Annotated in this window: 36 protein-coding genes; 12 read left to right on the forward strand and 24 right to left on the reverse strand. The window is 36.4% G+C overall.

The features are described 5' to 3' along the window. Positions 1 to 1,103 precede the first annotated feature (1,103 nt). The 3 genes from GGQ92_RS16450 (at position 1,104) to GGQ92_RS13860 (ending at position 2,351) form a co-directional block, all read left to right on the forward strand. On the forward strand, positions 1,104 to 1,331 hold the full coding sequence (locus GGQ92_RS16450) for a hypothetical protein (RefSeq protein WP_246384466.1): 228 nt from the start codon (positions 1,104 to 1,106) through the stop codon (positions 1,329 to 1,331). An 11-nt stretch (positions 1,332 to 1,342) separates the two neighbouring features. Continuing rightward, positions 1,343 to 1,831, forward strand: coding sequence for an MBL fold metallo-hydrolase (locus GGQ92_RS16455; RefSeq protein ID WP_246384467.1), 489 nt, complete (start codon positions 1,343 to 1,345; stop codon positions 1,829 to 1,831). Positions 1,832 to 2,117: 286 nt separating this feature from the next. Further along, entirely contained in the window at positions 2,118 to 2,351 is a 234-nt protein-coding gene (locus GGQ92_RS13860; protein ID WP_184250191.1) for a hypothetical protein, read from the forward strand. A 118-nt stretch (positions 2,352 to 2,469) separates the two neighbouring features. Here the strand turns inward: GGQ92_RS13860 and lspA are convergent, their stop codons facing one another. From lspA to GGQ92_RS13930, 15 genes are all read right to left on the reverse strand, one after another. Further along, positions 2,470 to 2,925, reverse strand: coding sequence for a signal peptidase II (gene lspA / locus GGQ92_RS13865; RefSeq protein ID WP_184250194.1), 456 nt, complete (start codon positions 2,923 to 2,925; stop codon positions 2,470 to 2,472). Positions 2,926 to 2,940: 15 nt separating this feature from the next. Beyond that, a complete protein-coding gene (locus GGQ92_RS13870; protein ID WP_221437329.1) occupies positions 2,941 to 4,209 on the reverse strand; it encodes an endo-1,4-beta-xylanase in 1,269 nt (422 codons plus the stop codon). Between the two features lie 48 nt (positions 4,210 to 4,257). Continuing rightward, complete coding sequence (locus GGQ92_RS13875; RefSeq protein ID WP_184250197.1) at positions 4,258 to 5,874, reverse strand: response regulator transcription factor; 1,617 nt, start codon at positions 5,872 to 5,874, stop codon at positions 4,258 to 4,260. 3 nt (positions 5,875 to 5,877) lie between these two features. After that, positions 5,878 to 7,620, reverse strand: a complete 1,743-nt coding sequence (locus tag GGQ92_RS13880) for a sensor histidine kinase (RefSeq protein WP_184250200.1) — start codon at positions 7,618 to 7,620, stop codon at positions 5,878 to 5,880. A gap of 32 nt (positions 7,621 to 7,652) precedes the next feature. Next, the gene (locus GGQ92_RS13885) at positions 7,653 to 9,266 is read right to left on the reverse strand and encodes an extracellular solute-binding protein (protein ID WP_246384469.1); all 1,614 of its coding nucleotides are present in this window, start codon (positions 9,264 to 9,266) and stop codon (positions 7,653 to 7,655) included. A gap of 188 nt (positions 9,267 to 9,454) precedes the next feature. Next, a complete protein-coding gene (locus GGQ92_RS13890; RefSeq protein WP_184250203.1) occupies positions 9,455 to 10,399 on the reverse strand; it encodes a carbohydrate ABC transporter permease in 945 nt (314 codons plus the stop codon). 74 nt (positions 10,400 to 10,473) lie between these two features. Beyond that, on the reverse strand, positions 10,474 to 11,385 hold the full coding sequence (locus GGQ92_RS13895; protein WP_184250206.1) for a carbohydrate ABC transporter permease: 912 nt from the start codon (positions 11,383 to 11,385) through the stop codon (positions 10,474 to 10,476). Further along, positions 11,382 to 13,931 carry a DUF5696 domain-containing protein gene (locus tag GGQ92_RS13900; protein ID WP_184250209.1) on the reverse strand — a complete coding sequence of 850 codons (2,550 nt, stop codon included), beginning with the start codon at positions 13,929 to 13,931 and terminating at the stop codon, positions 11,382 to 11,384. Before GGQ92_RS13900 ends, GGQ92_RS13895 begins: the two co-directional genes overlap by 4 nt. Positions 13,932 to 13,949: 18 nt before the next feature. Then, entirely contained in the window at positions 13,950 to 14,576 is a 627-nt protein-coding gene (locus tag GGQ92_RS16300; RefSeq protein ID WP_221437330.1) for a Yip1 family protein, read from the reverse strand. Next, the gene (locus GGQ92_RS13905) at positions 14,577 to 16,031 is read right to left on the reverse strand and encodes a hypothetical protein (RefSeq protein ID WP_221437331.1); all 1,455 of its coding nucleotides are present in this window, start codon (positions 16,029 to 16,031) and stop codon (positions 14,577 to 14,579) included. Between the two features lie 14 nt (positions 16,032 to 16,045). Further along, positions 16,046 to 16,900: a carbohydrate ABC transporter permease gene (locus GGQ92_RS13910; RefSeq protein ID WP_184250212.1), complete on the reverse strand. Its 855-nt coding sequence runs from the start codon at positions 16,898 to 16,900 to the stop codon at positions 16,046 to 16,048. A gap of 1 nt (position 16,901) precedes the next feature. After that, complete coding sequence (locus GGQ92_RS13915; RefSeq protein ID WP_184250215.1) at positions 16,902 to 17,885, reverse strand: carbohydrate ABC transporter permease; 984 nt, start codon at positions 17,883 to 17,885, stop codon at positions 16,902 to 16,904. A 17-nt stretch (positions 17,886 to 17,902) separates the two neighbouring features. Next, positions 17,903 to 20,821 (reverse strand): extracellular solute-binding protein, encoded by a 2,919-nt coding sequence (locus tag GGQ92_RS13920; RefSeq protein WP_425486415.1) that lies wholly within the window; start codon positions 20,819 to 20,821, stop codon positions 17,903 to 17,905. 91 nt (positions 20,822 to 20,912) lie between these two features. Further along, entirely contained in the window at positions 20,913 to 22,286 is a 1,374-nt protein-coding gene (locus tag GGQ92_RS13925) for an ABC transporter substrate-binding protein (protein WP_246384471.1), read from the reverse strand. 235 nt (positions 22,287 to 22,521) lie between these two features. Further along, the gene (locus GGQ92_RS13930) at positions 22,522 to 24,105 is read right to left on the reverse strand and encodes a glycoside hydrolase family 43 protein (RefSeq protein ID WP_221437332.1); all 1,584 of its coding nucleotides are present in this window, start codon (positions 24,103 to 24,105) and stop codon (positions 22,522 to 22,524) included. A gap of 260 nt (positions 24,106 to 24,365) precedes the next feature. Between GGQ92_RS13930 and GGQ92_RS13935 the strand changes: the two genes are divergently transcribed. Next, a complete protein-coding gene (locus GGQ92_RS13935) occupies positions 24,366 to 25,148 on the forward strand; it encodes a helix-turn-helix domain-containing protein (RefSeq protein ID WP_184250218.1) in 783 nt (260 codons plus the stop codon). Positions 25,149 to 25,239: 91 nt separating this feature from the next. Here the strand turns inward: GGQ92_RS13935 and GGQ92_RS13940 are convergent, their stop codons facing one another. Next, entirely contained in the window at positions 25,240 to 26,676 is a 1,437-nt protein-coding gene (locus GGQ92_RS13940; protein ID WP_184250221.1) for a glycoside hydrolase family 43 protein, read from the reverse strand. A 178-nt stretch (positions 26,677 to 26,854) separates the two neighbouring features. Beyond that, positions 26,855 to 27,652, reverse strand: a complete 798-nt coding sequence (locus GGQ92_RS13945) for an alpha/beta hydrolase (RefSeq protein ID WP_184250224.1) — start codon at positions 27,650 to 27,652, stop codon at positions 26,855 to 26,857. Between the two features lie 271 nt (positions 27,653 to 27,923). On the opposite strand from GGQ92_RS13945, the gene GGQ92_RS13950 reads away from it, so the two are divergent. From GGQ92_RS13950 to GGQ92_RS13970, 5 genes are all read left to right on the forward strand, one after another. Beyond that, positions 27,924 to 29,471 (forward strand): glycoside hydrolase family 43 protein, encoded by a 1,548-nt coding sequence (locus GGQ92_RS13950; protein WP_184250227.1) that lies wholly within the window; start codon positions 27,924 to 27,926, stop codon positions 29,469 to 29,471. A gap of 816 nt (positions 29,472 to 30,287) precedes the next feature. Beyond that, entirely contained in the window at positions 30,288 to 31,322 is a 1,035-nt protein-coding gene (locus GGQ92_RS13955) for a FecCD family ABC transporter permease (protein ID WP_184250230.1), read from the forward strand. 11 nt (positions 31,323 to 31,333) lie between these two features. After that, positions 31,334 to 32,095 (forward strand): ABC transporter ATP-binding protein, encoded by a 762-nt coding sequence (locus GGQ92_RS13960; protein ID WP_246384473.1) that lies wholly within the window; start codon positions 31,334 to 31,336, stop codon positions 32,093 to 32,095. A gap of 45 nt (positions 32,096 to 32,140) precedes the next feature. Beyond that, positions 32,141 to 33,145, forward strand: coding sequence for an ABC transporter substrate-binding protein (locus GGQ92_RS13965; RefSeq protein WP_184250236.1), 1,005 nt, complete (start codon positions 32,141 to 32,143; stop codon positions 33,143 to 33,145). 7 nt (positions 33,146 to 33,152) lie between these two features. Next, the gene (locus tag GGQ92_RS13970; RefSeq protein ID WP_184250239.1) at positions 33,153 to 34,076 is read left to right on the forward strand and encodes a ferrochelatase; all 924 of its coding nucleotides are present in this window, start codon (positions 33,153 to 33,155) and stop codon (positions 34,074 to 34,076) included. Positions 34,077 to 34,320: 244 nt separating this feature from the next. Here the strand turns inward: GGQ92_RS13970 and GGQ92_RS13975 are convergent, their stop codons facing one another. Beyond that, positions 34,321 to 34,704: a GIY-YIG nuclease family protein gene (locus tag GGQ92_RS13975; RefSeq protein WP_184250242.1), complete on the reverse strand. Its 384-nt coding sequence runs from the start codon at positions 34,702 to 34,704 to the stop codon at positions 34,321 to 34,323. Positions 34,705 to 35,061: 357 nt separating this feature from the next. Between GGQ92_RS13975 and GGQ92_RS13980 the strand changes: the two genes are divergently transcribed. Beyond that, positions 35,062 to 35,727, forward strand: coding sequence for an L-threonylcarbamoyladenylate synthase (locus tag GGQ92_RS13980; RefSeq protein WP_184250245.1), 666 nt, complete (start codon positions 35,062 to 35,064; stop codon positions 35,725 to 35,727). Positions 35,728 to 35,988: 261 nt separating this feature from the next. On the opposite strand, the gene GGQ92_RS13985 is transcribed toward GGQ92_RS13980, so the two are convergent. The 3 genes from GGQ92_RS13985 to GGQ92_RS13995 all read right to left on the reverse strand — a co-directional run bounded on the left by GGQ92_RS13985 (position 35,989) and on the right by GGQ92_RS13995 (position 37,580). Further along, complete coding sequence (locus tag GGQ92_RS13985) at positions 35,989 to 36,627, reverse strand: MerR family transcriptional regulator (RefSeq protein ID WP_184250248.1); 639 nt, start codon at positions 36,625 to 36,627, stop codon at positions 35,989 to 35,991. Between the two features lie 379 nt (positions 36,628 to 37,006). Then, a complete protein-coding gene (locus GGQ92_RS13990) occupies positions 37,007 to 37,351 on the reverse strand; it encodes a DUF2178 domain-containing protein (RefSeq protein ID WP_184250251.1) in 345 nt (114 codons plus the stop codon). After that, complete coding sequence (locus GGQ92_RS13995) at positions 37,344 to 37,580, reverse strand: helix-turn-helix transcriptional regulator (protein WP_184250254.1); 237 nt, start codon at positions 37,578 to 37,580, stop codon at positions 37,344 to 37,346. The genes GGQ92_RS13990 and GGQ92_RS13995 overlap by 8 nt, the downstream gene beginning before the upstream one ends. Before the next feature lie 458 nt (positions 37,581 to 38,038). On the opposite strand from GGQ92_RS13995, the gene GGQ92_RS14000 reads away from it, so the two are divergent. Then, complete coding sequence (locus GGQ92_RS14000; protein WP_184250257.1) at positions 38,039 to 42,982, forward strand: LamG-like jellyroll fold domain-containing protein; 4,944 nt, start codon at positions 38,039 to 38,041, stop codon at positions 42,980 to 42,982. 101 nt (positions 42,983 to 43,083) lie between these two features. Here GGQ92_RS14000 and GGQ92_RS14005 read toward each other — a convergent pair whose 3' ends face one another. The 3 genes from GGQ92_RS14005 to uppS form a co-directional block, all read right to left on the reverse strand. Next, positions 43,084 to 44,814 carry an ABC transporter ATP-binding protein gene (locus GGQ92_RS14005; RefSeq protein WP_184250260.1) on the reverse strand — a complete coding sequence of 577 codons (1,731 nt, stop codon included), beginning with the start codon at positions 44,812 to 44,814 and terminating at the stop codon, positions 43,084 to 43,086. Beyond that, complete coding sequence (locus GGQ92_RS14010; RefSeq protein ID WP_184250263.1) at positions 44,815 to 46,545, reverse strand: ABC transporter ATP-binding protein; 1,731 nt, start codon at positions 46,543 to 46,545, stop codon at positions 44,815 to 44,817. A gap of 744 nt (positions 46,546 to 47,289) precedes the next feature. Next, positions 47,290 to 48,057: an undecaprenyl pyrophosphate synthase gene (gene uppS / locus GGQ92_RS14015; protein ID WP_184250266.1), complete on the reverse strand. Its 768-nt coding sequence runs from the start codon at positions 48,055 to 48,057 to the stop codon at positions 47,290 to 47,292. A 155-nt stretch (positions 48,058 to 48,212) separates the two neighbouring features. Here uppS and GGQ92_RS14020 point away from each other — a divergent pair. Further along, positions 48,213 to 48,457 (forward strand): transposase (locus tag GGQ92_RS14020; RefSeq protein ID WP_184250267.1); only part of this gene is annotated, 245 nt, incomplete at its 3' end.

Genomic DNA, 48,457 nt, shown 5'->3' on the forward strand with positions numbered 1-48,457 from the left:
CGTGTTTGTCAAGGGCGATGGCGGTTATTTTTCTCCTTCAAAATAGATGAGAGTTTTTATTATGGGGTAGTTTTCATAGAACTTTTTACACTACCCTTTTAAAAATCCACTAAACGTAATTATATATTACAATTAGTGGTTTAAATGGAATATCATGGATGTCTTAAGTTTATTATAATCCATATTGTAAATATTGCAATAGATTACATAATTAATATTTTTCACAAAGATTTTTTACTAAATTAACTATATTAAATAAACACTCTTTAATAATGAGAAAGATTTATTCTATAAATCGATAAATATGAATCAGCTTTAATTCACTCATATTAATCATCGATAAATCTACTTTTGAAGTTGTTTGTAACTCTTATATTGCCTAATAATTTGGAATCTATTTGTTTTCTATTCATTTTTTATAGTCATAACAAACTCCTAAAAATCACCTAGTTCTATTATTATAATTCTTTATTAATTTACAATATCCTTCTTTAATTTCTAAAATTTCCCTTGTAAGTATAAATATTTAATCTAGCGCTCATTCCATTGAATACATTCAAGTAGTCAGGAATTAATCTATCTATATAAAGCAAATCATAGTAATATAGTTATACATAAAGGGTTTAACAAGGTAATATCAGTGTTTTGAAGCTTATAATAGGATTTTTTTTGACTTATGTAGAGTGTAATATTATTAGATTATATTTTATTTGGAGGTTATTTGGTTGAGGAATTACAATTACATCTCACTAGCAATGGTCTTCTTAAGTTTTATAGTCTACGGGTTTACTAGCCTAATGGAAACTAATCTCTTCTTTTCATTCGGAATAATAGTCATTTTATCTATTATTGGATTGGTTTTTGGCATACGATCTAAAGGCGGTCTAGCAATCCTATTAAATTCTTTAATTTTAATCTACTCTCTCTTCATGATGTTTATATTTCTAGTTGCATTCTCTAGGGTATAGTATGTATAGCAGAAAAACATCAACACCTATAGCCTTACTTAAAGATATGCTTCTAATGTAATTTCTCTATTATACTAATTGAGATTCGCTGAACAGGATTTACTAAACGATAGATAATTAATGAAGGAGCCAAAAATGCAAACTTTACAACAGCTTTCCGAACGATTCTTCTACCTTCCTCCCTACCAACCAACAGATCGTCCAATATTAGGTGCAGTGGTTGGCGACAAGCACACACTTCTCATAGATGCTGGAAATTCTTCTAATCATGATCATGCAAGACTTTTTAAAGAGCAATTAGCTGCTAATTCAATCAAGGGAGATTTGTTGTACTTACTCATTGGCATTGGGATCATGTTCTAGGCTTATCTGAGATGAACATCCCCTCATTTGCTAATTCGAGGACGGAAGCTAAAATAAAGCAACTTCAAAAATATTCATGGGAGGATAAAGCATTAGATGAGCGTGTTAAAGCGGGGATTGAGATTCCATTTTGTGCGGATGCGATAAAGCTAGAACTTGGAATCGAGCGAAGAGTTACTATACCAGATCCTACTATTTTGTTCGATAAGAGATTACATCTAAACCTTGAAGGGGTTACTTGTATCATTGAGCAGGTAGATAGTAATCATTCTATTGACTCCAATATTATCTATATACCTGAGGAAAAAGCACTTTTTCTAGGAGACTGTCTCAATGCAAATATGTACGCGAAAAAATGGCATTATACGAATGAAAAGATGAGCAACTTGTTAGAAAAATTGAAGGTTATAATGTTGAACATTATTTTTTATCCCATCATCCTGCTCCTTAGAGAAAGAAGAGTTCAGCGAATTTTCATCCATACTAAAGAGAAGTGCTAGATTAACGAAGATACAAAATGGAGATAGAAAAGCAATATGTACAGACATGGCAATAAATCTCCAACGTCAGTTAACTGAAGACGATTTGGAAATCATCGAATATTTTGTGAATGGGTATGTGTAATGAGAGTAGGACAGGTTTATCCATCAGCTTAAGAAATATATACCAATTTTTAATAATTCAGCATATGACCTATAATTATTGCGAATTTTAGGCGATTACCCAAGAACATTCACCCAAAATGCATATGCTTTATTAAATTGGGAATTGGAGGATGATTGTTTAATGTTTAATAACAGAAATTATTCAGATTTTGAGTTAAACGCTACTGAAAATGGATTTGCAAGACAACCGTGGTTTGGAGGTCCTGGCTTTGGTGGGCCTTGGTTCGGATTCGGCTACCCACATCACCATTATCACCATCCACACCACCATCATCACCCGCATCACCATCACCACCCGCATCACCATCCTTTCCACCATCATCATCACAATCCATACCACCATCACCATTATTAAGATTGGTATGAGTATAAATAAAGGTATAGGTAGGTTGGTATCCTAAATAGATGAGTATGTAAAAGGCTGATTACTAGTGTAGTCAGCCTTAAATAAAATTATCACGATCCTATTAGATTTAAAATCCGATAATAATGGAATCAAGCAAAATAAGAAGCATTCCAAAAATAATCGCATAATCTGCAATATTAAAGATTCCTTTAATGAAGTGAAATTGAATAAAATCTGTCACTTGATTGAATAATGTACGATCAATCGCGTTACCTATTGCACCACCTACAAATAACCCCATCCCTATTTCTATTAATCTACCACTCACTTCTCCAGTCTCAAGTATATAAATGCATACAAACAAAATGAGAATAGCTAATGGCACAAATAAACGACCGTATCCTTTAAATATCCCAAAGGCTGCACCACTATTTTGATAATGATTTAATTTCAATACCCCTGGCCATATTACTTTCTTCCCGCGAACCTTCAAAGTGGCACGTATCCAATATTTCGATATTTGATCCACTATAATGATGATAACTGTAATAAGATAGAATAATATAAAAATCACACTTTCCATTAGAAGCTACTAGTCTTAGTAGCTCCTCCTTTGTCGTTTCCATAGATAAAATAGATAAACAGTTCCCGCTATCAACAAAGCACTTCCTAACAAAATATAATAATATTGATTTGTTGCTGTAGCAGGTAACATTTTCTCCTCGTAATGTTCTGTAATGGCATAATATCCGCTTTTTGCTTGAAATTCATGATCAAAAACAAATGGTGCATTGACCCTTCCTTGTGTAGGAAAATCATGAAGCCACGTATGATCATCCGCAATTCCCCAGAATACCACACTACTTACCGAATCCGATATTTCTCTTAGTGCTTTAAACAAATCTTGATAACGTTTCGCTTGTGTCTCTAATATACCATCAGGAATATTATCGTAGCTTCCATAGCTTGCTTGTGTATCAGATATATAAATACTCATATCGAGTTCTGTAATTTGATTATCCAATCCTAAACTTGCCATTTTCTCAATGGAGTCTACCAATAAAGGTACAGGAGGATGAGTAATAGACATATGTCCTTGATGTCCAATACCATCAATAGGTATACCAGCATCGATCATCTCTTTAGCCATTTCATAAATTAAATCTCGTTTTTGAATGTTCTGAGTCTCATAGTCATTATAGTAAAGTTTACCTGTTGCACCTTGTTTCTCAAGCTCATCTGCCGTAATTCGAAAGGCTTCATGAATATAATCCGTATCTGTCATAATGTAATAATCACTCTGACGATAGCCATAACCTTCAATCGCTTCATTCACAACATCCCACGAGTCAATATCATGCGCATAACGACTAACTACTTCACGGATATGTGTTTCCATTCGATCTAATAATAGTTGTCGATTTGTTTCATAATTATCTGGATCTGCTACTTCTCCGTCGACTACCATTGGTTTACCTTCCGCATCTTGAAAGAACCAGTCCGGTGTCTGACTATGCCAAACAAGCGTGTGAAAGCGTACATCCATATCATGCTCTTTTGCAAATTCTATCATTGCATCCGCTTGATCAAATTTAAATTCACCTTCAACTGGTTGAATACCTTCTGGCTTCATAATATTCTCAGCAACGATCATATTATAATGCTTCTTAAGTAAATCAGAATGTGGGCCCATTAGCTGATATGGAGCGATAGATGCACCGATATGAAAATGATCAGCATATGCATCTTTAAGTGCTGGCAAGTCTTCTACAACTTTCGAATCTTTTGCTGTGAGTACGGTGAACCCGAAACAAGTTAAAAAAACAAAACAAACAACAACCATACGGATTAACTTTTTCTTCGTCATAAACAGCCTCCAAGATTAAGATATGAAACTTTGCATTTCACAGACGAACTAAACTAATTTACTCAGACTATCTCGATATTCTTTCGGTGTCATACCAGTCATCTTTTTAAAAAATCGGGTGAAGGAATGTGCGGTGTGATAGCCTACCTTTTCACTAACTTCACGTACCTTTAAATCACTTTTACTTAAGAGTTCACGTGCCATTCTAATTCTACATCGATCTATATACTCCGATACATTAACCCCTTGCTCTTGTTTAAAAAAATGAGAGAGATACGAAGGATTAAAATAATGAATCTCTGCTAAGCGCACTAAGGACAAATCTTCATCTAAATGATTTTCAATATAGTGACAAATTCGCTCAATGACTTTTGAGGCTCTATCTTGACCATCTGCCTTTTTTAAAGAAAATAATTGATGAGCAACTCTTTCTAAATAGTTAAAACTACTTTTTAGAGAAGCATGTTCGTCGATTTTTAGTATTTTCTCCATCTCTTCTATCCGAGTTTGTAATTGATTTTGGCTTATATCAATATAAAGAACAAGTGCGACAGAATAATAGGTTTTTGTCATTTGCTGATAGCTTTCTTTTTTGACAGATTGAACGAGTTCATAAAACTCTTCAAAAAATTCCTCTTTTCGATTCGCTGATAAATGTGCCGTCAATAAATCCATCTTTGGTATTGGATTAATACTTTCTAATGTTTCTGCTTGATGGGGTTGTTCTTTTATAATACTAGGATATTGAGTATCCAACTTGAGCTGTTGTAATTGGCGTAAATATTCATATTTTCTTGCCACAGATTCCCAGTCAACAGGTCCATGACTGATCGTAAATTGAATCGTTAAATCTAATAACTGCAAACAATCATCCTGTATCATTTCTAAATTTCCCTCTAAAAAGTCCAACAGATGTTGAGGTGTGAATGGCTTATCTTCAATCGTTTGTATAAACCAAACGAGATCTCCAAAACGATCCACAATACAGACAGATTTTACTTGTCCGAAAAATTGCTGGTCCCAGTATGTACGGACATAATTCGATATATCTGTTCGCTCTGTATAGGTTTTATTCTTTGGGTACGTTAAATTTCCAATAACTAAATAAACATGCTCCGTAGTTTTTAAAGGTATATTTAAATTCCGAAATTCATTTGTAAGGTTTTCAAGGTCGTTCTCATTCACACTGCTTTTTTGGATAACATGTCTCATAAAATCACTCTGAGCCATGAGTTGATACGCGTGTTTTTCTTGATCTGTTAATTCAGGTAATTGATTCTTCAAGGATGATTCCTTCAACTCTATAATAATCTCTTTTACTGTTTCTACAACCTTGTCATACCCTTCCGTCTTTAATAAATATTTAACATCGTTCATTTGAATCGCTTGATAAACATAATCAAAGTAGTCATAACCGGTCAAAAAAATTACTCGACAATGTGGCCACAGCGCTTGCACGCGTTCAATTAATTCTAAACCTGACAAACCAGGCATAGAAATATCGGTGAGAATAATATCAATCCTCGTTCGTGCCATCCAATCAAGTGCTTCTTTACCAGAGTATGCTTTGTAAACATCTAACTGTTCCGGCATCAAGCGACTGAAAACGTCATAAAGTCCATCTGTAATAAGCTCCTCATCATCCACAATAAGTAAACGATACATGTTTTATAAGTCCTCCTTTAGCACAAGTCGAACGTTTACTTTCAATCCTCCGAGTTCACTTTTAGCTAAATAGATGCCGCTGCCTTCAGCAAAGGTGAGGACAATACGGCGATGTATATTAATTAATCCCGTTATTTCTTGTGATTTTGTAGGATTTTTAACTCGATCTTCTAGCTTTCTTATTTCTACATCTGTAAGTTTTTCACCATTATCCTCGACTATAATTTCTGCTTCATTTTTTTTGCTCACAAATGACACTCTTAATAGGCCTGCTTCTGTCTTATCTTCCAAACTATACTTGTAAGCATTTTCAATGATTGGTTGCACAAATAATTTCGGCACTTTAATTGGTGTTAATTCTTCTGGCAATTCCTCAAATTCAATTTTGATCCGGCGGGAAAACCTCATGTTTTGGATATCTGTATACATACGTGCATGCCTAATTTCATTTTTTAAGTCGATGACATTGTCTCCATTGCGAGTAATAAATTTATAGTATTCCCCTAGCATTTGGGTAAAACGTTCAAGCCGTGGGATATCCTCTGTTTGCGCTAATGAGTTTAAAATAAAAAAACTGTTGTATAAAAAGTGAGGATTAATCTGTGACTGTAATTGTTTTAGTTCTGCTTTCTGTACCATTAACGTTTGTTTATAATTTCGATCAATTAATGCTCTTAGCCTTCTAATCATCTTATTAAATCGATTATATAGATAACCAAATTCACCTTTATTGTTATGTTCAATCGGTTGATCTAAGTCTCCTTTTTCAACTCGTCTAAATGCATCCACTAAAACCAATAAAGGTCGATGAACAAGTCGATATGTGCTATACGCATAGACAATAATCGCAAAAATGACGAATACACCAAATAACCAGACCCAATTCTTAAAAAAACCTAATGGACGTTCGACCTCTTCTTCAGGTAGATAACTAATAACCGTTAAGTTACGCTCTTCATCGTTTGCTTGACTAAATTGGTATTCTTCATCACCAATCGTTAGCATTCGTTTGTTACTATCGCCTTCATTATCCAATGTATCTAAATATGGTAACAATATTTCTTCAGAAGCGTCTGTCGATTGCCATAATAAGTCCTGTTCTTCTGACATTAGAAAAAAACCATTATTTTCGTATAAATTAATCGAATCTAGTGAGCTTTCTAACTTCGCTTTATCTAGTACTATTTCGACATAAAAGTAAGGTTGCCCATCCAAGTCTCTGCTCATACTTTCAACGATTAACATTAAGGAATCGTCTACCACATTAATAAAATAGTAATCTTCTTTCGTTTTTGGATAAATCGATTGATAATATTCAGAATCATAACTCTGTACATCGCCTATAGCTGAAACAGATAAATCTATCGTTTGAATATGAATAGAAATATCATCAATGTAGGCACTTGTACTTTTAATTGCCATTAAACGATCGATAAGATATTGCATACTCTCTTTTTTCTCCACGTTATTCATAATCTGCCAAGTTAAAGCTACTGTCTGTAATTCATTATCTTGTAATAAATTATACTGTTGCGTTTCCATCCATATAAATTCCCGGTTTAAATTCTCTAAATAGACCTTTAGTTGATTTTCCGTATGTCGGGAAATTTCTTCACTTGCGTAATTATAACTCCATATATAAAGATATATTCCCAAGATAATAATAGGAAGAATAACGATATGATACATCGTTAGCAAGCGAGTAAACAAATGTTTTCTAAATGATCGATACGTTCCTCCTACCATCGTGTCTGCACCTCAATTTTGCCAAATATATTCTATCTTTCTTGATGTTCACGGTAAATATTGTTGATTTCTTCCGTCATCTGATTACCGCCAATCTCTTGCCAGTCTTGAACATAACTATCAAAATCATTAATTGGATTTCCTAGTATGATGTTCTGGTAATAATCCAGCTGGCGATTCATCAAGATATTATCCAATTCCATCATCGTTTCCGTTGGTGGTGATATAAATTTATCAAATAGGATCTGATCATTTTTTAAGAATTGGTCTAGAATAGAATAGGCCCCATCTGAATCGTATGTTTTCAACCAACCCCAACCAATACGTTCTCCTTCTTGAAGATACGCGGTAATTCTTTCATGAATTGCTTTTGCTTCTCCATGTAGCGTACTATCGTCGCCTCTTTGCCTCGCATATTCTAAATCTCGGTACGCTTCTAGATTTTTTAGCACTGGGTAGGGTGTCACAGGTGAAAACTGCCAAGCCGGAAATGGTGTACTATAATACTGCTCGTAATCAGCAGTCTCTCCCCAATTCTTTTCTAAATGTAAATTATTTAACTTTACAAGAGCTTCAGGATATTCGTAATCGGCACGAACTACCCAAAAGTGATCCACTTGGTGACTGATTGGCATCTGAGGTGGTTGATCTGTTGCCGAAACAATGGGGTAAGCCTGCCAATCTGCATTTGAAGCTGAATTTAAACTATCTTCCACCCAGAAGGAAGCCCATTGCTCTCCGAATACCAAGCCGATTTCACCATTCTTCACTTGCTCTTTAATTTTATTACCATCTTTAAACATGAATTCACTATCAATTTGTCCATCCTTATACATTTCTTGCAACACACTTAGTGCTTCTTTCACTTCCGGTTGTATACCACCATACACTAATTGACCGTCATCCCTTTCTAACCAGATGGTGGGATAAGCTTCAAAACCAGCCATAAACCCTGTTAGTCCCCCAACGTTATTCCACAAATAATTGGTTACAGCTAATCCATACGTATCATCCTCGCCATTTTGGTCTGGGTCATTATGTGTAAACGCTTTCGAAATTGCTAATAAATCATCCATTGTTTGAGGCGGATCTAACTGTAAGTTTTCTAACCAATCGTTACGAATCCATATGTACTGCATCGTATCTAAATCAGAGATTACCTCTGGAATACCCATTAACTGATCATCAATCATGGCAGCTTCAAATGGATCAATACTTTCTTGGCTCATCACATATTTGGTAAAAGGCGTTGCATACGATTCAAAAATTTCGGTTAAATCCTGTATTAACCCAGCCTTCGCTAATTGTCTCATTTGAACAGCGTCTACTTTTAAAACATCTGGTAATTTACCAAATGCAATTTCATTGGATAAACGTTGATAATAGAATGGACTTTCTACAATCCAGTCATAATGAATATCAATTCCTAATACATCTTTATAAAGCTCGGTCCAGCGATTTTCTCTTAACGTCTCACCAGGAAACTGCTCTTCCAAACCTCGTAAATTGTCACTCATTTCACCAACCATTGTTAAAGTAATTGGCTCCTCATAGCGATCTAATCCTTTATGTTGATACACTTTTTCTTGAGGAGTATCTACATCTCCTGGCTCTTTATCGTTTATTTCTTCTGCCTGACAAGCCATTAGGGAGAATCCTAAAAAACATACGAGTAGCGATGTTTTCATCTTCATTTCTAAACCGTACGCCTCCCTTGGAAATAATCCTAACTAGAGTGTAAAAAGAATAACACTTCTATCATTATAACAAATGATGAAGAAGTGCAATCCTTTATTTTATCTCTCGCTATTTTTCTTTATGCTATTTAGACAGATTAACCAACAATTCCTGTTCTATTAACACTTTCAACGAAATGACGTTGAACAAGTAAATAAAGTAGAATCAATGGTAACATCGCTAACAAAATACCCGTATCTTGCACCATGCTTAAGTAGAATGGGTCAACACTTGATGTGGATCCCTCTAAATAAATGGCTAAATTATGAGGCAAGGATGATAGTTGAGTAGACATGACATCTGCTGAAGTCAAATACGTTGTTGTATAAAAACTGTCATTCCATTGCCAAACAAAGGAAAATAACATCACTGTAACAATGGCTGGTTTAGCATTTGGTAACATGATTCGGAAAAATGTTTTTCCAATACTCGCACCGTCAATGTACGCAGCTTCTTCAATTGCCTTTGGAATACCTCTAAAAAACTGATTGAAAATAAAGATATATAGACCTGCTTTTAATGAGTTGGCTGTAATCGATGTCAAAATAAATGGCCAATAGGAATCTAGCAGGTTGACCGTGTCACCTGTCAATAAAGGAATAATGCCTCCTAAACTAAAATCTCGTAAATTCATATACATCGGAATTAAGATAGTCGTAGGTGGGACTAAAATGGTCAAGATAACCCCAGCAAATAATATTTTACTTCCTTTAAATTTCAGTCGGGCGAAGGCATAACCTGCCAACGCACAGGATGCCGTTGTAAGAATCGTCGTTACTGTTGCTAACACGGTTGTATTAAAAAGTGTATCCCAGTAATTCATAATCGACATCGCACTTTTAAAATTTTCTAAAGTGAAGTTCTCGGGTATCCAAATGACGATAGGTGAGTATAAATCACTCTGGTGTTTTATAGCTGTTGAAATCTTTTGTAAAATAGGATAAAGAATCACAAATGATAAACCCGCCATGAGAATAAATCGGACAAACGACCAACTCCAACGTTTCACTTTATCAAACGTGATATATTTTGATATCGTCAATGAACTCATCCTTTTCATTGGATTTTAAATCTACTAATCATTAAATACCTCTACTTCTATTTCTTGATATACGGTTATTCTTGGTAGAATACTTTTTTAGAAATAATATAGGAGCTTACACCTAATATCAGCATAATGGATATAATGTATATCCATGCCATCGCTGAACTTAACCCAAAATTAAATGCATCAAAGCCTGTTTCCAAAATTAAATCTGTTACTGGACTTCTAGCGAAAGAATCAATGATTGTATAAACTAAGTTCACAAGAATAAGAGGGCTAACCATTGGTAACGTAATTTTCCAGAAGGCTTCATATCCTGTCGCACCTTCCATTTTTGCTGCTTCATAGACCGAGTAAGAAATCGTTTGGATACCTGCTAAGAAAATTAAGATTTGCACACCTGATAGACTAACAATTTCATAGATTCGTGCAACAGACCCCGTTAAATACTCGACAATGATTGGATAAACTCCCGCACCTAGCATTATTCTCTCTAATTCAAAAGCTCGTAATCCCCCAGATTCTCCACCTGTCGCTTGCTGCTGATTAATAGCTTGCACAAGACTCTCCGCCTCTAGGCTAATAATGACCCCAGATGCTAGAATAACAGGGAGAAAGAAGATAGACCGGGCCAATGATCTTCCAAGAAACTGCTGATTTAAGATGACTGCTACAAACAAACTAAAAATTAAAATGAGTGGCACATCGATGACAATATCCATAATGGATTCTAGTAGCTGTCGGTTAAAGTTTGGGTTTACAAGAAGCGCTTCTACATAATTAGATAGCCCTACGAAAGTTGTTTGAATACCTGATGAACTTGCTTCTACTTTGCTAAAACTATAACGGAAAGACGTTATCAATGGAGCTAAGAAAAACAATAGAAAACCTAACAACCATGGCGAAACAAATAAGAACCCCCAGAGCGCTTTTTGCCCTTCGTATGACCGCAGTGACTTCGTTAATTTCCCCATGACCTTCATCTATCTCCACCACCCGTTAAGTAACCTTGAGGTTCAATCGTTTGACCATTGATAGTGACTGGCTCAAGCCCGTAATTGACAATCACATAAACACCGTTATCATAAATAGTTTGATAGACATTTTCCTCAATACTTTCATGGGAGCGAATGGTTTCACCTTCCACTTGCTTCAACACTTCATTCACTTCATGGTAGATTTCTACTGCTCGTTCCATCCATCGTTCATAATTGACGGCATATAAATGGTCAAAGTTCGTATTTTTCAGTTCATCATTCGATTCATAAATCCATTGAAAGTTAATATTCGAGCCATACTCGAGAGCATTTAAAATATAATCTTGGTCATTTAAATAAGTGGATAAGTTAAAAGGAGCTGTCGCATAATCAACATAACCACGTAAAACCATTTGATAAAAAGGAATAGCTTCATCTTGAATCTTGAATCCTGTATGTCCTAGTGGAACATTGATAACGTCTGTGAGATACGCTAAGGAATACATATTTCCACCATGAGCCATTAATTCTAAGTTTTGCTCGCGAAGTGATTCTAATGCTTGAACCGATACCTCTTCTGATTCGAATCGATCAATTTGTTCATTTCTTCTAAAATCACTATTCAAGACATCCGCTAAGTCTCGTAATGTAATACCAGTTGTATTAAGTGGAACGAAATCTTCTATAAACTGCTGAGTATAGTCCTCTACAAATCGTGGTGATAACGAATATTGTGGATCTTTTGATCGATCTCTTCTATCTAATGCCCGATTGACTGGATACGTCGTCGTAGGTAAATTGGTTAGAGTTCTTGATGCCTCTGTTCTTGCCTTAAATCCTGAATCATTATGCACTTGTAATAAAGCTGTTTCTGGATAAACACGGATTCCTCGCTCATCGGCATATTCAATGAAATTTTCAAAATCATTTTTCCCACCTAGAGCTCGATCTACTTTTATCTCAGATGGAACGCGATGATTCATCCCTTTATTAAACCATCCAATATAATTTACTTTGAGATGATTCACTTCATGCTCCATCAGTTGATTGAGGATTTCCTCGGCTTGTTCAAACGTCGTTAATGGTTGTATTGATTGATATGGGACCCCTGCAAAATGTTGTTGCTTATTAATACTACCTATTAATTGAACATAGAATGGGATATCTTCAGACTGACGTGTAAGGTGATTATCTCGTAGTAAGCCTTTTTCTACTAAGTATTGTTGATAGTAATGTGCCATACCACTGTAATTAGCCGATTCATCCGTTAAAAAGACGTACCTCACCGCAAAATCTGATTTCATTTTTTCTTCTTGGAATCGAGGTAAAGATCGTTCTTGATCTTCTGCCTGCAAAGAAACGTCATCTTTATTAATCAAGGTAAAGCTTGGATAAACGAAATTATAACTGTTTAGTCGGCCACTTACATCGGCACTTATCGTTGCACTAGCCGCACCTTCCTCGATTATCCCTAACATTGCTGAATCTTCTTTTATCAGACCAAACACGGGGAGTCGGATTATTTCATTCGTTCGCACATCATCATTTTGAAGTAGAGCCAAATCTTGACCATATACCGACTGTTGATAGGAAGGAACATTTGTCTTCCCATTATTAAAATGGATTAACGCGCCTGCCCCATCTGGAACAAATATAGATCCTTCTTCTTCTGTCCCAGCCGCTCCAAAGAATCGTAAGAATGAAATATTATGAACGGGAAAATCTGTAGAGTAATAGATTTCTTTTGTAGGGACGGTCACTAGTAAACTATCATCTTCTAACTTATATTCTACCGTTGCGACAAATACACGGTTCTCTTCATTCTCCTGAGTAAAATTTAATTCCTGCATGTCACGTTCAAGATCTTCCTCTGTATAACCAGCATCTTCAAATGCTTGAAACGCACGCTCTAACTGCATTCCTGTTAATGCACCGTCATTTCTTTCGTAAATACCTGTTTCTGCATTCTCTCGATAGGCAATAATTAGTGCTCGTTGCCCTGTTCCGTCCAGACGGCTAGATAATTCTTCAAAGCGCTCGGGACTTAACATAAGTGGAAGATCTGCTGCTGAGGCTTGAGTTGTTCCAAACTGATAATGTACTTTTACTCCATCTTCTATTGCTTCGATATTAAATTGTTCATAAGCTATACTATCCGAATAGGAGTTCATATTACTCATTTGTCCAAAGTTATTATAGAAACTAAGGTGCAATTGTGAAGATAGAATATCACTATTAACACCAGATGCAATTGGATCCTGATCTCGATCTGGCGGGTTACTGTACCAAATTTCATCATTTTCCGTATTAATGACGGCAATATCCGCTGTTTCTTGATCGACAAATAATTGCAAAAAATCATTCTCGGCAATTCCTATCATTCCTTCTAATCGACGATCAACAAAGGCTGCTTGTAGAGGTTTTTCCTGCTTTACTTCTATTTCTGAAACATCTTCTTCTACATTATCCGCCGTACTCGATTGGGAACAGCCTGATACTAGAATCGTCACTAGAAACAAAGCAAGTAGGCTTTTTATCATGACTTTGTTCATTTTTTGACCCTCCCCCCATTAGTACCTTAAGACGAACTCTCGGTAAATTGTTATTAAAAAGGAACTTATTTGTTGAATCAAACTAAAAAACAATAGACTTAGGAAGGCGAGAAAACCCATGGCTATAATAATAAAAAATATGGTTACGGTCGTTTTTGCCGGTGTATACTGATGCACCGTCATTGTCCCAACATAGATGAGGAAAACAAACCATATTACAGCAAAACTTTGTGATAAATAATAGAACATCGCTTCTTGATGAGAAAGGAAATTACTGAGAAATACCCATGGTAGATTAATTACTACGAGTGGGATTAATGCAAAGCATGTTGCGATAAAAATCTCTACAAACTTTCCTTCCCCATCCATCAATGTGGTTAATGACCAATTGGCAATACACCAGAATAGGAGCGGAACAACGACATAAACAATTTCCATGATGCTATTCATTTCATCTGGATTATAAATGTTGACGACAAAACCAGCGTATTGTGTACTTAAGATATTCGTAATGATAAAGGCAATTAAAATAATGAAAGATATGATTAGATTTTCTTTTCGATTTAATTCATACTTTAATTCCCAAAAGCCTTGAAAAGGACGAACCATTAGTTGAAAAGGGTTTTTTATCATCTCTTTTTGCAATTAAAACACCCTCTTTCTTTTTGACTTTTTCCGATAAACAGAAAAACCAACCGATAAGGCAATGACAGTGAATATAATTCCCATCATTAAGGAGAAGTTTTCTCTTAACACTTCATTTCGATATAATAAGTAAGCTTTAGAATAATTCGCTTGATCAAGGCTCTGTTCAAAGTTGTACATTGCTTCCTCAAATTGATCTTGTCGTAAAAGGGCTTTTCCAATACCCGTATAAGCAAATTCTAAGTTTATATTCATGTTGACGATTTCTTCGAACAATGCTTGTGCTCTGTCTTCATCCCCTTGCTCATAGCTTCGAACTGCCTCATCGATCGTATGGCCATAGGCGGAGGAATGAAACACTGTAATTTCACCTAGTTCTTGGTCTAAAACGAGGAAGTAGTCCTCAAAACGTTCAATGGCAATCGGTGTATGAAATTCACCCATCTTATTTCCTAAATTTCCGAAGACATACATGAGAAATCCATCATTGTTATACGTGAAAATTCTACCTCTTCTTGAATCTAATACAGAATAAATCCCGTGATCGGCTACAGCGATATCTATTAGTCTCGACGGACCACGACTTCTATCGTAATCTATATCGCCAACTGGATTAAAATAGCCTTCTCTTCGTAAAATATCATCGCCTCTAGCATTGATTTTTTTAATGACATCATCTGAATCATCAATATTAGTTGCGTAAATAAAACCATCCTCATCTAAATCCAGACTCGTAAACTCTGTCGGAACGAACATCACCATTTGACTTCTCTGTTCACGTGTTGCAAACCGGCGCCACAAGTAATCAATCGAATCAACTTGCACTCTGTTCGCACCAATAAACGTCGTAAAGTAGCCATCTACCGAAAACTCCATAAATCCATCAAATACACCTTCAGACAGTACGAACGTTCTTCCCGCATCATCTACGGCTACTTTTTTCGGACGAAAAGAAAAAGTACTCGTTAACATTTCTGATTCTGGCTCATCTATTATCTTTACTAATTCTTGATTTTCATCTAAATGAACCACTCGATTATTACCTGTATCCGCGATGTAAATGTGATTTTCACTCGTTACATAGACACCCTCTGGGCTAGAAAATGATCCTTGTGCTCCTTCGCCTGAAAAAGAGTCAATGGTGTCCTTGTATTCAAATAACTCATCTAAAATAACAATGCGGTTATTACCTGTATCTGCAATATAAATCTCGTTTTCATCGGAAACATGCATGTCACTAGGTGTGTTCAAGTTATCAATTCCTAGTTGACTTCCATTGATAATCATCGTAGGTAAGAACGCAGGTGGAGCAGGTACAGCTTCCTCCCAGAATGAATAGTTGTAAGACGTATGATTATCACTTGCTTGCACAGGTGCTACTTCTATACAAAATGTCGAAAATATAACCAAAGCAACAAGAAGGGATAGACAGACTTTTCTTAATCTTTTTAACATGAGTGAACCCCCTTCTAATCCTTCATACCTGAACTGGACATTGTTTCAATTACTTTACTTTGTGAAAGTATAAATAAGATAATTGGAACGCTCATGAGAATAAGAGCAACGGCAGCTCCAACTCCAGCACGAGCAATACCAGCTTCCGTAATTTGCTCTAACGCATAATTTAACGTTTTTAACTCTTCACTATAAATAAAGTTTCCACCTGTTGTTCCCCATAAGATCGGGAATTGCAAAATAAGTAAGGTTAACCATGCAGGCTTTACGTTTGGCATCACTATTTTCCAAAAGATACGAAATTCGCTCGCACCATCAATTTTAGCCGCTTCGAGCATCGCATCTGGTAGTTGTTCCATAAACTGTTTCATTAAGAACAATCCTAATGGAAAAGCCATTGCTGGAATAATTAATGATAAATACGTATCAATCCAGCCTAAGCCTGACATTACTAAGTAGTTTGGAATCGCCGTTACATGTGGCGAGAACATTAATGCAAGGATAACGATTTGAAAGATCACTTTGGAACCTGGAAACTTATATTTTGCTAATGGATAAGCAGCCATGGAGGCAAATATAATATGTCCTCCTGTACCAAAAATGGTAATAATAAATGTATTAAAGAAATACCGAGAAATTGGAACCCATGAATCACCCATTACCGCAACCAAATCATAAAAGTTATCTAAGGTTGGATTTCGAACAAAAAAACGTGGTGGGAAAATAAAGAGCTCATCTAATGGTTTAAAGGCATTATTGATGGCATAAACGAGTGGTATTGCCATAAACAGACCGACCATTGCTAAAAATAAGAATAATAGAATCGTAATCGGCATCGAACGGTTAAGCTGTTTATTAAAGAAACGCATGTTATGTTCCCACCTTTCTTAGTAATTTTTGAACAACCATGTTCGTACCAACCATTAGTAAGAATAAAACCGTAGCAATGGCAGATGCATAGCCCATTTCAAATCGAATCGTACCGTAATCCATCAAGTGGGTAACTACTGTATGTGCTGCGTAATTCACACTCGGAAATCCAGCTAGTGCAATAGAGATATCTGCAACGGCAAAGGATTGCGTAATTTGCATGACCGCACCGAATAATAATTGTGGCTTCATCGATGGTAGGGTAATATACCAAAGCTCTTGCCATCTGTTCCGAATACCATCAATCGCTCCTGCTTCAATTAAGGACTTATCAAGAGTTTGAAGTCCCGCAATAAAGGCAAGAAAACTAGTTCCTAAGCTTAACCACAATTGAACTAATATCACTACTCCTAACACATACTGTTCATCTCTTAACCATTGAATCGGTTCTAATATAATCCCTAATTCCATCAAGATACCGTTCAGATAACCGTACGTATCACCAGAGAAAATAATTAGCCAAATAAAGAACACGTTACCTGCAATCGATGGTGCATAAAAGATAACCGTCATAAAAGCTCTAATCTTCGGTGATAACTCATTAATAATCCAAGCGAAAATAAAACACGCGATATAACTCACTGGTCCAGTAATAGCTGCAAACAGTAGCGTATTTCTTAATGCTGTCATAAAAACATCATCACCTAGAAACAATCTAGAATAGTTATCCCATCCAACGAATTGTGGCATTTCTAACATGTTAAAGGAGAAAAAGCTTAAAACAAACGAAGCAACGACTGGTACAATCGTAAACAAAAAGAAAATAATCATAAACGGCAGCATCAACAAGTAATAATGCCTAGCTTTTTTCATATCTCGTTTTAAACGTTGCCATTTATCTTTCCTTTTTGATTGCTTTCTTGTTGCTTCCTTGATCGGATAGACAATGTCATCTATAGGCTGTTCCATTGATTTTGCTTTCATCTACCACACCTCCTATCCTAGTAAGGTAAGTTAAATTCTTTTCGTTTAATTTCAATTTCATCATTGATATAACGTGTATAATCCTGTAAAGATTCTCGTGGATTTTCATTCGCATTAACGACACGTCTAAAAGCATTATCAAGATGTCTTCCTGTAAAGTATCCACCCGGAACTTGAGGCACACCTCTAACCCACTGCCATTGACTTGCTAAGTTCTGATAATCTTCGACAGGCCAAGGTAATTCCGATAACGCTTCCACATTAGCCGTTGGATAACGTGCTGCTTCGCCTAAAATACTTTCCATCTCTCGACCAAACGTTAATTGCGTGTCTTTCTCCGTCCACCATTTCAAAAACTCCCAAGCCGCTTCTTTTTTCTCTGAATTAGCTAACATCATTGAAGCAATACTCGTGCTTGGTACCGTATGGTCAATCGTTCCATCTTCCTGAACCATCCCTGGTATTGTCGTGAACTCCCATAGCCCTCTTATCTCAGGTGCTAAAACAGTCAACATATTGTAGGTTGTATAATCAGCAATCCCAATTGGCATTTCACCAACTCGTAAACGGTTTGGAAAATCAGCCATTAACGGGAACTTGTAGTTCGTATAAAATTGTGTCCATTGATTAAAAGCATCTATCGATATTTCTCCGTCTAACTCACTTGATTTTTGGTCATCCGCATAAAACTGACCTCCCCTTTGGTAGAGTAGCATTCCAAATGCTTGGTTAGGGGCAAGTAGCGTTTGGTTCTGTGCCATTGGATCATCAATAGGCAAATAAAACTCTAAGTTATTCCGTTGCAAGACAGAAATAATATTATAAACATCATCCCATGTCTCTGGCGGTTCTAATTCTAACTCTTCTAATATATCGGACCGATAAAACATGACCGGGAACATTTGTTGTTCAGGTAAGGCATAAACACCTTCATTAAATTCAAACGGTAACACGGCACTTTCATGGAATCGTGTTACTATTTCTTCATAGTCCGAAAAAGCAGATAAATCTTTTGCAGCATTTCGCATCGCATAGTTTACCGGGACATCTTCACCTAAATTTAATGCTACATCAGGCCCTTCCCCAGCTAACGTAGCAGGTAATAGAACATCCGGTTGAACGAGACGAACATTAACGGAAATACCAGTATCTGGAGTGAATAAATCATCTACCATTCCTTTTAAAATTTGCGCCTGATCACGTCCTGTTGTTACCCATACCGTTACTTCTTCCTCAATGTCGCTAAAATTACTTGTGCTACCGATATTGTCATAGTCCTCAGAGTACGACGCAAAAAATGCACCAACTTCGTGCTTTACTTTTTCCATAGTCGTTGCACTTGCTCTTGGCATCTCTTGGTCTGGGGAAGCAATAATTAAATAATCTAACGTCAGTGGTTGCTCACGAACAGTCTGAATCCACGTTCCTAAACCACCCACATTCATCTTGAATGAATCCAGTTGACGTGCAACAGTTTCTGGTTTAGCGACCATTTTTTCTAATTGAGTTACAGTCGAATGAAGTACAGCAACTTTATCACTACGTTCACCAGTTATAGTCTCTAAATGATTGGCTACACTTTCAAGAATATCTGCTTGCTCTTCGAAAACATCCAACATATCTGGAATCCGTCGTTCTAATTGATAATCTCTTAATGGATCAGGTGTATTTGATGTAATCATCAAAATTTTCCGATACATCTCATTAAGTTCAAGCACACTTGATTCAATGGTTCTTAATAACGGTGAAATGTCTCCTAATGTAACCGTTAAACGAATTGTGTTCTTTCCTTTTTTTAAATGGAATAAATAAGGCGCTTCATCTGATTGTCCTAATACATCGGTAATCCAATCTAAATTATAGTTAAAACGAATAACATTCATTTCTTGAAAAGGAACCTCTCCATTTACCGTTAGCGTTCGGGATGCATACACACCGCGCAACAAATCTTGTTTTCTTTTTAATGCCAGTTGATAAAGCCCTTCTTCTTCAACTTCTACTTCCCATTCAATCCATTGACCTGGCATTTGCCAATTTTGACCACCAATCGCATTTACCCGTAATTTCGATACATGGTATGGTTCAACTGTTGGACTGGAACGATCCGTTAAAGGAAATAAGGTAGCTGATGATTTTCTGACAGCATCCTCTGCTTGAATTTTAATAAATTCGCCAGATGTTGGCTGGAGCCCACTTGCTTCATACTCCATCTTTTTAGCTTCATATGTAGGTGCTGACTGGTGTTGATAGAGCTCAATATAATCAATTACCATTGGCTCTCGTTTCGCTGTCAACGTAATCGTTTGTGTCCCTTCTTCAAAATAGAATTGATACGGTTCATTAAAATAGCCTTCACTATCTTTAAACGGAGCAAGAACCCATTTTGGTTGCTCTATTTGCCTTGAACGAATTTCGTTATCATTCTCATCTCTTCTTGTTTCCTCATCACCATCTATCCAAATACGATCAAAAACGACATAATCCGCTCCCATAAAAGGTAACTCTTGATTAATATTAATTTCTCTTTGGATAGCTGAGCTCTTTCCTTCGACAGGGTAATAATGGATGCGCATATTATATAAACCAGCTTCTTCAATATCCACTTCCCATGAAATGGAGCCTTGTTCGGGAGTAAAAACGGATAGTCCCTCTAAAGATCGAAAGTCTTCTTCAATACGAAAATCCGTCCCATCTGTTTCTACAAAGTCCTCTCCTTCTACTCGAATGACTTGATCAGGTCTACTTGCATTGGCATTGTTTTCTAAGTAGGTATCATAGCTCTCTTCATTTTTATCCGAAATCACTGCTTCAAATTCAGAAGTGGCTTGTGAATAATGCTGATTATCTTTATTTCTAGAATCATAAATCCATATCGAAGTAAAAAAGATGATAAGGACTAAAATAATACGAAATAAATTACTTTTGAATATACGCACTATTTTCCCTCCCTTTATCTTTTCTTTGGTAGAAGATAAAGTGCCTACGAAAGAGATGTAGGCACTTTATCCAACTTTTTATCATGTACAGTTATTCAGCGTAAACTTCATCAATTGCTCCTTGGAAGGCAGGTGCATGACTTTCAATTAGAGTTGAAATTGCCGTCCCCTCTAATAATTCAGCTTCAAAGTTCCAATATACATCATTATTAAATGTGAAGTGGTCAAGAACATTTAAGTTTTCCATTACTAATCGAGCATTTTCAATGTCAGCCTCATTCGAGAACATTGACTCTAATTGAGCTTGACCAGGGTAGTCATAGATTGACTGAATATCGAATATTTTCTCCCAAATATAAAGAAGTTGTTCAGGGTTTTCCACCGTTTTTGGAATGGCGATTGCTTGAATATCTGCCTCATACGTACGGTAGCCATCTGCATTTGGTCCAATTGGGAATGGTACAAAGCCAATGTCATAATCAGGCATATCATTTACGATTCCGTTATAATGAAAGTCTGCTCCAGTAAAGAATAGTGTGTTTCCTTCACGGAAGAACTGTTCTGGCTCTGTCCAATCGCCACCTTCCGTTGGGCGCGCTATTTCAAAAATAGAAGCTGTAAATTCTAATGCTTCGACAGTTGCTGGATCATCTAACGTTTGCTCATTTCCTTGCGTGAGTGCTGCATCATTGGATGCTAATGCTCTTTCTAATACAGATGGATTCGCTAACCCCCATGTATCCGTTTGACCATCATTATTGGTATCTTGATTAGCTGATGCTACAACTTCAGCAAAAGTGTCCCAAGTCCAGTTATCTTCATCAATGTATGTTTGAATCGGATCTAACCCTAATTCGTCCATTAACGTTCGGTTATAGAAAAGACCTTGAACAATGTTTGCTTTAGCATCTGTGAAAGCATATCCCTGACCTTCATACTGGAATATTTCTTCTGTAAACTGCAGGTTAAACACATTTTCATTTTTAACCCATTCATCTACTGCCCAAAGTAAATCTTGCTGAGCGAATGAAGGAATCGTATACTTTTTACCTACACGAATGAGATCACCAATCGGTTCATTTGCTAATAACGAAGCAGTAATTCGTTCTTGGTATTCACCAAAATCAATCGTAATGTATTCAATATCAAAGTTATGTTTTTCCTTTAAAGCCTCCAAATTTTCACGAGCTTGAATACTATCCGGATCTTCACCTGTAATCTCCATATCCCACCAAGCTACAACTTTAAGTGTTTGCCCACCTAAGTCAAAGTCCATTTCTGGCGTTTGATAATAGTCGACTTCCGCTTCCTCTTCCGCTGCATCTCCATTATCATCATTAGATACTTCATCTGTCTCCACTGCCTCATCCTTATTCACATCTTCACTAGCTGTATCGTCACTACTGCTACAAGCTACAAGAGTGAACATCAATAATAAAAAGATAGCAAATAAAATTCTTTTCAACTGAATACCCCCTATAAATGAATGATTTCGGAATTCCTTGTGTTAAATATAGCGCTTACATTTAGGTTAAACAACCTGTGATAATGAAGGATAATCACCCGACAAACTCTAGATTTACTTATCATGCATAGTTGCATTACGACCTACTAACCCTTGCAGGAAAAGGGTTTTTGAATGTATGGTTAGAGCCGCCTTTATCACTGTTCATATTTGTAAAAGTATTCGCTTCTTATCGCTACTGACTAAAATACCAATAATCAAAATGGAATAACGGAGTTCCTTCTTTCCCTTGAAATACGAAATAAATATCATGGACTCCGCTTACAGAAGAAACCTCTGTAGTGATCGTTTGCCATTCTTCCTCACCACCAGTTGCTGGAACCTCTAACGTTCCTAACAATTCTCCAGTCGGTTCATCTAATCGAATTTCCATCGTCCCACCTTCTGAATCACTGGCAACGACTACAGATACTTCGCTTGCGCCACTATCGAAATCCACCTTTGAAACACCTATCCAATCCCCTGCCTCGATCTCTGTCACCGCTAAGCCAAGTCCATCTTCATCCGTGTCAAATTCTTGAACACTAATTCCAGTGCTCCATGCCATCGTTTCTGCTTGAACCTTTTCATATGGGTTAAGTGGTTGGATTGATTCCACACCAGCTAAGTTTGCTTCGATTTCTTGAATAGAACCATCCTCATTCAAGAACACTTGATTGATATGTGTAGAACGATAACCTAGCGCAGCATCCATGGCATCCGCAAGAGTTTGAGCGTGATAAGCGATATAAGTTTGACCTTTGAAATCAAAGATCACTTGATGATTATTGCCTCCGACTCCAAAAAAGTGACCAGGGTTTTTGAGAATGGTTCCTTGGTATTCCCATGGTCCCATCGGGTTCTCACTAGTCATATAAGCAATTTCCCCACTACCTGGACTACCTTCAGGACGCTCTCCATCATAAAAATTCGTACTATACGTGTAATAATAAGTGTCATTCCATTTATTGATACCCGCACTCTCAAACATAAACGGCGCTGGAATCATTTCTGCTTCTCCATTAATGCTGACCATATCTTCACCTAATGAAATAACACGAGCAGTATTAGGCATCGCAAATTCTTCATCAGGAATCCCACCACCGAAGTAAAGATAACCTGATTGGTCATCATCTACGATTACAGCTGGGTCAAATAACCAAGTTACACCTTCTACTCCAGGAGTGGACCATGAAATTAATGGTTCATTAATCGGATCTTCAAACGGTCCAATCGGGCTATCACTTGTTAACACTACGACACCACTCGCATTATTCGCAAAATATAAAAAGAAACGGTCTTCCCCGTCTATCACTTTGTGAGCTGCGGCTGGTGCCCATGATTGTGTTGCCCATTTTGCCGCTCCCTCAGGGCCAGCAACATCAATTAAGCCATGGTTTGTCCAGTTGACTAAGTCAGCTGATGAAATGACAGATAGCTGGTTAATATCTGCATATGTGTTTTCCGTAATATTACCTTCTGCGTCATATTCAAATTGATCATACGTGTTATACAGATACACCCGATCATCATAAACAAGTACATAAGGATCTGCCCCAAATTGGTAGGCTAAAAGGGGATTATTATTCGGTGGAATCTTCCCTATAGGTTCCTTTGGAGTTACTTGCGTTTGTTCTGCTGAGCCTTCTTCTTGTCCCTTTTCTTTAACCTCTTGGCTCTCTTTTTTATCTTCATTAGGCTCTACTTCCGCTTCACTTTGTATTTCGCATGCGACAAGGAAAATAAGCAAAACGATTATTATCAATTTGGATTTCAGCAATACACTACCTCCTTTATTTATTCAGTAAATAAAAATATAAGCCCTATCTCTCTTAGTAACAACCTGGTTAATAAAAGTGATTCACCTGTCTAACTCTACTTTTGTGTTACCGAGCAACCATTTTTTAAAGAAAACAAAAATTTGAGTAGGATACAAAGATTTGCACATTCTTCCATCCCTGTCCATCAGATAAACTAAAAATAGGTAGATAATTAATTTAATTTTCTTTAGAACCACTACAACGGGGAGGGATATATTTCATGCGAACCATTTTATTGATTGATATCAACCAACAGTCTATAGAAAAATTAAAAAGAGAAATTGATTGGACTTATTATGGCTTTATCATCGAAGATTCAGCATCCTCCATGGCAGACGCATTTTATTTCATAAACGAAAAGTCTTATGATCTCTATCTGTTAAATTTAAAATACTTAGACACCTTTGGGTTGGAATTCTGTAAACAAATAAGGAAGAGAACAGGTAATGCCATTATACTTATTGAGGGAGTTAAAGACTTTGACACCGTTCAAAAAGCCATCCACTTACAGGTGAACAGTTATTTGCCTGAACCATTAAAAACCGAGGATTTAATTGAAAGCTTACTAGATATAAAAGAAGCCATCGAAGAGAAAAAGACGAAAGCCATGTATACTGCCAAAAAAACTGTGCCAACACCAATTAAAAATGTATCGAATATCATTGAAGTTGTGAAAGATTATGTTGAAAAATCTATTCACGAAAATATCACACTCAAAGACATATCGAATGATTTACATTACAATTCTTCTTATTTAGGTCAAAAATTCAAATCACAAGAAAAGATGACCTTTAATCAATATTTATTAAATCGTCGCATGGAAAAAACAAAATTTTTACTCCGTTATACAGATCTTAAAATCTATGAAATAGCTTATCGTGTAGGCTACACAGATTTAGATTGGTTCTACAAAAAATTCAAAGAGACTACAGGTATAAGCGCCTCCGAATATCGGTATCAGTTTAATGGAAACGCTAACATACAAACTGCCCAATCCAACTGATTTTTTGCTCTTATTTATTACTTTTACTCAAAGAAAAAAGGACTCCAATTCCATCTCTATGATGGGTACTGGAGTCCTTATTTATCATTTGTTACTTCTTAAATGACCAGCTTGCAAATTCGAATAAAGATTGACTAGCATTTCCTTTAAATACAAAGTAGACATCATGGACACCTTTATCCACTTGGACAGGGAAGGATAACTTTTCCCACTTTCCTCCTGTATTCGGTACGTCCAATTGACCAACATGCTCACCGTCTATGGAATGTAAACGTACCTCAATCGAAGCATCTTCTGTTTCACTTGCAAGATGTACTTCGATTTCCTTCGCACCATTCTCAAAATCTGCCGAAGAAACAGCTAGCCATGTACCATTTTCAATTCCTGTTACCACTCGGTCATGGTCGCTAAAGCTGCTATCTGTTGGCTTGCTCACATTAATCCCTGCTTGCCAAGCCATTGTCACAGCTTCAGTTGTATCGTATGGATTAAGGTTTTTAACTTTTCCTACCCCTTGTAAATCAGCATGAATAGGTTCAATTTGATTATCTGCATCAAAATATATTTTATTTAGATGTGTAGAACGATAACCTTTTTCTATCCCCATTGCAGCCGATAGTGTTTGCGCATGATACGAGATATACCATGTGCCTTTGAATTCAAACATCGCATGGTGGTTATTCCCAGATACATTAAAGAAATGGCCAGGGTTCTTTAAAATAGCATGCTGATAAGTCCATGGCCCCATTGGGTTCTCACTCGTTAAGTAAGCAATTTCCCCAGCTCCTGGCACACCCGCCGGACGTTCACCAGTGTAGAAGTTAGAGCAATAAGAATAATAGTATTGACCCTTATATTTATTAATTCCACCACTCTCAAACATGAATGGCGCAGGAATCGGCTTAGCCTCTCCTACCGTATGAACCATATCGTCACTTAGCTGAATTACTCGCGCTGTATTTGGCATCTCATATTCTTCATCAGGAATGCCGCCACCAAAGTATAGATAGCCTGTTCCATCATCATCGACTAAAACGGCTGGGTCAAAAATCCAAGGTACACCGTCTATTCCCGGCGTATCTCTTGAGATGATTGGTTGACCAATTGGATCTGTCCATGGACCAACTGGAGAATCACTCGTTAAAACTCCAATGTTACTTCCATTATTCGCAAAGTAGAGGAAGAACTTATCTTTTCCATCAATTACTTTTTTCGTAATGGCGGGTGCCCATGAATTTTTAGCCCATATTGCTGCGCCATTAGGTCCAGCAGCTGGAATCTCACCATGATCTGTCCAGTTGACAAGATCATCCGATGAAATAACGGTTAACGTATTAATGTCTTGATATGTATTATCCGTCACATTGCCATTCTCATCATATTCAATCTCATCATTCGTAGCATATAGGTATACACGGTCTTGATAAATTAGTGGGTAAGGATCCGCACCAAATTTATGCGAAACAAGTGGATTACCATTTGGTGGTGTCTTACCAATCGCTTCTTTTATGTTAGTTAATTGCTTCATAGTGAAAAAGTCACTCCTATTCTAGTATGTCATTTAACTATCGCAACTCTATTGTAAAGCCTTACATTCATTTGAACAACCGGTTGAATTATAGATTAAACCCGGTAATTCTTAGATTGTTCATACTAAAAACGCTAAAACCCAAGTTGAGTATTTAGCGTAATTGTTTAACTATTGCTTAATCCATGTTAAGTAACCATTTTATCGATGGTTCTATCCATTGATTCCAGAAACGGAAATCATGACCACCTTCATCTTCATGATAAACAACAGGAATATTTAACTCTTCTAACGATTTGGCAAACTGACGGGAACCTTCAATTAACCAATCATCTTTTCCACATGCTAGGAACAAGTCAGGTATTGTCTCACCTTTTTCTTTTAATTGCTCAATTAAATAAAGCGGGTGATTTTCCGTTTGCTTTACTTTGGATAGCTCACCAAAAACTAATTCATAGTAGTCGTAGTTCGCCATTTGTTGATGACCTTTTTCCATTTTATGAATATTATCTGTAATTAAAGCAGATGAAAGAGCAAACGCCTTCCCGTAATTATTGTTATATCCTAACGCTGTTAATATTGCACCAAAACCACCCATTGAAAAGCCACCAATAAATGTATCATTTTTGTCCTTCGATAAATGGAACGTGTCTTGAACATAGTGAAGCAGTTCTTCCCCAACAAAATCAGCATATCTACGTCCGGAAGCTTCCCCATTTGTATAGAAACTATTTTCTCCACTCGGTAAAATAACCGCTATGTTATATTGAGACGCAAGCTCTGTAATTTCACTTTTATAAAGCCACTCTGCAGACGAACCAAAATACCCATGAAGAAGCATTAATGTTTTCATCGGGCGTTCAAAGTAAGGATTGTCTTGTCTCCATTCGGGTCGAATATCATTTGGTAAAACGAGATGAAAAGACACCGTACGTTGAAGCGCTTCTGAAAAATAATCAAAATGAGCCACTGCCATTTACTATCACCTTCTCTTATTTTCTCTATTTCTATTATAAATTAAGTAGTTGGAAGCGCAAACAATATCATTTGATGAAATACTATTATTTCTTATCGTGTGAGAATTCTTTCTATTAAAAATAAAAGTTAAATATCTTGTTTTGTAAACGATTACACTTTACAATATCGATAGACTAATAATCATACATATCCATAACACCTATAGAGTAGTTATTATATATTAAAATTTGTTTTATTTACTAAGTAATATATTCTAGGAGGATAAATTAATGACTTCAAAGGTTAAAGCGAAAAACCCTATTATTCCGTTAGATTATCCAGATGTAGATGTCATTCGAGTGGATGACACGTATTACATGATTTCAACTACGATGTATTTTATGCCTGGGTGCGAAATTTTACGTTCCTATGATTTAGTGAACTGGGAGCACGCTACATATGTATATGATAAATTAGATTCCACCCCTGCACAAAGATTAGAGGATGATTTACATATTTATGGACAAGGTATGTGGGCTGCTTCCCTACGCTATCACAATGGAACTTTTTACGTTGTTTTTGCTGCTAATGATACGAGAAAAACCTATGTATTTACAGCTAATGACGTGGAGGGACCATGGGAAAAGAGAGAAATCGAAGGCTTCTATCATGATGCTTCGCTTTTCTTTGATGATGATAATCGTACGTATCTTGTGTATGGTAATCGAGAGGTATGGCTAACAGAATTAGAAACGGATCTATCGAAACCAAAAGAAAATGGTCGCCACCAAATCCTTGTATCTGAATCAGAAGCCGATAACCCTAACTTAAGCTATGAGGGCGCACATTTTTATAAAGTTAACGGAACGTATTATTTATTTTTAATTCGCTCCCTGCCCGATCGATGGATGCGAGTCCAGTCATGCTTTATAGCAAACTCATTGGATGAGACATTTAGTGGCCAAGACGTTTTAGTCGATGACCGCGATTATTGTGGTCAGGGGGTTGCCCAAGGAGGCGTTGTCGATACACCAGAAGGAGATTGGTATGCAATTTTATTCCAAGATTCCGGGGCAGTTGGTAGAATGCCAATATTGGTTCCAGTAGAATGGCGTGACGGAGATTTTCCTATCTTTGGCGACGACGGTAAAATACCCGTTCATTTTCATACGGAAAGTACACACTCGGATTATCCATATGAACCGTTAGTTGGCTCCGATGATTTCAAAAAGCAATATCCTAAGTATTATGGTTTAGCTCCAAAATGGCAATTTAATCATGAACCAGATCCATCTGGCTTTTCAGTGAATACCGAAGAAGGCTATGTGCAGATATCAACTACCAAGGTTACTGATCAACTGCTTCAAGCAACCAATACATTAACACAGCGGATGCAATTCCCGAATAGCTCTGCCGAAGTTACCGTTGATGCAACGAATTTAAATGATGGCGATATTGCTGGTTTCTGTGCTTTGCAAGGAGCATATGGGTTCGTTGGGATAACGAAGGAAACAGGTAACTATTATCTTGTAATGAGAACAAAACCTCTTACTGACTTAACGATGCAATCCTTTACACCAAACAATTCGGAAGAAAAAGAATGGGAACGTATCCCAATTGATAATCCCAATGTAACATTGAAAATTGACGCTGACTTCTGGCAAATGAAAGATATCGTCCGATTCTATTTTCAACAAGACGGAGAGTTCACACAAATCGGACCAGAACATCAAGTCGCCTTTAAGCTAGACCATTTTACAGGCTGCCGTTTTGGATTGTTCTGTTATTCTACTAAAAAAGAAGGTGGCTCGGCACAGTTTAGTCAGTTTAAGTATTAATTTTAATTACTGGCCCATGAGGCATTGTTTAGTAGAAATTTATTTCCTAATAGACTGTTTAGAGTGATTGAGTCTTCTCAATGATTTTTACTTCCCAAGTTAGATAAATCTATTATTGGTGCAATCTATCATAACCATCTAATTCAATAGACTATAATTATGTCGTGTGAATCATAACTTTGATTTGTACGACTTTTTTATTGAGAACACCATCAGGAAGAATATTCTTGTAGATACATTATTTATTGTTATTTAGTAAATTGATGGTATTTCCATTAACAGTTGTAGTAATGCTGAATCACTATCAGTAAAGTACAAGGCTGTAATCGAGTAATTGTCATAACTAACCTATGGCTAATTGCGAGGTAATAATATGCTAATATATTTGATAAGTGTTTCCATAGATTCTTACTATACATAGCCAATAGATTTTCGACTCTTTAAGATTTTTCATTGTCCCCACGTAGAATCTGAGCATAATTCTTATTATAGTTAACCCAATGACAAAAGTATCAACTTACCATAGGTCAATATCTTATAGCGAATCACCTTCTCAAATACTTCTGTAAAAATTATCATTTCTCGAAACAGCTTCCCTTTATCGCCAAAAGCATATCAACATATTTTTCACGATCCTTTTCATCCTATTGCATAATGAGAATCACTCCTACATTTTCCATTTCTATATTTAATACTATTCAGAAAAATTCAAATATTTTTATATTAACTATTGACAATTAAACAACTATAACCATATAATTTTTAATAAGAAAAATGTTTCCTTTGGTAAACTTTTTTTAAGGGGGTAATAAATGTTTGACTAAGAAAAAAACAACGAAAGCCATTGCATCTTTATCCGTATTACTCGTAATTTTATTTCTTGCTATTATTGTTGGAGTTGCCCTCGGACCAATTGCTATTCCTTTTAAAGAAACGATTTTAATCTTTCTATATAAATTAAACCTAATTGATTATGCTGGTTTCTCTGATAGAGAATGGGTTGTGATTACCGAAGTGCGTTTGCCCCGTGTGCTAGTAGCAGCTTTAGGAGGAGCTGCACTTGCAGCATCAGGAGTTGCAATGCAGGGTTTGTTTCGTAATCCTTTGGTCGAGCCTGGTTATATCGGTGTTTCAAGCGGGGCTTCGTTGGGAGCTGTGATCGCCATATACTTTGGCTTGTCTGCCTTCAATGCTTGGCTTCTCCCTCTATCTGCATTCATTGGAGCACTAAGTGCTATGCTCATTATTTTAGTCGTATGGAAAAGCATGAGAAATGGAAGCGTTGTTGTGCTTCTATTGCTAGGAATGGGGATAAATTCATTTTTTTCAGCAGTATTGAGTGTGCTTGTTGCAACTTCATCCAACGAGCAGGAATTAAGGAGCATTGTGTATTGGCTACAAGGAGGGCTTGAAGCTAGGACATGGGAGCATGTCTCTATCATTACCTTACCCATTATCTTAGGTATTTTAGCGATGCTATTCTTTGGGAACAAGCTGAACATCATGCTGCTTGGTGATGATCACTCGGAGACATCTGGGGTTAATACGAGATTGACACGCAATGTAGTTTTGATTATTGCTGCATTAATTACTGGTGCAACTGTCTCTGTTACCGGAATTATCGGATTTATAGGACTTGTCGTACCCCATATTTTAAGGCTTATTTTGGGAGCAGATCATCGACTGCTTATACCAGCAAGTGCACTTGGGGGCGCGTCCTTCTTAATTCTTGCTGATTTAATTTCAAGAATCATCCTACAGCCAATTACCTTACAAGTTGGTGTTGTCAGCTCCATCATTGGAGCACCTTTATTTATTTTGCTCATTCTTAAGTCATATAAGAAGGGATGATGGTGATAGAAATGATTTCGATACATAATTTATATGTCAATTTCGGTAATCGATCGATTTTGAAAAATATCGAACTTAACATCTATCGCGGAAAATTTTATGGTTTAATCGGTCCGAATGGTAGTGGCAAAACAACTTTATTGAAAACAATCGCAAAATTACTCCCCTATCAGCAAGGAAGCATTGAAATTACAGAAAAAAAACAAAAATCTTTTAATCAAAAAGAGCTAGCGAAAACATTAAGCTATGTGCCACAAGACACTAACATAGATTTTGATTTTCAAGTAAAGGACATTGTTGCGATGGGCAGACATGCACATCAACATTATTTAAATCGTAATCAGTCCAATGAAGAAATCATTAGAAAAGCAATGATTGAAACGGATACTTACCGTTTTTATGAACACTCCATATTAAATTTGTCAGGTGGACAGCGTCAACTAGTTTTCATTGCAAAGGCACTGGCACAGGATACCCCGATTATTTTACTTGATGAGCCAATCTCTGCACTAGACATATATTATCAGTTGCGAATTCTTAAACTGTTGCAGCAATTGTCGAAGCAAGGAAAAACAGTTGTCATTGTATTGCATGACCTTAATCTTGCAGCACGTTTTTGCGAGAAACTGATTCTATTAAAAGACGGTGCAGTGGAGGTAGCAGGTAACTGTAATGCTGTCCTCACACAAAAAACTTTGAAAAACACCTATCAGATTGATGCAAGTGTTAGAGAAGATGAGATTATTGATTCATTGTACATTACACCTTTATAGAAAAACTCATTAATCATTGGATAACACATGGAGGAGGTCTATAATATGAAAGCAAGAGTTTGGATAATTATGGTATTATCGTTTTTTATCATCATCGGATGCACACCAACTAATGCTAACAAGGACGGAAAGGAAGCTCAATCGGAAGCAGAAGAAAAAACAGATGATCAAGTAACTGGAGCAGACTTTACAATTAGTGTGGAAACCGTAAATGGCGTCGTTACCATCGACAAGAAACCGGAACGGATATTGCCATTGTCGCTTGACGTTGCAGAGATTGTCTTCGAGCTGGTAGATCCGGATAAAATTGTTGCGATTCCAAACTCGGTAGGAGACTCTATTCTCTCGTCAAATTCAGACAAAGCCGGACAGGTGAGTAACCGAGTATCTTCTGCCGTTAATATCGATCCAGAAGAAGTGCTTTCCTACGAAGCTGATTTACTTTTACTAACCAAAACGCACGGTCAAGAAGACGACGCAAATAAAATATTACAGGAAACCGGGTTACCAATGCTAACATTCGAAACGATAGGAACAGTTGAAGAATACTTCAAAAACATTGAAACCATTGGTAAAGCGGTTGGAGAAGCAGATTTAGCAGAAGAGCTTATTCTTAACTTGAGAACAAAGGTAGAGGAAATCCAGCAGAAAATTCCAGGTGATGCCGAATCACCTTCTGTCCTCATTTTATCTGAAGTCGGTCCGGGTACAGGTCCTTTTATGATGGGGCCAGGGAATATTTCCTATGACCTTATTCAATTGGCTCAAGCAGTACCTGCTGTTGATGCAATCGGATTGCAAAGCTCTATACCCGCTTCCATCGAACTGGTAATGAATATGGAACCAGACTTTATTTTCCTCCTAGATTTTGTGGGTAATGGAGAAGAAACATATACGGAACTTATGGAGAATCCGGGCTGGTCTGATTTAGAATCCGTTAAAAATGATCGTGTCATGATATTACCTGTCAAATACATGATGAATCCAAATGTAGAAATAATCGAAGGACTCGACATTATGGTAGATCGAATTTACAGACTGGAGGAGTAAAATATCGATGAATATACTTGTTCTATTTAGCTACGGAAGTTTACAATCATTAGACGATGTTCCTGGATTTTATTCAGATATATTGGGAAGCCATGCAACGGAAGAATATATAGAAAATGGAGTAAAACTTTATGAGTCCCATGGGATGCCTGACCCTCTTGGTATCTATACAAACAGGATTGGAGTCGGGTTAATAAAGCTGCTTAGGGAAGAAACTGGTGAAGATTGGATCATGTGCATTGCAAATCACCATGTGAACCCTACCATTGAAGAAGTCGCTGCTAAGTGTGGCGCTATTAGACCGAAACGGGTTCTTACAACTGGATTGATTCCATTTGATTCACTAACAGGAAATATTTCATACAGAAAGAAATTTGAAAAGTTATTTCGCAAAGATAATCGTGATGCGCAATTGATACATGCAGGCGCTTTTTATAAAAATAAATTATTCATTAAGACGATGACAAGGCGGGCTCAAGAAGCTTTGATTTGGATTCCGGAAGTCTTGAGGGATGAAGCAACAATCATTTTTACTGCTCACAGTATGCCTGGAACTACCAAGGCTCACGAGGAATTCATCCGTCAATATGAATTTTTGGCATATCAGATTGCAAAAAGTCTTGACATCGAAACATACCATATCGCTTATCGCAGTGGAAGTCCTCCACCAGAGCGTTGGTTGAGGCCTGATGTGATGGATGTACTAGATCAGCTTCGTCAACAGAATGTGCCGTCAGTTATTTTCATTGAGGCATTGTCGATCATAGAAAATTTAGAAGCAATTCAAGAGATTACGCATCATGCATTAAATAAAGCGCGTCGATTACAGATGAAAGCTGTACAAACTGACTATTTAAACGACAGCTTCGATTTTGTTGAAGCAATGGCTAATCATTTATTTAAAGAATTGAAAATTCCAAAATACTTATAGATACACGTTAAAATCAATCTGTTAAGCAGAATAAATTAGTTTGTGAAAATCCTCCCTCTTGACTACAATTAAATCCGCGTTTTACATTTAGCTATACGCGGATTTAATAATGATAAAGCCTTTATATTTCATCAATGCCTTTATATTTCATCAATGCCTTTATCTTTTCTCTATTTCGTCTCTATCAATAATTTGATAAAAATTTTTCACTATTGTCACTGTATGTTTGAATTGATTAAGTTTATTAATCTTCATACCTCAAATTCCAACCATTTTGAACTGTATCGTATTGACGAATCAATCGCGCTTCTAATGCTTTTGCTTGAGCAACAGTTTGGCAAATCTTTAGAGAAACCGTTATTTGGTTTCTATATTGAAATAATTCGGGTTTACAATTTGCTGCACCTCTCCAATGCTCTTGCAGTCTCTTTCTTAAACCTTTTGTACTTTGACCTGGTCGATCTTCAATAGCTCTTCCAACGTACTTCACTTTTCCGTTTAAACTCATTATATAGACCCCGATTTGGTTAGGCGCTCTATCTTTTACATTTTCAAAACTGTTGATATTCTTAACAACACCGCCGGCTACATTCATAGCACCCTTTACTATACTTTTAAATAGACCCATTGTATGACCCCCATAGAAGTAAAATTTTAATACTTGCACGTAAAGTCACCAAGAACACATGCTTCCTGTTATGATAACTCTGCATTTTTATACAAATACTTTATAGTAATAGTTTACATGAACCATTACTTATTTACTAGATTAATAGAACTACAATAAAATCAAAATAGACTGCTTCCATAGTACAGAGCAGCTAGGGAAATATATCGAAAATTCTCACCAGGTTATACCCGTTTTCGATAATAAATTAATTTATTTATTTAGTAAACACAACAATTTTTGTTTAATTTACGGAATTTTAATTATAGTTTTCTACCTTTATGTTATAATTACAACCAAAATATAGGGGGAATGGAAATGAATACAAACTTCAAAAATAAAGTGCTTAGACCGACAAAAGATAATTTTAAGTTAGCAGCCAAATGCATTGAAGATGGTGGGGTTATCGTAGCTCCAAGCGACACAAACTTAGCACTTACACTTAACCCATGGAACACTAAAGCCATTGAACGAGCATTTTCTATAAAAAACCGTCCTGCCAATTCACCATTAACACTATTTTTTACTAATCCAAATGATTGGAAAAAATATGCGTCTTCCGAAAATGAAAAACTTGTGCAATTACTAGTGGATAAATTTTGGCCAGGTCCTTTGAATTTTATTTTAAAGAAAAAGAATACTGTTCCTGAAAGAATGGTGTGTGGAGGAGATACGATTGCTATGAGTTGTTTAAGCAATCCTGTTTGGAGGGAGTTAATGGAGGAACTTTCCATTCCGGTCACTATGACTTCCGCCAATCTTTCTGGTCAGGCAGAAGGAATATTAGTTGATTTACATGTGGCTTTACAGCAGGTAGGAGAACACGTTGATTATATTCTTCAAGGTGAAGCGCAAGGTACAACTAAATCGAGTACAATAATCGATTTAACTGGAACACCTCAAATTACAAGACTTGGGGACATATCTGCTGAACAAATACAAGAAGTGATTGATATCCTTCCCGAAGTAACTCCAGTGAAATAGTTTTTTAGTCATCATTCATTATCATATTATAAAAATCACCCGGCTTGATTCTATTTATTTCTCCTATTGTCTTGGGAAAACGCTTCGTATTACTAGTTACTATGAACGTACAATTTTCTTGTATGGATGTTATCCATACATGTACATCTTGTTCATCAAACTCACAAATCCCATCATAAGTAGCTTTTTTCATAAATTCTAATAAACAGACTTTCGAAAGAACTACTCTATAATCTAATGTTCGAGTTGCTGGAGGTTGATTCAGAGGTATTCATCTCCTGAAACCTCCCCTACCTTCATATTGAATTGATCTAATCTATCTTCAAAGGAATTTCGTTTTCTCGCTTGTTTATAGGAAATCTTTAAGTATTTCTTAGGAATACGCCAATGACCACCCTCGGTTTGGAAAGCATCTGGATATTTACCTTTTTCACACCATCGTCGAATCGTTTGATCAGAAACTCCTATAATCTCTGCTGCTTCTGTAGATGTTAAGAATTCCTCATTTTCTTCTATGTGGATTGGTCTAAGAATTTCATTAGGGGTGTCATTTAGACAACAAGTATAAAGAAGTTTAGCCATAACCTCTTTCTGGTCACTTCCTGGAATAACCTCTGAAAACTCCTTAATGTAATCGACTAAATACTTATAAGCTTGGAGGGTGTCCTGACTCTTTAAAGCTTGATATATTTCTTTATCTAGTGAACGTATCTGACTTAGGGTTTCGCCTGTAGGGGGTTGGATGTTAAGTTCCTCCAAAAAATTGGTAGGAACATTTAATGTTGAAAAAGTACGATTAATAAGACTTTTAAACAAGGCTAGAGCATTTTCCGTCAGGTTTTGATCTTTTAACAAAACCACTGTTTCCCACAAAAGCTCATCATCATGTTCTCTACTCATAACGTTCTACCTCCTACCTATAGTATATCCTACAAATAGTATATCCTACAAATAGTATATCCTACAAATTGTTGGATATCTGTCTTTATATCAACAAACTCAACACTTTATGTTGTTATCATTAAAGAAAACAACACAATGTTGAGTAGCGTGTGATTTATTTTATTTACATTTTAGCGATTCACTCTCTTTGTTAGCAATCATTTTTTACTTTGTCCGTGTTTTCCTTTTGTTTTATTGTTAACAATTATCTAGCAGGGACCAACAATTTCCCCTTGGTTTAATTTCAACGAGAGATCTTTTAAAACGATTGAGTCACCATAATTCTTTGTAATGGAATGTACAAGGATTTCGTGGAACCTCCTGTTTTGTTTATTCGCTAGAGAAAGTCTCTTTTATATCGAATTGCTAAATAGACAGCTGAAGCAACAAATGCAAGAGAATACTTAAATAGGAAAAATACTTGCCACATATATTCTTTCGGGAAAACCACATCGCACAAAATTACTACTGTTAATACAATAAGTGCGGTATTTAATGATATTTGCTTTGTCCTTTCATCAGGATCTCCCATCTTTTTGTGTAACACATAGGTTAAAATCCCTCCGAGGAAAACTAATAAAAAACCGCTAACAATAAGGACATTCCAGTTTGCCTGTGATTGCTCTGCCCATGTTTTCAATGGGTGAAAAATAGTGTTTGATATTTCTGTAAAATCAATCATCATGATCACTTCCTTTCTCATAAGTAAAAATATCGTTTACATCGACCTCAAAAAAATCCGCAATTCGAAAAGCCAACAGCAGAGTTGGGACATAATTCCCTTTTTCCATGACAAAGATGGTCTGTTTGGAAACCCCGACTTTATCTGCTAATTCTTTCTGAGTCATTCTGGCAAGTACTCGGTATTCATAAACCTTATTTGATATCGAATCACCGAAATCTTTCTTCATGATAACCACCTCTTCCTTTTAAATATAAACTATCATTTAACAAAAGTAAAGTTTACTTATACAAAAATACGTAAAACTTATACTATTACATAAATTACTTTGATTAAAATAGTTATTATTCTGCCCCGCGATTAGTTTTTCACATGTATGATAACCTTTCATCTGGTAACCTCTTAAATCCATTTCTTTTCGTGCAATTAATCCACTTCACAATAATGCTTTTATACGTACAAGATTGAATTTTAAATATAAATATCTCTCCACATAAGTAATATTTTCAAAAGTACTTGTACTTACCTGTTTAAAATAATATAATAGAATTTATATATTGTCCGTATGTATTGTGACGATTTTTACTCTCAATACTTATAAGTACTTTATTGTTATCTGTGAAAGGAGGTTTTTGTAAGCGCTTCACAATATATATGGACGATTATTTTTAAAGGGAGGTAAATTATTTGAAACGTTATGTATCAATATTGTTGATTGTATTGCTTTTATTCCCTACAACACCGCTTTCCGTTTCTGCTAATACAACAGAAATTGCGGAACCTTCAATTACTGCGTTAACACCAACAGCTTACTATCCATTAGATGGTGATATAACAGATAGTACAGGTAATAATGATGCTGGATTACCATGGCGTAGAGAAGAAGGTGATTCTCAATGGGGAGAAGCAAAAGATTATACGTTTGAATTTCATCAAGAAGGTCGCAATCAGTCTGCCTATTTTGATGGTACAACCGGTATTAAACTAGCAAACAACTTACTTACAAGCGATACGTATTCTTATTCATTATGGTTAAAACAAGATGGTGAAATAGGAGAATGGACAAATGCTATATTCACAGGTATAAATGTACGTCGAGGTGGACTAGCACCAGCTTGGGAAGAATCTGGTGGGCTAGTTTATCATGTTAGCCCTGAAGAAGCTATGAAAACGGGCATCAGCGAATATGATGGACAAATACCATTAGAAATAAACAACGAGTACAATCCATACGAGTGGAATAATTTTGTTATATCAGTGGATGAAAGTAACTTAAAAGTTTATCTTAATGGGAATCTAGTTGCTGAAGAAAATAATATACCAGCTATTCATACGGATTGGTCAGAGAATTTACTTGGCTTTAATCCATTTCCCGATCCCTATTATACTGGATACATTGATGAGGTAATGTTCTTCGATGGTGAAGCTTTAACAGCTGAACAAATAAGCAATTATTATAACGAGGTTGCTGATGATTTTTATCCAGTCGAAGATACTGATGAACCAGAAGAGACGGAAGAACCAGAAAACGAAGATTCTAATGAAGACGGAACTGATGAATCTGAGAACGAAGGTTCAGATGGTGAGCAAGAAGAAGACTCCTCCGACGACCAAGAACAGGATTCTTCTAATGAAGTAATTCGAAACGATCAAATTCCTAGCTTACCTGATAAACCTGAAGTTCCTAACCTCTCAAATGTAAGCGTACATGATCCATCCATTATTGTTGCTGATGGACAGTTTTATGCTTTTGGTACACATATTGAGGCAGCAAAATCAGACGACTTAATCAACTGGGAAACATTTACGAATGGTTACACGACACCAGGTAATGCCTTATATGGTGACCTATCCGCTAATCTATCTGAGGCCTTTGAATGGGCCGGTGAAGATGATTCTGATAGTAAGGATGGATTTGCTATATGGGCACCTGAAATATTCTTTAACCCAGATTATAAATGGGAAGATGGTACAACTGGTGCCTACTTAATATATTACAGTGCATCATCCACTTATATTCGTTCTGTCATTGGCTTTGCAGCTGCTAGAGAGATTGAAGGTCCATATGAGCATGTGGATACACTAATCTATTCTGGTTTTACCGATCATGAAGCCTATGATGCCGACAGTAACGTTAATAAGCATTGGGAAAACACAAACATCAAACAATTGATCGATGATGGTGTGATTGAAGATGTTCGCCCAGGTTGGTTCAACAATAGTGGTGGTTACAATAATTCAACCTTTACTAATGCCATTGATGCAAACCTCTTTTACGATGAAGACGGAAAACTGTGGATGACATATGGTTCATGGTCAGGTGGTATTTTTATTCTAGAGGTTGATAAAGAAACAGGACGTGTTATTTATCCTGGTCAGGATGGCACAACAGAAGATGGACGTTTAATTGATCGATACTTTGGAACAAAAATTTCTGGAGGATATACGAAATCAGGTGAAGGTCCATATGTGGAATATAATCCTGAAGATGATTATTACTATCTCTATGTTACTTACGGTTGGTTAGGTGCAGATGGTGGGTATCATATGAGACAATTCCGTTCTGAAAATCCAGATGGTCCTTATTTGGATAGTGCCGGAAATCCTGCTGTTTTGCCTAGTAACGAATCGAATGAATCGTATGGTAACAAATTGACTGGGAACTTCCTATTTAAACGCGAACCGGGTGATCCTGGTACAGGAGAAGGCTATGGTTATGTTTCGCCTGGTCATAACTCGATTTATACCGATAAAGAAACTAACCAACAATTCAATGTATTCCATACCCGATTCCCAAATCGCGGTGAAGTCCATGAATTAAGAGTTCATCAAATGTTTACTAATCAAGATGGGTGGCGCATTATGGCACCACTTCGTTATGCTGGTGAAACGTTAGACGACTCGATTACCAATGATGAAATTGTTGGATCCTACAAGTATATCAATCATGGAAAAAATAATTCCACGGATATTATTGAATCGGAATTAATCGATTTCAACGAAGACGGTACAATTTCCGGATCTGTTTCTGGTACATGGGAGCGCGATGGATACTACGCAACAATCACAATTAATGACGAAACATATGACGGTGTCTTTGTAGAAATGTGGGATGAGTTAAGCCAGATGTGGCTCATGACATTTACGGCATTATCAGATCAAGGGATTTCTGTTTGGGGTATTCAACATCCAATGAAGGCGGCATCAGATGAAGAAATTATTCATATGGTAGCTGACGATGTTAATTTACCAACATCAATATTTGCAAACTTAGACTTACCTACCAATGCCTCAAAGGGTACTACTATAAATTGGAGCTCATCCAATCCTGATATTATAAGTACAACAGGTGTTGTAACAAGACCTACAGCTGGTGAGTCTGAAGTGGTGGTAACTTTAACAGCAGAATTTAGTTTGAATGATGCAACATTAACGAAAAGCTTTGACGTGACTGTAATTCCTCAGCAAGAGCCTGAGCTTCGTGCTCACTATCGTTTCGATGGAGATTTATCAGATGATACAGGGCAGTTTGATGATGCTACCTTAATCGGTGATAGACCTAGTAAAATTGGCGAAGGTAACTTAATTTTTGAAGAAGGTCGTTTTGGAGAAGCACTTTATTTAGATGGCTCTTCTGGTGCTTTACTTCCTGATGATCTATTAATAGAAGATCATTTTTCCATTGGTTTTTGGTTTAATCCAGAGGAATTACAAACATACACTCCTTCTTTATTTGCCATGCGTGACGACGATAACTGGTTTACCGTTAATCCTAAAGGTTGGAATAATGAAATTCTAGTATGGTCTAAAATCAACGAACCACAGGAAGCATATTTTGATGGAATTACAGGCAAGACAGCTCAGATTGGTGAATGGCAACACGTTGTTGTGACAAATGAGTATGGGCGATTCCGCATTTATCTAAATGGCGAACGCGTTGCTACTGCCAATAACTTTAATCAAGTGGTTAACGGCGAAGCTTTAACGATGACATTAGGAGTTAATCCATTTGATACCGCTTTTAAAGGATACTTTGATGATCTAGTAATTTATCAAGCGTACACTCTATCTAATCAAGACGTGAAAGAACTTTATCAAGGAAATATCCCAGAAGTTAAAGAGCAAGCAGAGGATGAAATAATTACTGGCTACTATAGCTTTGATGAAGACTTAAGCGATATGACTGGTAACAACCCTAATCCAACCGTTACTGGAAATCGAATTAATAATACGGGCGGAAATATAGAATTTAAACAATCAGGTATTGGCCAATCTATTTATCTAGACGGTGAGTCAGGGGTACATTTAGGCACTGGAATCATTAGCGGTCACGAATATAGCGTTTCCTTCTGGTTAAAGCCTGAAGAGCTACTTGATTTTACAACCTCGTTCTTCGGCGCTCAGTCTGAAAGAAGCTGGACAAGCTTTTTACCAGGCGGCTCACACGAAGGTGGAGTAACAAAATTATGGTCTGGTGAAGAGTGGTACGATGCGAACCTAGATTTTATGATTGAATTAAATGAATGGTCGCATATCACCTATACGGTTGACAACGGTATCCTTCGCATTTATGTGAATGGTGAACTAGCCTTTAGTGGAGAAGACTTCCCTAACATATTCGAGGATGGTACTGCCGAGTTTAGCTTAGGAGTAAACTATTGGGACACACCTTACAAAGGTTATATAGATGAATTAATCATTTATGATGCTCACGTTTTATCAGCAGAGGATGTTGCAAACTATTATAATGAAACACTTCCTTTAGTTGATCAACCAACTGATTCGGATGAAACACCACCTGAGCAAGATGAAACATCACCTGAGCAAGAAGAAAAAGAGGAAATTGTAATTGAAGATATCGATACAGACCTCAAAGAAACATCTAAGTCAACTGGTGAAAAAGTTTATGTAGTGAATACTCCTGCAAAAGCTTTCGTATTCAAAGCGGAGGTTTTAGAGCAATTAAATGAAACAGATGAGATTGAAGTCACAGACAACCATGTACGTGTACGAATTCCAGTTAAAGCACTCCTTCGTGATGGACAATCACAAGTCCGTCTTGAAATGGACAATGTTACGGAATCGTTACGTACGTCAATCGATTCTAAAGAAGAAAAACTTCTCAGTGAATTGATTCGTTTCTCTCTTAAGGATGAGAATGGTAATGATGTAGATTTTGAAGATTCTTACATCGATCTCTATTTTACAATCGACTTAGACCAGGTCACTAACGAAGATAATCTAAGAGTGATTTATTTCAATGATGATGGTGATCAATTGACAGATCACGCTGCTGAGATTTTAGAAGTGACGGGTAACGGAGAAGTAATCGTTCGTGTAAAACATTTTAGTACGTACGGAATTGTGGAAGTGCTAGATGATCCGGATAATGGAGGTTCTCCTAACCCAGGTCCAAAACCAGATCCAGAACCGAATCCGGATAATACAGGACCAAATGATAATGACAATCAAGTAATAGACGATGGAGCTTCTGGTGAAGATGAGCAAACCCTACCAAATACAGCAACGAATACGTATAATCTCATCTTAGTTGGACTTCTGTTCGTTCTTTCTGCAGGCGGACTAATTCTCTTTCGAAGAAAAAAAAAGCTAACAATTCTTAATAACTAGTATGATTTTAGAAACACGCTTCCTAGTAATGGTTACTCCACTACAAAGAAGCGTGTTTTTTTATGGATTATTTAGGACTTACAACTGTGTCAGCATCATTATTAATTTACTAAATCATATTCCTCTTCTGAATAAACCAACTTATGATAAATGTTTTTCTTTGCCATCAACTCTTCATGGTTACCTTCTTCAACTACAGACCCCTTATCTAACACAAATATATAGTCCGCATTTTTTATCGTTGATAGCCGATGAGCAATGATAATTGTTGATTTTCCTTTCCGGTATTGATCAATTCTGCCTTGAATCTCTTTTTCTGTAATCAAATCAAGCGCGGATGTTGCTTCATCCAAAATTAAGATTTCCGGATTCCTTACTAAAGCCCGTGCTATCGCAAGACGTTGTCGTTGACCACCTGATAACGTGATTCCTCTTTCACCGATTATCGTTTCATAGCCATTTGGTAACGTAAGAATAAACTCATGAATGTAAGCATATTGGCAAACACGAATTACTTCATCGTCACTCACGTTTTCTATTCCCATTAGAATATTATTTTTTATCGTATCAGGATATAAATAAGGATCCTGAAACACAATCGCTACTCTGTTCATCCAATCCGAACGTTTAATGTTTGCAAGGTAGCTACCGTTAACTCTTACCTCTCCCCTTGTTGGATTATAAAAACGAATGAGAAGCTGCGCAATTGTCGACTTGCCACTTCCGCTTGCACCGACTAATGCAACTTTTTTGCCAATAGGGATTTTCATATTCAAATCATGAAGGACATATTTCGTCTCCTTCTCATAATGAAAATAAATATGTTTCATTTCCAATATTTCTATTCTATCTACTATTCTCTTTTCTCCATTCTCCCATGTCGGTCCATCCATTACATTACGAACACGTTCAACGCTAGCTATTTTACTAGAGAAGTCCATCGTCATATTGAATAAATTTTGAAACGTAGATACTAGCTGACTACTAAACTGATATAAAATAATAAAAATACCAATCGACATCTGTCCTTGTATAACCAAATACCCTCCGTATCCCAAAATAAATAGTGTGATTCCCCATCTTATTGGCTCGCTGCTAATTAATTGAAGATTTACGAGCTTTCCTTCTTTCATCACTGCATCAAAGTACTTACGAAAAAATTTATCATAGATACGCGATTCCCACTCCATTCGGTGATACGCAATTACTTCTCTCGTTGAAGAAATCCCCTCTTCTATATGAACGACTAAATCCGATTTTGTTTCCTGTACTTTTTTAGCACCGGCTTTTAATTTAATCGAGAAATACCGTCCTAACCACACATAAACGGCACTGCTAAGAAGAGTAATGATAAGAATAATAGGACTGCTAAAGCCAAAGATACTAAACAAAACAACAGCTGCTGCTACTTGCTGTAAACCTCTTGGAATATCATTAGCAATCATACCTCCTGCTTTATCAATATCGCTAACAACATATTGAACATAAGATCCAGTACGTTCCTTTTGCAACAATGAGGTAGGAATTTTATACATATAACGCATAAAATCTCGTACCATATGCTCGGTTGTAGCAGCCTTTGCTTTATGAATAGCATGAGGTCCAAAGGTAAATAAAAAAGAATAGGCTACAGCTGCAATAGCCATAATCGACAAAATACCGTAAAGCTTGTCGTAATTTTGCGCAATTAAAACATCGTCAATTATTTTTTGTTGTAAACCTATCATTGCTATACTTGAATAGGATTCCGCAATCATCAAGCACACGGCTAAAAAGAGAAGACCCTTTCTAGGACGTATATATCTTAATAACCACCGTAGATTATTTTTCATTTAAGCACCTTCTAACCTTTGACCAATTGATAAGTGGTAAAAGGCTCCTTTTTGATCCAATAATTCTTTATAATTACCGCTCTCCAGTACTTTTCCATTCGAAAGCAAGATGATATGATCATAGTTTTGAATCGTTGATAATCGATGTGCAACAGTAATTGTTGTTCTACCATGCATCAGGTGTTGCAAAGCCGCTTGCACTTCTTTTTCACTAATTGTGTCTAACGAAGCAGTTGCCTCATCTAATAAAATAACAGGTGGGTTTTTAATGAACATTCTGGCTATCGAAATTCGTTGCTTTTGTCCTCCGGATAATTTTACTCCCCGCTCTCCAAGTAACGTATTATAACCGTCTGATAATTCTTGAATGAAATCATGAGCAAACGCCGCTTTTGCTGCTTCTATTATGTCAGCTTCAGATGCGTCAGGTCTTCCAAATAAAATATTTTCTCTGACGCTCGCACCAAACAAATATGTCTCCTGAAACACGATGCCGAGGTTTTCACGTAAATCTTGAAAGCTCCATTTATCAATTGGGTGATTATCCAATAATATTCTTCCTTCCGTTGGATCGTAGAATCGGCTAACAAGCTTCAGTATCGTTGATTTACCACCTCCACTTGCTCCTACGATAGCAACCTTTTGCCCAGCTTTTATTGACAAGCTGAAATCATTCAGAACGTTAGGACCATCTGAATAGTGAAACGATACTTTTTGAAATTCTATATTTCCGTATACTTTATTTCTCTTTATAGTGTTGGAATCCTCTAAAACTTCTGGTGATGTTTTTATAAATCGGTATAGTTTTTCTGCTTGATCCATTAAAACTCGTTGCTCTGTAATGGATGTTACAACAGAGGTAAGAATATGCATCGTTTGAAAATAATAAAGGAGAAACGCTACAAAAGAGCCAGTTGACATATCACCAGTCAAGGTGAGCTGGGTACCAACCAATATGATTGCAATTCCACCAATATAATAGGACATACGCCGATTTGTTCCTCTCCAAAAAGCAAACCAATATGTCTTAATCATCATTTGATTAAATTGCTTATACCTTCTCTCCACACCTGATAGATTCCAAGATTCCGCTGAATTTGCTCGTATGTCATGAATCGATGCCATACTTTCATATAGTTTCTGATTAAATCGAACACGTTCATCCGACATTAACTTTCCATATTTAGATGCTTTTTTCTCTAGGTAGGGACCGAATATGTAGTAAAGCAGTAAGCTCGGAATAATAATCAAGCTTAATTTCCAGCTAATTGTGACCATTAACGTTATGGAAATAATCGAAAAAATAAAATTGTTAATCATCCAAGGTAGAAGATGTCTATATAGATTTTGTAGAGAAGTGACCTCCGTGTTCATTAGGCCAAGACTTTCACCAACTGGGTGCTTTTCAAAATAAGAAAACCCTAATTTTCTAAGGTGTGAATAAATGGAGTATTGCATATCTCGTGAGGCTTTTTCTTGTAAGGAGCGTTGGGTAATGTTTCGTATTGCCGAAAAAGCAATGATGAGGATAACCAAAAGAACAATCGCTAAAAGGAGCCAAATAAAAATGTGTGCATCTTGTTTTAATGGAACCTGATCAATAAAATACTGAATAAATTTTGGAATAATAAGCTGGGAACCTGTGACAAGTAAACTACAAAAAATCAATAAGGCTAATCCGAGAAGATATGGTCTTAAGAAAGATATGGTCCATAAATAAACTTTTAACAATTCGAAAATCACCTCCATAATTGTGAAAATTTAAAGGATTCAGTAATTAAGGTTCTTCTGCTAGAAACTCCATTCTCATTAGTTAAACCTTTTAACTAAATTAAAAATAATGCTACGAATAGAGTAATAGTGATTAATGATACTCCAGACAGGCTAGTAAGCAAGAAACTTATATTGAATGGCTTTTTATTGTTTCTCTTATTATGAATTAAGATTGATTTTACAATTGTAACAAATACCATTGTCTCTATTATCATTACGAAAAACATATATAATTGAATATATAATTTCACTTTTTACCCCCCATTGAGGATACATAACAGAGAATCAGCTATTCTATTATTGTTATCTATTTAAGAATTTAACAAATAAATTTTTCACTAATTATATGATTCTATATTATGCTATAACTTTATTTTTAACCTTGTCGTATAAGCCCCATGTATATACGATAATGGAAGCGTGAATGAACAATCCTGTAACCCACATTAACAGAAATAAAATAAATGAATAACCTAGATCACGTAGATCAGTCTATATGTTTTTTTATGTTGTATGTTATTTCCATATTATAAAGATACCACAGTCTTTGGGACTGTGGTATAGCCAAAATCAATTAGATTTTTACACTTGCTTATCCCTTAAAGAAAATTCGTTTGACACGTCCATTTATCTTTACGAAAGAGGCATCTCTCAAGTAGCATGGAAGCTCAATAAGCTTGAAATGCGGTAGCTATATAATGTTTATTTCGACAATCCACCGTATCTTCTATTTCGTTGTCGATAATCATCAAGAGCAAGTAAAAATTCTCTTTCTGAAAAATCTGGCCAGAGTACATCTGTATACCAAAACTCTGAGTAAGCTGACTGCCAGAGTAAGAAATTACTTAGACGCTGTTCCCCTCCAGTGCGAATCATAAGGTCAGGGTCTGGCATATCCTTTGTGTACAAATACTTTGAAAATTGTTGTTCATCAAGTTCCTCTACTGATATTTTTGTATCATTTATATCTGCTAGCATTTCTTTTACTGCTTTCAGAATCTCATGTCTACTTCCATAATTAAGAGCAAAATTCAGTTGAAGACCATCATTATGACGTGTACGGTCCATTGCATATTGTACAGCATCACGTGTATAATCCGGGAGCAATTCCATGTCACCAATTACCTGGATACGCACGTTATTAGAAATTAGTTCTGGTAAGTATACATCCAGAAACTGCTTAGGAAGTCTCAATATAAACTCTACCTCAGATTTAGGACGTTTCCAGTTTTCAGTAGAGAACGCATAAAGCGTCAAAATCTTCACCTTACATTTAACTGCTGCCTTAACGACTTTAACGATGCTTGAAACTCCTTCTTTATGACCTGCAATTCTAGGTAGCCCCCTATTTCTCGCCCATCGTCCATTTCCGTCCATAATAATAGCTATGTGCTCTGGCGTACTATCTTCGGGAACTCCGATAGTTTCTTTAGGTTGTTTCTTATTAACAAAAGGAATGTTTATTAACATAAGCTGACTCCTTTAAATTTATTATGATTCTTTATACTTTACTTACTTCTGCTTAATTTTAAATATGCAACAGATAGAAAATACTGATGCTAGTATAGTTTCATGGACACATCTAAGTTAAATTTATACAATGAATTTCAAGGAGGATGTGTCCGATGAGTACAAGAAATAAAGGCAAACGATATAACGATGATTTTCGTAAAATGGTTGTCGATCTTTATCATTCTGGGAGTTCTGTAAAAGATTTAAGCAGCGAGTATGGCGTATCTAATGTAACTATTTATAAATGGATTAAGGAGCTAACCCCGGTTGAGGGTACTGACGGCAAGGAGATTACTCCAAAAGAAGTAGATGCCATTCAAAAAGAGAATCTTCGCTTGAAACAGGAGCTTGAAATCCT

Source organism: Gracilibacillus halotolerans (assembly GCF_014206945.1).
Taxonomy (GTDB): domain Bacteria; phylum Bacillota; class Bacilli; order Bacillales; family Amphibacillaceae; genus Gracilibacillus; species Gracilibacillus halotolerans.

Coding starts and splice junctions, on each gene's coding strand:
- GGQ92_RS16450 (WP_246384466.1), top strand. CDS start 1,104: ATGCAAACTTTACAACAGCTTTCCGAACGATTCTTCTACCTTCCTCCC.
- GGQ92_RS16455 (WP_246384467.1), top strand. CDS start 1,343: ATGAACATCCCCTCATTTGCTAATTCGAGGACGGAAGCTAAAATAAAG.
- GGQ92_RS13860 (WP_184250191.1), top strand. CDS start 2,118: ATGTTTAATAACAGAAATTATTCAGATTTTGAGTTAAACGCTACTGAA.
- lspA (WP_184250194.1), bottom strand. CDS start 2,925: ATGGAAAGTGTGATTTTTATATTATTCTATCTTATTACAGTTATCATC.
- GGQ92_RS13870 (WP_221437329.1), bottom strand. CDS start 4,209: ATGACGAAGAAAAAGTTAATCCGTATGGTTGTTGTTTGTTTTGTTTTT.
- GGQ92_RS13875 (WP_184250197.1), bottom strand. CDS start 5,874: ATGTATCGTTTACTTATTGTGGATGATGAGGAGCTTATTACAGATGGA.
- GGQ92_RS13880 (WP_184250200.1), bottom strand. CDS start 7,620: ATGGTAGGAGGAACGTATCGATCATTTAGAAAACATTTGTTTACTCGC.
- GGQ92_RS13885 (WP_246384469.1), bottom strand. CDS start 9,266: ATGGCTTGTCAGGCAGAAGAAATAAACGATAAAGAGCCAGGAGATGTA.
- GGQ92_RS13895 (WP_184250206.1), bottom strand. CDS start 11,385: ATGAAGGTCATGGGGAAATTAACGAAGTCACTGCGGTCATACGAAGGG.
- GGQ92_RS13900 (WP_184250209.1), bottom strand. CDS start 13,931: ATGAACAAAGTCATGATAAAAAGCCTACTTGCTTTGTTTCTAGTGACG.
- GGQ92_RS13905 (WP_221437331.1), bottom strand. CDS start 16,031: ATGTTAAAAAGATTAAGAAAAGTCTGTCTATCCCTTCTTGTTGCTTTG.
- GGQ92_RS13910 (WP_184250212.1), bottom strand. CDS start 16,900: ATGCGTTTCTTTAATAAACAGCTTAACCGTTCGATGCCGATTACGATT.
- GGQ92_RS13915 (WP_184250215.1), bottom strand. CDS start 17,885: ATGAAAGCAAAATCAATGGAACAGCCTATAGATGACATTGTCTATCCG.
- GGQ92_RS13935 (WP_184250218.1), top strand. CDS start 24,366: ATGCGAACCATTTTATTGATTGATATCAACCAACAGTCTATAGAAAAA.
- GGQ92_RS13940 (WP_184250221.1), bottom strand. CDS start 26,676: ATGAAGCAATTAACTAACATAAAAGAAGCGATTGGTAAGACACCACCA.
- GGQ92_RS13945 (WP_184250224.1), bottom strand. CDS start 27,652: ATGGCAGTGGCTCATTTTGATTATTTTTCAGAAGCGCTTCAACGTACG.
- GGQ92_RS13950 (WP_184250227.1), top strand. CDS start 27,924: ATGACTTCAAAGGTTAAAGCGAAAAACCCTATTATTCCGTTAGATTAT.
- GGQ92_RS13960 (WP_246384473.1), top strand. CDS start 31,334: ATGATTTCGATACATAATTTATATGTCAATTTCGGTAATCGATCGATT.
- GGQ92_RS13965 (WP_184250236.1), top strand. CDS start 32,141: ATGAAAGCAAGAGTTTGGATAATTATGGTATTATCGTTTTTTATCATC.
- GGQ92_RS13970 (WP_184250239.1), top strand. CDS start 33,153: ATGAATATACTTGTTCTATTTAGCTACGGAAGTTTACAATCATTAGAC.
- GGQ92_RS13975 (WP_184250242.1), bottom strand. CDS start 34,704: ATGGGTCTATTTAAAAGTATAGTAAAGGGTGCTATGAATGTAGCCGGC.
- GGQ92_RS13980 (WP_184250245.1), top strand. CDS start 35,062: ATGAATACAAACTTCAAAAATAAAGTGCTTAGACCGACAAAAGATAAT.
- GGQ92_RS13985 (WP_184250248.1), bottom strand. CDS start 36,627: ATGAGTAGAGAACATGATGATGAGCTTTTGTGGGAAACAGTGGTTTTG.
- GGQ92_RS13990 (WP_184250251.1), bottom strand. CDS start 37,351: ATGATTGATTTTACAGAAATATCAAACACTATTTTTCACCCATTGAAA.
- GGQ92_RS13995 (WP_184250254.1), bottom strand. CDS start 37,580: ATGAAGAAAGATTTCGGTGATTCGATATCAAATAAGGTTTATGAATAC.
- GGQ92_RS14005 (WP_184250260.1), bottom strand. CDS start 44,814: ATGAAAAATAATCTACGGTGGTTATTAAGATATATACGTCCTAGAAAG.
- uppS (WP_184250266.1), bottom strand. CDS start 48,057: ATGTTAATAAACATTCCTTTTGTTAATAAGAAACAACCTAAAGAAACT.